At 72.9% G+C, this 56510-nt stretch carries 49 protein-coding genes, 1 tRNA gene and 1 other annotated feature (2 of these 51 cut by a window edge); of the genes, 24 read left to right on the top strand and 26 right to left on the bottom strand.

The features are described 5' to 3' along the window. The 6 genes in view from ASG32_RS16675 to ASG32_RS16650 are tightly spaced (at most 53 nt apart) and all read left to right on the top strand, a layout consistent with a single transcriptional unit that may run on beyond the window. Positions 1-781, top strand: partial view of an OmpA family protein gene (locus ASG32_RS16675; RefSeq protein WP_056528261.1) — the 3' portion only. 35 nt of this gene lie to the left of the window's left edge; 781 of the gene's 816 nt are visible here — the last part of the coding sequence; the start codon falls outside the window, past its left edge; its stop codon occupies positions 779-781. A 44-nt stretch (positions 782-825) separates the two neighbouring features. Continuing rightward, positions 826-1797 (top strand): hypothetical protein, encoded by a 972-nt coding sequence (locus tag ASG32_RS16670; RefSeq protein WP_244492003.1) that lies wholly within the window; start codon positions 826-828, stop codon positions 1795-1797. A gap of 53 nt (positions 1798-1850) precedes the next feature. Beyond that, positions 1851-2852 (top strand): hypothetical protein, encoded by a 1002-nt coding sequence (locus ASG32_RS16665; RefSeq protein WP_056528255.1) that lies wholly within the window; start codon positions 1851-1853, stop codon positions 2850-2852. A 33-nt stretch (positions 2853-2885) separates the two neighbouring features. After that, a complete protein-coding gene (locus ASG32_RS16660; RefSeq protein ID WP_056528252.1) occupies positions 2886-3611 on the top strand; it encodes a hypothetical protein in 726 nt (241 codons plus the stop codon). A 50-nt stretch (positions 3612-3661) separates the two neighbouring features. Further along, complete coding sequence (locus ASG32_RS16655; RefSeq protein ID WP_056528249.1) at positions 3662-3979, top strand: hypothetical protein; 318 nt, start codon at positions 3662-3664, stop codon at positions 3977-3979. Next, a complete protein-coding gene (locus ASG32_RS16650) occupies positions 3976-5391 on the top strand; it encodes a hypothetical protein (RefSeq protein ID WP_056528247.1) in 1416 nt (471 codons plus the stop codon). Before ASG32_RS16655 ends, ASG32_RS16650 begins: the two co-directional genes overlap by 4 nt. On the opposite strand, the gene ASG32_RS16645 is transcribed toward ASG32_RS16650, so the two are convergent. Further along, complete coding sequence (locus tag ASG32_RS16645) at positions 5375-5623, bottom strand: hypothetical protein (RefSeq protein WP_157861989.1); 249 nt, start codon at positions 5621-5623, stop codon at positions 5375-5377. The two genes, ASG32_RS16650 and ASG32_RS16645, sit on opposite strands and share 17 nt — an antisense overlap. 304 nt (positions 5624-5927) lie before the next feature. Between ASG32_RS16645 and ASG32_RS16640 the strand changes: the two genes are divergently transcribed. The 5 genes from ASG32_RS16640 to ASG32_RS16620 all read left to right on the top strand — a co-directional run bounded on the left by ASG32_RS16640 (position 5928) and on the right by ASG32_RS16620 (position 10946). Further along, positions 5928-6344 carry a hypothetical protein gene (locus tag ASG32_RS16640; RefSeq protein ID WP_056528241.1) on the top strand — a complete coding sequence of 139 codons (417 nt, stop codon included), beginning with the start codon at positions 5928-5930 and terminating at the stop codon, positions 6342-6344. Between the two features lie 340 nt (positions 6345-6684). Next, on the top strand, positions 6685-6909 hold the full coding sequence (locus ASG32_RS16635; protein ID WP_020094563.1) for an Rmf/CrpP family protein: 225 nt from the start codon (positions 6685-6687) through the stop codon (positions 6907-6909). A gap of 164 nt (positions 6910-7073) precedes the next feature. Continuing rightward, on the top strand, positions 7074-9149 hold the full coding sequence (locus ASG32_RS16630) for an ATP-binding protein (RefSeq protein ID WP_056529237.1): 2076 nt from the start codon (positions 7074-7076) through the stop codon (positions 9147-9149). A gap of 10 nt (positions 9150-9159) precedes the next feature. Beyond that, the gene (locus ASG32_RS16625) at positions 9160-9828 is read left to right on the top strand and encodes a response regulator transcription factor (RefSeq protein WP_020094565.1); all 669 of its coding nucleotides are present in this window, start codon (positions 9160-9162) and stop codon (positions 9826-9828) included. A gap of 125 nt (positions 9829-9953) precedes the next feature. After that, positions 9954-10946: a DUF808 domain-containing protein gene (locus ASG32_RS16620; protein WP_056528238.1), complete on the top strand. Its 993-nt coding sequence runs from the start codon at positions 9954-9956 to the stop codon at positions 10944-10946. Here ASG32_RS16620 and ASG32_RS16615 read toward each other — a convergent pair. Further along, positions 10920-14159 carry a multidrug efflux RND transporter permease subunit gene (locus tag ASG32_RS16615; RefSeq protein WP_056528235.1) on the bottom strand — a complete coding sequence of 1080 codons (3240 nt, stop codon included), beginning with the start codon at positions 14157-14159 and terminating at the stop codon, positions 10920-10922. The two genes, ASG32_RS16620 and ASG32_RS16615, sit on opposite strands and share 27 nt — an antisense overlap. Positions 14160-14267: 108 nt before the next feature. Further along, positions 14268-15512 carry an efflux RND transporter periplasmic adaptor subunit gene (locus ASG32_RS16610; protein WP_107351970.1) on the bottom strand — a complete coding sequence of 415 codons (1245 nt, stop codon included), beginning with the start codon at positions 15510-15512 and terminating at the stop codon, positions 14268-14270. Between the two features lie 103 nt (positions 15513-15615). On the opposite strand from ASG32_RS16610, the gene ASG32_RS16605 reads away from it, so the two are divergent. Continuing rightward, complete coding sequence (locus tag ASG32_RS16605; RefSeq protein WP_020094569.1) at positions 15616-16215, top strand: TetR/AcrR family transcriptional regulator; 600 nt, start codon at positions 15616-15618, stop codon at positions 16213-16215. Between the two features lie 142 nt (positions 16216-16357). On the opposite strand, the gene ASG32_RS16600 is transcribed toward ASG32_RS16605, so the two are convergent. The 3 genes from ASG32_RS16600 to ASG32_RS16590 form a co-directional block, all read right to left on the bottom strand. Beyond that, positions 16358-16432: transfer RNA gene (locus ASG32_RS16600), tRNA-Gly, on the bottom strand. 107 nt (positions 16433-16539) lie between these two features. Then, positions 16540-17004 carry an NUDIX domain-containing protein gene (locus tag ASG32_RS16595; RefSeq protein ID WP_056528229.1) on the bottom strand — a complete coding sequence of 155 codons (465 nt, stop codon included), beginning with the start codon at positions 17002-17004 and terminating at the stop codon, positions 16540-16542. Positions 17005-17017: 13 nt separating this feature from the next. Beyond that, positions 17018-17713, bottom strand: coding sequence for a fumarylacetoacetate hydrolase family protein (locus ASG32_RS16590; protein WP_042670673.1), 696 nt, complete (start codon positions 17711-17713; stop codon positions 17018-17020). A 137-nt stretch (positions 17714-17850) separates the two neighbouring features. On the opposite strand from ASG32_RS16590, the gene ASG32_RS16585 reads away from it, so the two are divergent. The 3 genes from ASG32_RS16585 to ASG32_RS16575 all read left to right on the top strand — a co-directional run bounded on the left by ASG32_RS16585 (position 17851) and on the right by ASG32_RS16575 (position 21590). Then, positions 17851-19296 (top strand): FAD-binding oxidoreductase, encoded by a 1446-nt coding sequence (locus ASG32_RS16585; protein ID WP_056528226.1) that lies wholly within the window; start codon positions 17851-17853, stop codon positions 19294-19296. 258 nt (positions 19297-19554) lie between these two features. Further along, positions 19555-19848, top strand: coding sequence for a DUF2218 domain-containing protein (locus ASG32_RS16580; protein ID WP_012320003.1), 294 nt, complete (start codon positions 19555-19557; stop codon positions 19846-19848). Between the two features lie 149 nt (positions 19849-19997). Next, entirely contained in the window at positions 19998-21590 is a 1593-nt protein-coding gene (locus ASG32_RS16575; protein WP_056528224.1) for an ABC transporter substrate-binding protein, read from the top strand. Between the two features lie 16 nt (positions 21591-21606). Here the strand turns inward: ASG32_RS16575 and putA are convergent, their stop codons facing one another. Both putA and ASG32_RS16565 read right to left on the bottom strand, forming a co-directional pair. Then, positions 21607-25293 (bottom strand): trifunctional transcriptional regulator/proline dehydrogenase/L-glutamate gamma-semialdehyde dehydrogenase, encoded by a 3687-nt coding sequence (gene putA, locus ASG32_RS16570; RefSeq protein WP_056528221.1) that lies wholly within the window; start codon positions 25291-25293, stop codon positions 21607-21609. Positions 25294-25395: 102 nt separating this feature from the next. Then, positions 25396-26208: a hypothetical protein gene (locus ASG32_RS16565; protein WP_056528218.1), complete on the bottom strand. Its 813-nt coding sequence runs from the start codon at positions 26206-26208 to the stop codon at positions 25396-25398. Between the two features lie 141 nt (positions 26209-26349). Here ASG32_RS16565 and ASG32_RS16560 point away from each other — a divergent pair, with 141 nt between their 5' ends. Next, positions 26350-27396, top strand: a complete 1047-nt coding sequence (locus ASG32_RS16560) for a saccharopine dehydrogenase NADP-binding domain-containing protein (protein WP_056528215.1) — start codon at positions 26350-26352, stop codon at positions 27394-27396. A 143-nt stretch (positions 27397-27539) separates the two neighbouring features. On the opposite strand, the gene ASG32_RS16555 is transcribed toward ASG32_RS16560, so the two are convergent. From ASG32_RS16555 to ASG32_RS16535, 5 genes are all read right to left on the bottom strand, one after another. Continuing rightward, positions 27540-29063, bottom strand: a complete 1524-nt coding sequence (locus tag ASG32_RS16555) for an altronate dehydratase family protein (protein WP_056528212.1) — start codon at positions 29061-29063, stop codon at positions 27540-27542. Positions 29064-29109: 46 nt separating this feature from the next. Then, positions 29110-30420 (bottom strand): MFS transporter, encoded by a 1311-nt coding sequence (locus ASG32_RS16550; RefSeq protein ID WP_056528209.1) that lies wholly within the window; start codon positions 30418-30420, stop codon positions 29110-29112. Between the two features lie 107 nt (positions 30421-30527). Further along, positions 30528-31598: a malate/lactate/ureidoglycolate dehydrogenase gene (locus tag ASG32_RS16545; RefSeq protein ID WP_056528207.1), complete on the bottom strand. Its 1071-nt coding sequence runs from the start codon at positions 31596-31598 to the stop codon at positions 30528-30530. 120 nt (positions 31599-31718) lie between these two features. Beyond that, positions 31719-33218 carry a M81 family metallopeptidase gene (locus ASG32_RS16540; RefSeq protein WP_056528204.1) on the bottom strand — a complete coding sequence of 500 codons (1500 nt, stop codon included), beginning with the start codon at positions 33216-33218 and terminating at the stop codon, positions 31719-31721. Between the two features lie 32 nt (positions 33219-33250). After that, positions 33251-33967, bottom strand: coding sequence for a DUF1194 domain-containing protein (locus ASG32_RS16535; protein WP_056528201.1), 717 nt, complete (start codon positions 33965-33967; stop codon positions 33251-33253). A gap of 222 nt (positions 33968-34189) precedes the next feature. Between ASG32_RS16535 and ASG32_RS16530 the strand changes: the two genes are divergently transcribed. Continuing rightward, the gene (locus tag ASG32_RS16530; protein ID WP_056528197.1) at positions 34190-34411 is read left to right on the top strand and encodes a hypothetical protein; all 222 of its coding nucleotides are present in this window, start codon (positions 34190-34192) and stop codon (positions 34409-34411) included. 18 nt (positions 34412-34429) lie between these two features. On the opposite strand, the gene ASG32_RS16525 is transcribed toward ASG32_RS16530, so the two are convergent. From ASG32_RS16525 to ASG32_RS16480, 10 genes are all read right to left on the bottom strand, one after another. Then, the gene (locus ASG32_RS16525; protein WP_056528194.1) at positions 34430-35197 is read right to left on the bottom strand and encodes a DUF1223 domain-containing protein; all 768 of its coding nucleotides are present in this window, start codon (positions 35195-35197) and stop codon (positions 34430-34432) included. A gap of 7 nt (positions 35198-35204) precedes the next feature. Then, the gene (locus ASG32_RS16520; protein WP_056528191.1) at positions 35205-36221 is read right to left on the bottom strand and encodes a lipid A biosynthesis lauroyl acyltransferase; all 1017 of its coding nucleotides are present in this window, start codon (positions 36219-36221) and stop codon (positions 35205-35207) included. A 139-nt stretch (positions 36222-36360) separates the two neighbouring features. Further along, entirely contained in the window at positions 36361-37383 is a 1023-nt protein-coding gene (locus ASG32_RS16515) for a zinc-binding dehydrogenase (RefSeq protein WP_056528189.1), read from the bottom strand. Between the two features lie 11 nt (positions 37384-37394). Further along, positions 37395-37682, bottom strand: coding sequence for an SH3 domain-containing protein (locus ASG32_RS16510; RefSeq protein ID WP_056529234.1), 288 nt, complete (start codon positions 37680-37682; stop codon positions 37395-37397). A gap of 32 nt (positions 37683-37714) precedes the next feature. Then, positions 37715-38482, bottom strand: coding sequence for an SDR family NAD(P)-dependent oxidoreductase (locus ASG32_RS16505; RefSeq protein WP_056528185.1), 768 nt, complete (start codon positions 38480-38482; stop codon positions 37715-37717). Next, a complete protein-coding gene (locus ASG32_RS16500) occupies positions 38479-39762 on the bottom strand; it encodes a beta-ketoacyl-ACP synthase (RefSeq protein ID WP_056528182.1) in 1284 nt (427 codons plus the stop codon). Before ASG32_RS16500 ends, ASG32_RS16505 begins: the two co-directional genes overlap by 4 nt. Before the next feature lie 99 nt (positions 39763-39861). Beyond that, a complete protein-coding gene (locus ASG32_RS16495; RefSeq protein WP_056529231.1) occupies positions 39862-41118 on the bottom strand; it encodes a Zn-dependent hydrolase in 1257 nt (418 codons plus the stop codon). A gap of 126 nt (positions 41119-41244) precedes the next feature. Beyond that, complete coding sequence (locus ASG32_RS16490) at positions 41245-41706, bottom strand: tellurite resistance TerB family protein (protein ID WP_056528179.1); 462 nt, start codon at positions 41704-41706, stop codon at positions 41245-41247. 229 nt (positions 41707-41935) lie between these two features. Next, a complete protein-coding gene (locus ASG32_RS16485) occupies positions 41936-43102 on the bottom strand; it encodes a carboxylate-amine ligase (protein ID WP_056528176.1) in 1167 nt (388 codons plus the stop codon). 90 nt (positions 43103-43192) lie between these two features. Then, entirely contained in the window at positions 43193-44710 is a 1518-nt protein-coding gene (locus ASG32_RS16480) for a CYTH and CHAD domain-containing protein (protein ID WP_056528172.1), read from the bottom strand. Positions 44711-45085: 375 nt separating this feature from the next. Between ASG32_RS16480 and selB the strand changes: the two genes are divergently transcribed. Continuing rightward, a complete protein-coding gene (selB, locus tag ASG32_RS16475) occupies positions 45086-47023 on the top strand; it encodes a selenocysteine-specific translation elongation factor (protein WP_244492001.1) in 1938 nt (645 codons plus the stop codon). Positions 47024-47109: 86 nt separating this feature from the next. On the opposite strand, the gene ASG32_RS16470 is transcribed toward selB, so the two are convergent. From ASG32_RS16470 to ASG32_RS16460, 3 genes are all read right to left on the bottom strand, one after another. After that, the gene (locus tag ASG32_RS16470; RefSeq protein ID WP_056528166.1) at positions 47110-47409 is read right to left on the bottom strand and encodes a hypothetical protein; all 300 of its coding nucleotides are present in this window, start codon (positions 47407-47409) and stop codon (positions 47110-47112) included. 98 nt (positions 47410-47507) lie between these two features. Continuing rightward, positions 47508-47786, bottom strand: coding sequence for an MSMEG_0570 family nitrogen starvation response protein (locus ASG32_RS16465; protein WP_026605168.1), 279 nt, complete (start codon positions 47784-47786; stop codon positions 47508-47510). Beyond that, the gene (locus ASG32_RS16460; protein WP_056528163.1) at positions 47779-49005 is read right to left on the bottom strand and encodes an MSMEG_0565 family glycosyltransferase; all 1227 of its coding nucleotides are present in this window, start codon (positions 49003-49005) and stop codon (positions 47779-47781) included. Before ASG32_RS16460 ends, ASG32_RS16465 begins: the two co-directional genes overlap by 8 nt. A 333-nt stretch (positions 49006-49338) precedes the next feature. On the opposite strand from ASG32_RS16460, the gene ASG32_RS16455 reads away from it, so the two are divergent. From ASG32_RS16455 to ASG32_RS16430, 6 genes are all read left to right on the top strand, one after another. Further along, positions 49339-50148, top strand: a complete 810-nt coding sequence (locus ASG32_RS16455) for a GDSL-type esterase/lipase family protein (RefSeq protein WP_042669649.1) — start codon at positions 49339-49341, stop codon at positions 50146-50148. Positions 50149-50272: 124 nt separating this feature from the next. Next, positions 50273-50800, top strand: coding sequence for an ATP-dependent protease subunit HslV (hslV, locus tag ASG32_RS16450; RefSeq protein ID WP_020094598.1), 528 nt, complete (start codon positions 50273-50275; stop codon positions 50798-50800). A gap of 298 nt (positions 50801-51098) precedes the next feature. Then, positions 51099-51904, top strand: a protein-coding gene (locus tag ASG32_RS32655; protein WP_107351969.1) for an IS5 family transposase whose coding sequence is annotated in 2 segments (ribosomal slippage) — positions 51099-51429 and positions 51429-51904 — 807 coding nt in all. Because the reading frame shifts where the segments join, the coding sequence is not laid out codon by codon here. Between the two features lie 230 nt (positions 51905-52134). Next, entirely contained in the window at positions 52135-53823 is a 1689-nt protein-coding gene (locus ASG32_RS16440; protein WP_056528157.1) for a CHASE3 domain-containing protein, read from the top strand. Positions 53824-53973: 150 nt separating this feature from the next. Beyond that, positions 53974-55644 (top strand): methyl-accepting chemotaxis protein, encoded by a 1671-nt coding sequence (locus ASG32_RS16435; protein WP_056528153.1) that lies wholly within the window; start codon positions 53974-53976, stop codon positions 55642-55644. Between the two features lie 129 nt (positions 55645-55773). Then, positions 55774-55829: a sequence feature (sul1 is cis-regulatory element that is thought to sense ions involved in sulfur or methionine metabolism; They are found in Alphaproteobacteria), on the top strand. 114 nt (positions 55830-55943) lie between these two features. Further along, positions 55944-56510 carry the 5' portion of a SulP family inorganic anion transporter gene (locus ASG32_RS16430; RefSeq protein ID WP_107351963.1) on the top strand. The gene runs 876 nt beyond the window's last position, so the window shows 567 of its 1443 coding nt (coding positions 1-567); its start codon is at positions 55944-55946; its stop codon lies off the right edge, out of view.

Genomic DNA, 56510 nt, shown 5'->3' with positions numbered 1-56510 from the left:
GCGCCTCGGCCGCTCAGGCCTGCTGCTCGCCGTCGGCCTCGCCCTGGCGCTGGTCGCGCCCGCCCGGGCGAACCCGCTCACCGAAGTGCCGGGGGCCCGGGCAGCGCGGCCGGACGAAGCGCCTCCGCCGCGGGACCCGGCCGCGGAGCGGGCGGAGGCCGAGGAGGCGCGGGCCGCGAATCCAGGTGCGACCGCGATCATCCGGTCGCTCGCGCCCTTCGCCGACGGCAATCCGGGAGCGCCCGCGCGGCCGCTGGCGGTCAGCCCCGACGACGGCGGCCCGGCGGTGCGCGTCGTTCCCGCCCGGTCGATCGATCTCACCGTGTTCTTCGCCTACGACAGCGCGCGCCTGACCCCCGAAGCGCGCATCCAGCTCGAACCGCTCGGCGAGGCCCTGCGCGCCGAGCCGCTCGCGGGCCACGGCTTCCTGATCGCCGGTCACACCGACGCCGCCGGCGGCCGCGCCTACAACCGCCGCCTCTCCCTGGCCCGGGCCCGCGCCGTGAAGGCGCACCTCGTCGAGACCTACGGGATCGCGCCGGAGCGCCTGCGCGTCCACGGCTGGGGACCCGCGCGGCCGAAGGATCCCGACGCACCCCTGTCACGGGTGAACCGCAGGGTAGAGGTCAGCCTGATCGCGCCGGCCCGCAGCGGTGCCCTGCGCTTCGTCCTGCCGGTCGCGGATCGCACCTGCACCGACTTGGCCGATCCGCGCCTGCGGACGGATCTCGACCTCGACGATTTCCGCGCGGCGCCGACCCAGCGTCCCTGCACCGAATAAAGCCCGCTCCCCTCACCGACGCTCCGATGACCGAGAGACCCGCGATGTCCTGGAGGATCCCGATGCCCCTCGTCCGCACCACGGCGTTCCGCGCCGCCTGCCTCGCCGTCCTGGCCCTCGGGTCCGCCTACGCGGCACCGGCCCGGGCGCAGACCAGGCCCAACGTCGTCGTGATGGGCGAGGACGCCGACGAGGACGCGGTGCCCCGCGGCAACCGCATCTTCCAGCGGGTGATCCACGAACTGTCCGAGACGATGAACCTGCGCGGCTACAACGTCTACGACGAGACCGCCGTCGCGATGGGGTTCACCCAGGCCAACCGGGTGCGCCGGCGGGATGCCGAGCTGATCGAGGTCGCCCGCGCGGTCCAGAATCCGCCCCTCGACGTCGTGGCGGTGTTCCAGATCTACGCGTCGGCGTCGAAATCCGCCTACTCGGACATCGTCCGGCCGGAGATCCGTATCCCCGGCCGCCTCCTCAACGTCCGCACCGGGCAGTCGCTCGGGTCGTTCGAGGTGGCCGGTCTCCAGCTGCCGCCCCTGCCGCAGGGCTGCGACCGCGAGTGCCTGCTCGAGCGGGTCGGCGCCGAGGCGAAGACGGTGGCCGCCGACCTCGCGGCCGCGCTCACCGCGAAGCTCGACGGCGTCATAGCGCCCCGCCGCGGTGCCGATGCCGGCGCTGCGCCCCCTGACGCCGCTCCGGTCGGCGGCGCCGTGGCGGCGGCGCCCGGCGGCGAGGGCTGCGGGGGTTTGCCCAGCGCCTACGTCGTCCGTCTGAGCGGCTTCTCGGCCCAGGAGGTCCAGGCGGCCGAGGAGTACATGGCGGCCTTCCGCTGCTACGAGCACCACCGTCCGGTGCGCGCGAGCGGGGCCAGCACCGAGTACTGGTATGAGACCCGCTCGGATTCCGCCCGGCTCGGCCGGAACCTCCGCCTGATGCTGGAGCACATGAGCGCGCCGGGTCAGGTCCAGTTCTCGGGCAACACCTTCGTCATCAGCCGCGTGGCGACGCGGTAGCCGAACCTTCGCCTTCCCCGCCTCGTCGTCCCACCGTTCCCTGAAGGTTGACCATGTCGGTTCGCGAGCGCCTGCGCGGCGCCCTCTCCCATCTTGTCCCGCAAAGCCCGGCGCGGCGCGTCATCCTGGCCGGACTGGTCTTCGCGCCCCTGGCGATCGCGGCCCGCGAGGCACGGGCCGACCCGGTCTTTCCGGGCGCCGGCGCCCTCGGCTTGACGCCGCCGACCGGGATGAACGTGAGCCGGCGCTTCGCCGGTTTCGAGCATCCGGCCGGCGCGTCGATCATCCTGGTGGAGATGCCGCCGGAGGCCTGGGACCAGATCAATGGCCGGTTCACCCCCGAGGCGCTGGCCGCCACGGGCTTCCGGGTGAAGGGCGGGGCCGAGCCCCTGCCGGTCGCGGGCGGTGAGGGCTTCGTTTTGCGCGGCACCCAGCCGGCCAACGGTCTCACCTACACGAAATGGGTCGCCGTCGTGCGCGGCGCCCCCGGGACCGGGCTCGTCACCGTGCAGGTCCCCGAGAAGGCGGCCCGGCAGGTGCCCGCTGCTTCCGTCGAGGCGGCCCTCCGCACGATCGCGTTCCGGGCGAAGGCGAGCCTGACCGATCAGGTCGCGGCGCTGCCCTACACGGTCGGCGACATGGCGGGCTACCGGCCGACCGCGGTCTTCGCGGGCAACAGCCTCCTCCTCACCGAGGGACCCAAGGACGTCGATCCCGAGCGCGAGCAGCCGGTGATCGTCGTCGCGCCCTCGCTCGGTCAGGCGCCGGTCCCGGCGGGCGCGGAGGTCGCGGTCGCCCGCCGGCTGTTCGCGGCGCAGAAGGACTTCGCCGACGTGAACGTCACGGACGAGGCGCGGTCCAGTCGCGGCGAGGCGGTCGTCGTGCGGCTGCGCGGCACCGGGACCGACACCAAGAGCGGCCGTGCCCTCGGCGTGACGCAGACGATGGTCTTCGACGGCCAGCGCTACCTGCGGGTGCTGGGCTTCGCCGATGCCGGTCGCCCCGACGCCCTGGACAGGGCCGACCGTGTCGCCGCCTCGGTGGCGATGCGCTGACCGACCTCTGCACCCACAACGAGAGCCTTCCCGATGCGCCCGCCGCTTCTCGCCCCGCTGCTCCTGGTCTCCGCCCTCGCCCTGCTCGCTGGCCCGGCGCGCGCGGAGGAGAACGAGTGCCGGCGGTCCCCCTCGCTCACGTCCGGCGCGCCCCCAACCTTCGGGCGCATCAGCGCGCCGGGGCGCACGGCCTTCGTCAAGGACGGGCTCGCCCGCGCCGGCTGCCCGGACCCGAGCGCCGCCTGCCGCGAGCGCGCCTACCTGGTGAGCGCCGATCCCGTCATCCTCGGCGAGCGTCGCGGCGCCTATGTCTGCGCCCATTATCGGGGCGCGGGCGACGATATGGGCCGGACCGGCTGGCTCCCGGGCGAGGCCGTCGCCGTCGAGCCACCCGGTGCCGTCGCGCCTGCGGACTGGCTCGGCACCTGGACCCGTGCGGAGGCGCGCATCCGCATCACCCAGGCCGACAAGCCGGGGCTGCTGACCTTCGGGGGCGACGCCACCTGGGGCGCCGGGGATCCGGAGCGGGCGCGCCGCGGCGGCGTCCATATCGGCGAATTCGCCGGCACGGTCGCCCCGCAGGGCGCCGCGGCGAGCTTCGCCGTCGGCGAGAACGGGGCGCTGCCGGTCGAGGCCGGTGACGCGTCCGATTGCAAGGTCTGGCTGCGGCGCGTCGGCCCCTGGCTGGTCGTCGACGACAACCTCGCCTGCGGAGGCGTCAACGTCACCTTCCGCGGCCTCTATCGCCGCCAGCCATGAGCGGCGCGGCGAGACGCGGCCGCCCCGGCTCCGCGCGGGGCTTGTGACCGATGGCTATTCCCACGATGGCGCGGCCGAACCCGTCCCGGCGACGCCTGCGCGTGATCCTCATCCTGCTGCTGATCACGTGGCTGCCGGTCGTACCCTTCGCGCTCGGCCTCGCGCTGACGAACCTGACCGGCTGCACCGTCAACGAGGCGGGGACGCACCCCTGCCCGGTGGCCGGACACGATATCGGCGGCCTGCTCTACACGCTGACGATGACGGGCTGGCTGCTGATCCCGTTCCTGCCCTTCATGGCTCTGACACTGCTGTGCACCGTCGTGCAGGGCCTGCTGATGATCCTTCGAGCGTGGTTGCGGCGATGATGCGGTTCACCTTCCGGCGCGCGGCCGCGCTGCTCGGCCTCGGCGTGACAGCCGTCCCGCTGTGGAGCCTGGCGATCCCGGTGACGGCGACCCCGGCACGGGCGCAGGCGACCGAGGTGGAGGGACCGGCCCTCCCCTACGCCTCGACGCCCGACCTGCGGGCCGCCACGGTCGCGCGGGCGGTGCGCGACCAGCGCGCCACGAACCCGATCGCCGCGGCCGAGACGGCGCGAGAGCTAGCCCGGCACGATTACGACAGCGTCTTCCGCGGCTTCCTCGACGGGACGCCGCTGCGGCCGGACGATGCGGGCGACGTGCTCACCGCCTTCATCGCCCTGCAATGGATGGTCGCCAACGACGCGACGGTCGAGCCGAGCGCGGCGGCCCTGCGGGCGATCCGGACCCGGTTCGTGGCGCCGATGGCGGAACGGCCGCCCCTGTCCCAGCCGGCCACGCGGGCGGCCTTCGCCGAGCAGGTCAAGCTGCGCGCCGTTCTCCACCATGCCGGCTGGCAGGCGGCCAAGCGGCTCGGCGTGCTGCCGCGTTTCCTGGCGGGCCTGTCCAACGAGTTCATGCCGGTCGCCACGCTGCGGAATCTGGCGCTGACCGAGGACGGGCTGGTGCCGAAGGACCGGGCCGGACGCGCGGCCCCGAAGCCGCCGCCGGTCGCGGAGAGCCCGCCCGTGCCGGACGCGCGACCGGCTCCCTCCCCGGCTCCCTCCGCCCCGGACGCGGCCGGTCCCCCGCGCCACGCCGCCAATTGGGATCAGGTCGAGGGCGTGTACTTCCGTTCGACCACCGGATTCGGCGTCGGCGGTCTCATGACGATCGATTTCGAGCCGCTGATCTTCCTGCGCGACGGCACCTACTACGAGATCGCCGACACCGCGCTCGAAGACGTGGACCTCGCCGCCGAGCGGGCCGCACGGCCCAAGCGATTCGGGCGGTGGAGTGCCAAGGGCGCCGGCTTCGTCCTGACGGACGCGCGCGGCCGCGCGAACGACTACGCCCTCGGCGACGGCAGCTTCTTCCGGGCCTTCCCGGCCGTCGCCAATGAGCGGGTGGCGCGGGCGTACCGGCGGCTGTCGGGCGGCGGCAACACCGCCCTGGGCGGCGACGTCGCGATCGCCGTCGAGAGCCGCTACGACTTCCACGCGGACGGGAGTTACGGTCGCGGCGGCTCGGTCGGCGCGACGAATTCGGGGGCGAGCACCGGCGTCGGCACGGCGATCGCCCGTCGGCGCGCGCCGGAGGGCGGGCGCTACGCCCTCGATCGCCACACGCTCACGCTGACCGCGGCGGATGGCCGGACCCGGCGCCTGTTCTTCGCCTACGGCTCGCAGAAGGATCCCCCCGAGATCGACCGCGAGATGATCTTCGTGGGCGACGACGTCTTCAGCCCGGCGGACTGATGGGGATGCCGAGGGCGGCCCCTCGATCGGCGCGGATCTCAGGACGCGGGGCATCTCCGGATTCCGGGCCGAGCAGACCGCCGCCGAACCGCGCCCAGTCCTCCAGCGAGCGTCCGGAGGCGGTCTGCGGGCTCTGCTTGACCGGTCGCGGCGTCCGCGGCGCGCCGAGGCGCCCGTAGCGCCGGTACCAGGATCGCGCCCTCTGCACCGGCCGTCCCAACGCCTTCCGCATGCCGTCCCCCTGTGCAGCGCGCGCGAATGTCCACGGCCAAGCTAATCCAGGCCGGTCGCCCGGGCATGTCGGGCCGACCCTGACACGATTGCCGATCTCTCCGACTGCTGATCGGCGCCGGGCAACACAGATGAGCCTGCGGGACAGCGACCGGCGGTCTCCCGCCGTCCGCGCGTACCGGGGAATGCGCGGTGGCCCGCGATGGCGGCCGGCATCGCCGTCCCGACAGACCGCGCCGCGCGGTCGGATCCGGCATCGGGTCCGATCCGTGCGGACGTCCTTCACCGTCTCTGGAGCTCAGCCCATGAAACGTCTCGTGATCGCCCTCACGGCGCTGTCGAGCCTCGTCCTGTTCGCCCCGTCGAGCGAGGCGCGACCCCACGGCCGCGGCTTCCATCATGGGCCCCACCATCTGGGCCACGGCGTCTGGAGGGGGCGGCGCCACGGCCTCCACCGGTACCGCCATCACCGTCTCCACCGGCACTACCGGCGGCACCGGGGCTACCGCGGATATCGCGGCGTCCACTTCCGCCCCGCCGGCTACGGCTTCCGGCCCCACGCGTATCGCTCGGGTGGCTGGGGCGGCTATCGCGGGGTCGGCTTCGCGACCGGCGCAGGCCTTGGCCTCGCGGCCGCTGCACGGCCCGGTCTCTACGGCGCGGCCTACGGGCGGTCCTACGGGTACAACTACGCACCGGTCGGCTACGGCTGCGCCTACTAGGCGGCGCATCCGGACCGGGAGGCCGGGCCGTCACGGCCTCCCGGTCGTCTTTCCACGCCACGCCCGCGCCGGCGTGGCGCTCGTGATCCTCGCGTCCGACGACGCGAGGATCTCGTGTCTCTCCGCGCATCATTCGGACGAATCGGGGCGATCTTCGAAAGATCCGGTGCCGCTTTCGTGCAATGGTCAATCGATCATCGCACGCACGGCCTGTCGGGATATTCCCGACAGGCGTCGGTGTGAGCGGTATCCCGGCTCGAAACAGCTTGCTTGGCCGTTCAAATTCGGCGCTTCTGACCCGGCGGGACAGGCTCCCGAGCGGCCGGAGAGATCAGCGCCCATGCTCATGGACATCGTCAAACAGGGCGCCCGCGCGCGCGCCGTCGGTCGGCCCCGCGATGCTTGCCCCTATCCCGGCGAGTCGCGCGAGCGCCGGGCCTGGTACGAGGGCTACGACGGCTCCTCGTGGGCGGTCGCGACGCGGATGCCGCACCCCGCCCGGATGCTGCCCGGATCGGCCCTTTCCGACGCCGGTGCCGCGTCTGACCCCGCCTCCCCGGCCTGACGACGGTCCGACTTTCCCGTAGGAGAGCTGTGAGCTTACGGGCCGATGCGGGGACACGGGAGGCGGGCGACGGTGCGCGCGGGACGGCGAGACAGGGGCGTCGGTCCGTCCGAGCGATGGGGGACGGGTCCGGGCCGGCGCGCAGCGTGTCCGCGCACGGCCGCATGAATGTTCGCGCCCGTGACACCGCGATCCGGAAGCCCGAGCTCCAGCTGAGCCGCGGCAGCCGCCGCACCTTCGTGGCCCTCGCCCTCGCGGCCGCGATCCCGGTCCTGCTGCTCAGCGGCTGGGTCGCGACGCTGATGGCACAGCAGCAGCGCGACCTCGCCCGGAGCGCCGCCGTCGCCAGCGCGACCCGGGTGGCCGAGCGTGTCGCCTCGGACATCGCCGCCCAGATCGCGGTCCTCGAGGCCGAGGCCGCCTCCGCGACCCTCGACAGGCCCGACCTCGCGGCCTTCTACGCCGAGGCCGTGCGTCTCAGGCAGGCGCACCCGCTCTGGGAGACGGTGGAGCTCGCGCGACCGGACGGCGCCCAGATCGTCAACCTGCTCCGGTCCCTCGAGGAGGAACTCGGACCGACCTCGGACCGGACGAGCTTCGACGCGGTGGTGCGCACGCGGCAGCCGGTGATCGGCGGCATCGGCCCGGCCGGCTCGATCTCGGGCAAGCGCCTCGTCGCGCTGCGCGTGCCGGTCATCCGGGACGGCACGCTGCGCTACGTCCTCTCGATCCGGCTCGCCACGAACGCGGTGAGCTCGATCCTGCGCGACGCCGGCGCCCCCGAGGGCTGGGTCGGCACCATCGTGGACGCGGAGGGCAACACGATCGCCCGGACCCGGGCCGAGGTGGAGGAGCTCGGCCACCCGGCGAACCCGGCGCTCCAGGCGGCGATCCGGAACGCCCCGAACGGCTTCTACACCGGACCGACGCTGGAAGGCGCCGATGTCGAGGTGGTATACCGGACCCTGCAGCATACCGGCGGCTGGTCGGTGCATTTCGGGATGCCGGTCGCGACGCTCAACGCGCCGGTCTCGCGGTCCTACGCCGTCCTGGGTGGCGGCAGCTTCGTCAGCATCGGGCTCGCCCTGGCGCTGGTCGGTCTCGTCGGCCGCGACATGGCGCAGCGCCGGGCGGGCGAGCAGGCCCGGTTCTCCCTCGCGCTCCGCTCCAGCGAGGAACAGGGCGCCGTCGCCGCCGAGGCCGCGGAACTCGGCACGCTGCGCTGGGACACCGTCGCGCACCGGGTCACCGGCTCGCCCCGCGCGGCCGATCTCCTCGGTTGGACGGCCGCCGAGGGGCGCGACAGCGCCGTGGACGCCGACACGGTCCTGCAGGCGGTCGATCCCGAGGATCGCGGGCGCCTGAGCGAGGCCCTGCGCCGGAGCCTCGCCGAGGGCACGCCGCTCGACGTCGAGTTCCGCGTGATCCAGGAGGGTCGGGAGCCGCGCTGGGTCCGGGTCGCCGGCCGCGTGCCGCAGCTCCACGAGCATACCCCGGCCGGACTGATCTACGGCGTGGTGTCGGACATCGAGCCGCGCAAGCGCGCGGAGGCCGAGCGCTTCGCGCTGCTGCGCCGCCTCGGCGAGGCCCAGGAGAACGAGCAGCGCCGGATCGCCCGCGAACTCCACGACCAGGTCGGCCAGACGGTGACCGGTCTGTCGCTGGGCCTCAAGAGCATGGAGCGGCTCCTGGCACGCGGGGCCACGGCGGAGGCCGGCCGGCAGGTGGAGTGGCTGCAATCGCTTGCCGGGGAGATCGGCCGCGACATCCACCGGGCCGCCGTCGACCTCCGGCCGACCGCCCTCGACGATCTCGGGCTGCGCGAGGCCCTGGCCACCCTGCTGCGCGACTGGAGCCAGCGGCACGGGATCCGCGCCGACCTGGAGTTTCTGAGCGAGGCGACCCGGCTGCCGGCCGCGATCGAGACGGCCGTCTACCGGATCGTGCAGGAGGCCCTGACCAACGTCCTCAAGCACGCCCGGGCCGCGAGCGTCAGCGTCTCGGTGGAGAAGCGCGCGGGCGAGATGCGGGTCGTGATCGAGGATGACGGCGCCGGCTTCAACGCCGACGAGCAGCGTGAGCGCGCCGGCGGCGAGGCGCCGGCCAAGCTGCGGCTCGGCCTGTCGGGCATCCGCGAGCGGCTGTCGCTCTTGAGCGGGACTCTCACGCTGGAATCGTCCCCGGGCATCGGTACGACGCTGTTCGTCACCATCCCGATTCCGGAACATCCCGAGACCTGAGGAGAAGCGCATGACGGATCGCATCCGCGTCGCCCTGGCCGACGACCATCCCATCGTCCTCGCGGGGATCCGGACGCTCCTGAACGCCGACCCGGAGATCGAGCTGGTCGGCGAGGCCACCAGCGGCAGCGAGGCGCTGCCGATGATCCACGCCGCCGACCCGGACGTCGCCGTCGTCGACGTCTCGATGCCGGGCCTCAACGGCCTGGAGCTGACCGAGCGCGTCGCCGGGTCTTGCCCGCGGACGCGGGTGCTGGTGCTGACGGTTCACGAGGACGCGGCCTACGTTCAGCCGCTGCTCAAGGCGGGCGCCCGGGGATACCTCCTCAAGCGCTCGGCCGCGGAGGATCTGCTCCGCGCGGTCCGCGCCGTCGCGGCGGGCGGGATCTACCTCGACCCCTCGGTGGCGAGCCACGCCTTGGCGCATCCCGGGGCCCCGGCGCAGGGCGGCGAGTCCGAGCCGTCGGCCGAAGCGCTGAGCCCGCGCGAGACCGACGTGCTCCGGCTGATCGCGCAGGGCTTCAGCAACAAGGAGATCGCGCGGCGCTTCGATCTCAGCGTGAAGTCCATCGAGACCTACAAGGCGCGGGCCGCCGAGAAGCTGGGCCTGCGCACGCGCGCGGAGATCATCCGCTACGCCGCCGCGCACGGATGGCTCGACGCCCTGGCGCTGCGCTAGGCGCGAGCGAGCGGGGGCAGCCAGTCCCGGGCGACGGCCGGGTCTGCCGATTTTTCGCCGGTCAGGGATCAAATCCTGCCGCGGATCGTCTGTCTGGCGGACCGGTCAGGGACGAGGGGGGACGGGTGAGCGTCGGATTGATCGCCCTGTTGGACGATGTCGCCTTCATGGTGAGGGCCGCGGCGGCCTCGCTCGACGACGTGGCCGGCCAGGCGGCGCGCGCCGGCACCAAGGCCGCCGGCGTCGTCATCGACGACGCGGCCGTGACGCCGCGCTACGTCGTCGGCTTCGCCGCGGAGCGCGAATTGCCGATCGTCGGCAGGATCGCCCTCGGATCGCTGCGCAACAAGATCCTTTTCCTGCTGCCGGGTGCCCTGGCGCTGAGCGCCTTCGCCCCCTGGGCGATCACGCCGCTCCTCATGCTGGGCGGCGCGTACCTGTGCTTCGAGGGCGCCGAGAAGGTCTACGAAGCCGTGTTCGCCCATCACGGCCACGGCGACGAGGCGGACCAGGAGGGTGGCGCCGGCGGCGATCAGGCCCAGGAAGACCGGCGCGTGGCGAGCGCCATCAAGACGGACTTCATCCTGTCGGCCGAGATCATGGCCATCACGCTGGCGGCGCTGCCGGAGGGCAGCTTCTGGATGCGGGCGGCGGTGCTGGCCATCGTCGCGGTCGGCATCACCGCGGGCGTCTACGGCGTGGTCGCGCTGATCGTGAAGGCCGACGATGCCGGTCTGGCCCTCGCCCGCAGCACCGCGGGCCCACCGCTCGGAAGCCTGATCCGCGGGCTCGGCCGCGGCGTCGTGAAGGGCATGCCGATCCTGCTCAAGATCCTGGCCGTCATCGGGACGGCGGCGATGATCTGGGTCGGCGGCGGGATCCTGATGCACGGTCTCGAGACCTACGGGTTCCCGGCACCGGCGCACGCCGCCCACGCGATGGCGGAGGCCGCGGCGGCGCGCGTGCCGTTCGCCGCGGGCCTCGTCGAGTGGCTCGTCACCGCGACCGTGTCGGGCCTCATCGGGCTGGTCGTCGGCGGGGCGCTGATCCCGCTGACGAACGTCGTGCTGGCGCCGGCGTGGCGCGCCCTGTCAGGCCTGTGGCAGCGGCGCGGCTGACGGGATCCCGTGATCGGCCGGGGCGGAGCCCGGCACAGCTACTGGCGCCGGGACCGGCGCGGCGGCGCCGTGATGCTTCAGGGGCCTATTGCCGCTCAGGCGACGCAGCAGCACGTAGAAGACCGGGGTCAGGAACAGGCCGAAGGCGGTCACGCCGATCATGCCCGAGAACACCGCGACGCCCATCGCGCGGCGCATCTCCGATCCGGCGCCGGTGGCTGTCACCAGCGGCAGCACGCCCATGATGAACGCCATCGACGTCATCAGGATCGGCCGCAGCCGGAGGCGGCTCGCCTCGATCGCCGCCTGGAGCGGGGTCCGACCGGCGAATTCGAGCTCACGGGCGAATTCGACGATCAGGATGGCGTTCTTGGCCGAGAGCCCGACGAGCACGATCAGGCCGATCTGCGTGAAGACGTTGTTGTCGCCGGCCGACAGCCAGACGCCGAACATCGCGGCGAGCAGCCCCATCGGCACGATCAGCAGGATCGCCAGCGGCAGGGCGAGGCTCTCGTACTGCGCGGCGAGCACGAGGAAGACCAGGAGCAGCGCGAGGGGAAAGACCCAGACCCCGGAATTGCCCGCGATGAACTCCTGGTACGTCAGGTCCGTCCACTCGAAGGCGAAGCCCCGCGGCAGCGTCTCGGCCGCGATCCGCGTCGCCGCCGCCTGGGCCTGACCCGACGAGTAGCCGGGCGCCGCACCGGCGTTGATGTCGGCCGACAGGAAGCCGTTGTAGCGCATGGCCCGCTCCGGTCCGGCGGTCTGGCGGACGCGCAGCAGGGCGGAGAGCGGGACCATCTCGCCTGAGCCGGCCCGGACCTTCAGCAGACCGACATCGTCCGACCGCGCCCGGAACGGGGCGTCGGCCTGGACGCGCACCGAGTAGGTGCGGCCGAACTTGTTGAAGTCGTTGACGTAGAGCGAGCCGAGATAGATCTGCAGCGTGTCGAAGACGTCCGTCACCGGGATGTTGAGCTGACGGGCCTTCGTCCGGTCGATGTCCGCGAAGAGCTGCGGCACGTTCATCTGGAAGCTCGAGAACAGCCCGACGAGTTCCGGCGCCTGGGCGGCCTTCGCCATGAACGCCTTCGTGGCGTCGTTCAGCGCCTCGTAGCCGAGGCCGGCGCGATCCTCGATCTGCAGCTTGAAGCCGCCGATCGTCCCCAGTCCGTTCACCGGCGGCGGCGGGAACATCGCGATGAATGCCTCCGGGATCGCGGCGTACTTCTTGTTCAGCGACTGCGCGATCGCCGCCCCGTTGAGGGACGGGTCCCTCCGCTCGTCGAACGGCTTGAGCGTCGAGAACACGATCCCCGAGTTGGAGCTGTTGGTGAAGCCGTTGATCGAGAGGCCCGGGAAGGCGACGGCGCTCTCGACGCCGGGCTCCTTGAGGGCGATCTCGCTCATGCGGCGGATGACCTCCTCCGTCCGGTCGAGGGTCGCGCCGTCGGGCAGCTGCGCGAAGCCCACGAGGTACTGCTTGTCCTGGCCCGGGACGAAGCCGCCCGGGATCTGGCGGAACAGGCCGACCGTCAGCCCGACGAGCAGGACGTAGAGCGTCATCATCGCGGCCTTGCGCGACACCGCGAAGCCGACACCGCGGCCGTAGCCGTTCGAGGCTCGCCCGAAGGCGCGGTTGAAGCGGCGGAAGAACCAGCCGAGCAGCCGGTCAAGGATGCGGGTGAGACGATCCTTCGGCGCTTGGTGATCCTTCAGCAGCAGCGCCGAGAGGGCCGGCGAGAGGGTCAGCGAGTTGATCGCCGAGATCACCGTCGAGATCGCGATGGTGAGGGCGAACTGCTTGTAGAACTGGCCCGTCAGGCCGCTGATGAAGGCCAGGGGCACGAAGACCGCGACCAGCACGAGGGCGATGGCGATGATCGGGCCCGAGACCTCGCGCATGGCCTGGTAGCTGGCGTCCCGCGGGGACAGGCCGCTCTCGATGTTGCGCTCGACGTTCTCGACGACCACGATCGCGTCGTCGACGACGATGCCGATGGCCAGCACGAGGCCGAACAGGCTCAGCGCGTTGATCGAGAATCCGAAGACGTGCATCACCGCGAAGGTGCCGACGATGGAGACCGGCACGGCGAGCAGCGGGATGATCGAGGCCCGCCACGTCTGCAGGAACAGGATCACCACGAGCACGACGAGGGCGATCGCCTCCAGCAGCGTGTGGATGACCGCCTCGATGGAGGCGCGCACGAACTGCGTCGGGTCGTAGACGATCTGGTAGTCGACGCCCTCCGGCATGGTCCGCTTGATCTCCGCCATGGTGCGGCGGACCTCGTCGGAGATCTGGATCGCGTTCGAGCCCGGCGACTGCGAGATCGGGATCGCCACCGCCGACTTGTTGTCGAGGAGCGAGCGCAGGGCGTAGTCGGAAGCGCCGAGCTCGATGCGCGCGACGTCGCGCAGGCGCGTGATCGCCCCGTCGGCGCCGGTCTTGACCACGATGTCGCCGAACTGCTCCTCGCTGCTCAGGCGCCCCTCGGCGTTGAGCGAGAGCTGCAGGTCGAGACCCGGGACGGCCGGCGACGCGCCGATCACGCCGGCCGCGGCCTCGACGTTCTGGGCCTGGATCTCGCGCACGACATCGCCCGCGGACAGGCCGTGCTCGGCCACCTTCTGCGGGTCGAGCCAGATCCGCATCGCGTAGTCGCCGGAGCCGAAGAGCTGGACCTGGCCGACGCCGTCGAGCCGCGCCAGGCGGTCCTTGATGTTCAGCACCGCGTAGTTGCGCAGGTAGGTCATGTCGTAGCGCCCGTTGGGCGAGACGAGATGCACGACCATCGTCAGGTCGGGGGAGCTCTTCACCGTGACGATGCCGAGCTGGCGCACCACCGCCGGCAGCCGCGGCTCGGCCTGCGAGACGCGGTTCTGGACGAGCTGCTGCGCCTTGTCGGGGTCAGTGCCCAGCCGGAAGGTGACGGTCAGCGTCATGATGCCGTCCGTCGTGGCCTGGCTCGACATGTAGAGCATGCCCTCGACGCCGTTGATCTGCTCCTCGATCGGCGTCGCCACGGTCTCGACGATGACCTTGGGGTTGGCGCCCGGGAAGGTCGCGCGGACGACGACGGAGGGGGGCACCACGTCCGGGTACTCGGAGATCGGCATCGCGAAGAGCGACAGCAGGCCGCCGATGAAGATGAGCATCGAGAGCACGCCCGCGAAGATCGGGCGGTCGATGAAGAACTTGGAGAGATTCATGCCGCCCTCCGAGGGCGTGAGGCAGGGGCGTCCGGGCGGCCGCGTGCGGCCGCCGTCTCGAAGGCGTCGGGGTTCTGGAGCGGGCGGACGGGCGCGTCGCGCCGGCCGTCAGCGTTGCGCCAGCTTGCGCGGCCCGGAGGCGGCGTCCTGCGGGCGCGCGCCCATCGCGACCGGTTCGGGGCGCAGGAGGGTCCCGGGACGGACGCGCTGCAGGCCGTTGACCACGATGCGCTCGCCGCCCGACAGGCCGGAGGTGACCACGCGGAGGCCGTCGACGGCCCGGCCGAGGGTGACGGCGCGGAACTCCGCCCGGTTGTCCGCCCCCACGACGAGCACGAACTTCTTGTCCTGATCGGTGCCGACGGCCCGCTCGTCCACCAGGACGAGACGGTCCGGCGCGGCCTGCCCCAGGCGCATCCGGGCGAACTGGCCCGGGATCAGGCGGCCGTCGCCGTTGGAGAAGGTCGCGCGCACCCGGACCGTGCCGCTGCGCGCGTCGACCTTGTTGTCGATGAACTGGAGATGCCCGGCCGCGCGGGCGCCGTCGGCGGTCGCCATCTCCACGGGGATGCGGTCGAGCTTGCCGCGCCGGCCGCCCGGCTCGGCGACCGAGGCCAGCGCCTTCAGGACCACGCCCTCGTCGGCATCGAAGCTGGCGTAGACCGGATCGACCGAGACGAGCGTGGTCAGTACGGCGGCCCCGGCGCCCGTGGCCACGAGGTTGCCCGGCGTGATCTCGCGGCGGCCGACGCGGCCGCCGACGGCCGCCCAGACCTGCGTGTAGCCGAGGTTCAGGCGCGCCGCCTCCAGGGCCGCCTTCGCCGCGTCGAGGCTCGCCTTGGCCTCCTTGAACGCGTTGGCGCGGACGTCGAGGTCGCGCGCCGTGACGATGCGCTGGTCCGACAGCTTCTGCCCGCGCTCGAGGTCGCTCGCCGTCATGCCGACCCGCGCCTCGGCGCCCGCGACCTGGGCTTCCAGCCGCTGGACCTCGGCCGCGTAGGGCGCGGGATCGATGGTCACCAGCAGGTCGCCGGCCTTGACCACCTCGCCTTCCGCGAAATGCGTGGCCAGGATCGCGCCGCCCACCCGGGCACGGACGTCGATGCGCTCGACGGCCTCCAGACGACCCGAGAACTCGTCCCAGAGGATGACGTCGCGCGGCTCGACGGTCGCGACCGAGGCCGGCATCGCCACCTCGGTCGGCGGCGTCGCGGCGACGGCCACGGTTCCCCGGACCAGGGCGCCGGGTATGAAGGTGTAGGAGACGCCTGCGAGAAGGGCGACCGCGAGGCTTCCGGCCGCGAGGCGCCGGGCACGGAGAGGATTGCGCGGGAGATGACGCTGAGGTTCCACGAGCGACTCCAACATCTGTATAGGTCGCTACACATGTCGGCATGGACGCGGGGCGTCAAGTGACTTATCTACCATTCGATATAAAAGTTGGAGGCCGCAGGCAATGGTGATGGGGCGCCCCCGGTCCTTCGACACGGACAAGGCCCTCGACGAGGCGATGGAGGTGTTCTGGCGCCACGGCTACGACGGCGCGAGCCTCGCGATGCTCACGAAGGCGATGGGCATCAAGCCGCCGAGTCTCTACGCGGCCTTCGGCAGCAAGGAGGGGCTGCTCAAGGCCGCCCTCGACCGGTACGCGCAGCGGCGCTCCGAGCACATGCGCTTCGTCCTGGCGGGCGAGACCGCGCGCGACGTGGCCGAGCGCTTCCTGAGCAGCATCGCCGAGAGTCACACGGATCCGGCGAACCCGCCCGGCTGCCTCCTCGTTCAGGGCGGTCTCGCCTGCGGCGCGGGCTCGGAGAACATCCCGTTCGAGCTGGCGTCCCGGCGGGCGCAGGGCGAGATGGAACTCCGCGAGCGCTTCATTCAGGCCCGACAGGACGGTGACCTGCCGGCGGATTCCGACCCGGTCGCGCTGGCGCGGTTCCTGTCCACCGTCGCCTCCGGCATGGGCGTGCTGGCCTCCTCGGGCGCCGACCGGGAGGCGCTGCGGGAGGTCGCCCGGGTCTCGCTGCGGGCCTTCGCGAGGGAGCACGACGCCTGAGCCGGGCTGACCGGGCGCGATCCCGCGCCTCGGTCCACCCGGACGCCGTTCGCCTCTCCGCGACCGGCGGTTCGCCGAGGTCCAGAAACGACAAAGGCCGCAGAGCTGCGGCCTTGTAAGTCGTTCGTATGGTTGGGAAAACTGGAGCGGGCGAAGGGATTCGAACCCTCGACCCCAACCTTGGCAAGGTTGTGCTCTACCCCTGAGCTACACCCGCTCACTGTGCCGCGCCGCCCGGACTTTCGTGCCGGCGGCCCCCGGCGCGGCTCTCTAAACACCATTCCGCCGGGCGACGCAAGCGCCCTTTTCGCGAACCGTCACGATTTACCAGTTCGGCTCCGGCGGGAGGCCGTCGCGGATCTCCCGGAGCCGGGCGCGGGTCCCGCGCGTGGTCCCCTCGGGGAGCGCGTCCATCGGGAAGAACGCGCACTCCGCGACCTCCCGGTCCGGCGCCTTCGGGCGCAGGACCGTGAAGGCCGGCAGGACGAACAGGGCGACGTGGTCGCGGGGGGCCGAGACGACATTCCGATAGAGGCCGTGCAGGCGCGGCTCTCCGTCCGGGACGATCTCCGCCTCCTCGCGGAACTCCCGCACGATCGCGTCGCGCGCGGTCTCGCCGCGCTCGACGCCGCCGCCGGGGAGGTGCCAGCCACTCACGTAGGTGTGGCGCACCAGGGCGACGCGCCCGGCCCCGTCGAGGGCGACGCCGCGCACGCCGAGGGTCATGCCCCGGGACGCGAGCGCCCCGAGGTGGAACAGGCGCCGCAGCAGCGGCCGATCGAGGAGCATGCGGCCGCGCGGCTCAGACGACGTCGAGGGTGATGGCGCCGAGACCGTCGATCGCCGCGACCATGCGCTGGCCGCGCTGGACCGGGCCGACGCCGGAGGGCGTGCCGGTGAAGATCAGGTCGCCGGGCTGCAGGGCGAAGTAGCCCGACAGGTAGGCGATCTGCTCGGCGACGGACCAGATCATGTCGCCGAGGTCGCCCTTCTGGCGGACCTCGCCGTCGACCGACAGGGTGATGGCGCCCTTCGCCGGGTGGCCGATGGCGGAGACCGGGTGGAGCGCGCCGATCGGCCCCGACCCGTCGGCCGCCTTGGCGGTGTCCCAGGGCCGCGACATCTTCTTGGCCTCGTCCTGGACGTCGCGCCGGGTCATGTCGAGGCCGATGGCGTAGCCGTAGACGTGCTCCAGGGCGGTCTCGGCCGGGATGTCGCTGCCGCCGCTCGCGAGGGCCGCGACCATCTCCACCTCGAAATGGTAGTTGGCGGTCTTCGGCGGGTAGGCGTGGGCCGTCGGCTCCGGCCCGACGATCTGCAGGGCGTCGGCGGGCTTCATGAAGAAGAACGGCGGCTCGCGGTCCGGGTCCGCGCCCATCTCGCGGGCGTGGGCGGCGTAGTTGCGCCCGACGCAGTAGACGCGGCGGACGGGATAGAAGTCGCTGCTGCCGACGATGGGGAGCGCGATGCGGGGCGGGTTCTGGATGACGGAGAGCATCTCTGCCTCTGCGGTGGATCGTCCGGGTGGCCCGGCGCGACGACGCCCGGGCCCTACATCAACGTTGTAAGGTCCGCATCGGCGCGCGCCATACCGGCGCTTGCCTCCGGCCTGCTCCGGCCTACAGAATCCGCGCGATGACGCCGACAGCCGCCCTCGACACCCTGCTGACCGCGCTCCGGGACGGGCTCGGCGCGCGGCACGTGCTGACGGATCCCGACGCCCTCGCGCCCTACCTGACGGAGAGCCGCCGCCTGTTCACCGGGTCGGCCCTGGCCGTGCTGCGGCCGGGGAGCACCGAGGAGGTCGCCTTCGCGGTCCGCGCCTGCACGCAGGCCGGGATCGCCGTCGTGCCGCTCGGCGGCAATACCGGCCTCACCGGCGCCGGCGTGCCGCAGGGCGGCGTCGTCCTGTCCCTGGAACGCATGAACCGCCTGCGCGCGGTCGACCCGGTGGACGCCACCATCACGGTCGAGGCCGGGATGATCCTGCAGGAGGTGCAGGAGGCGGCCGAGGCCGCCGGCATGCTGTTCCCGCTCTCCTACGCGTCGCGCGGCTCGGCCCGGATCGGCGGCGGCGTCAGCACCAATGCCGGCGGGATCGCGGTCCTCGCCTACGGCAACGCCCGCGATCTCGTCCTCGGGCTCGAGGTCGTGCTCGCCGACGGGCGCGTCTGGAACGGGCTCAGGGCCCTGCGCAAGGACAATGCCGGCTACGACCTGAAGCAGCTCTTCATCGGCTCGGAGGGCACGCTGGGCATCGTCACGGCGGCGGTGCTGAAGCTGTTCCCGCGGCCGCGCTCGACGAGCGTCGCCTTCGTCGGCCTCGACTCGGCGAAGGCGGCTCTGGACCTGTTCGTCTTCCTGCGGACGCGGATGGACCGCGACCTGACGGCGTTCGAGTACCTGCCGCCCTTCGCCCTGGAGATCGTGCTGCGCCACGTCCCGGGGACGGTGCGGCCGCTGGACGGCGCGCACGGCGCCTACGCGCTGATCGAGGTCGCGTCCGCGCGCCCGGACGCCGACACGGGGGCCGAACTGGAATCGGCCCTCGGGCAGGCCCTGGAGGACGGGCTGATCGCCGACGCCACCATCGCGACCAGCGGGGCCCAGAACGCCGCGCTCTGGCGCCTGCGCGAGGGCGTTCCCGAAGCGCAGACCCGCGAGGGCGCCTCGATCAAGCACGACGTCTCGGTGCCGCTCTCCCGCCTGCCCGAGTTCCTGGAGCGGGCGGGGGCGGCCTGCCTCGCCGAGATGCCGGGCCTGAGGCCCTGCGGCTTCGGCCATTTCGGCGACGGCAACATCCATTTCAACCTGTCACAGCCGCCCGGCATGGAGCCCGCGGCGTTCCTGTCCGCCTGGGGCCGGTTCAACCGGATCGTTCACGACCTCGTGCACGCCCTGGGCGGCTCCATCGCGGCCGAGCACGGCGTCGGCCTCATCAAGCGCGAGGAACTCGCGCGCTACGGCGACCCGGTCGGGCTCGACCTCATGCGGCGCCTGAAGGCCGCGCTCGATCCGGACGACCTGCTCAACCCCGGCAAGGTGCTCGCCCCGACCGATCGCGGTGCGCCGCCGGCCTGAGCGAATTTGTGCATCGCGCCATAATTCGGCGCGGAGACGGGTGCAGGACAGCCACGCCGCGCCGCGAACCGCCGGGGCGGCCCGTCGCGTTAAGCCGCTGCTAACGCTTCGGACACACGCTCAATACAGACGGCGGAGACGGATCCGTCGGCGCCAGGCATGGCAATTGCTCTGAGGCCTCCCTATCTCGCACGTGCGAGATCGAACGACGAACCGTCACCGACAGGCTGTTTTCACATCCATCTGGAGACCGACGGAATGCCCACCTCCCAGGCCCGCGTGCAGACCACCGAGGCGAGCCGCTACCTGCAGCAGCTCTGCCGGCACTGGAGCCACAAGTTCAAGGTCGAGGCGACCCCCGTTCACGGCACCGTGCCCTTCGGCGAGGACCGCGTCTGCACCTTCGATGCCGAGCCCGACGCGCTGGTGATGCGCATCGACAGCTCCGACCCGGTCAACCTGACCCGGCTGGAGAACGTCGTGGCCGACCATCTCGCCCGCTTCGCCTTCCGCGAGAGCCTCGGCGACATCCGCTGGTCGCGCGCCGCCTGAGGGCCCGCGCAGCGCGATCACGGGCGACCCGTCCGGCTACAGGCCCGGGCGGGTTCTGAGATCCCGATCGAAGCGCGGCAGTGGCGCACCACTTGCACGCGAACCTGGCTTGCGGCCAGATCGGACGCCGCCGTGACCGGGATCGATTCATGAAGCGACGCACCCTGCTGACCGGCGCCGGAGCCCTGATGGCCGGGGCTCTCGCCCGGCCGGCCCTGGTCCGAGCGGCCTCCGCGACGACCCTGCGGTTCGTCCCCTACGCGGACCTCGCGCTCCTCGACCCGATCATCACCACCAATTACGTCACGCGCACCCACGCGCTGATGGTGTTCGACACGCTCTATAGCCTCGACACCGCCTACCGCGCTCAGCCGCAGATGGTGGCGGGCCACGAGGTCGCGTCCGACGGCCTCACGTGGCGCCTGACCCTGCGGGACGGCCTGCGCTTCCACGACGGGACGCCCGTCCTCGGCCGCGACGTGGTGGCGAGCCTGAAGCGCTGGGCGCAGCGCGATGCCTACGGCGGGACCCTGTTCGCGACGGTGGACGAACTCTCGGCGCCCTCCGACACGGTGGTGCAGTTCCGCCTGAAGCGGCCCTTCCCGCTCCTGCCGGACGCGCTGGCCAAGCCGACCTCCTACGTCCCGGTGATCATGCCGGAGCGCCTGAGCGCGACGCCCGCGACGCAGCCGGTGCCGGAGATTGTCGGCAGCGGCCCGTTCCGCTTCGTCCCCGAGGAGCGGGTCCCGGGCTCGCTCAACGTCTACCGCCGGTTCGAGGCCTATCGACCGCGCCCCGACGGCACGCCGAGCTTCACGGCGGGGCCGCGGATCGCGCATTTCGACCGCGTCGAGTGGCGCACGATCCCCGACGGGGCCACCGCGGCCGGCGCCCTGCGCTCGGGCGAGATCGACTGGTGGGAGCAGCCCCTCGTCGATCTCGTGCCGGACCTGAACCGCCAGCCCGCCGTGCGGGTGGATCTGGTGGAGACCGCCGGGCTGATCGGCCAGATCCGCCTCAACCACACCCTGCCGCCCTTCGACAATCCCGCGATCAGCCGGGCGCTGCTCGCGGCCGTCGACCAGACCGAGATGATGGACGCCGTCGCCGGCAGCGATCCGGCGATCCGGCGCGGGCCCGTCGGCATCTTCACGGCCGGCGGGCCGATGGCGTCCTCGGCCGGCATGGAAGCGCTGACCGCCCCCCGCGACCTGGCCGCCGCGAAGCGGGCGCTGGCGGCGGCGGGCTACAAGGGCGAGCGCGTCGTGCTGCTCTCCGGGACCGACGTGCCGCGGATCAACGCGATCTGCGAGGTGATGGCCGATGCCTGCCGCAAGATCGGGATGAACCTCGACGTCGTCGCCACCGACTGGGGGACGGTCAACCAGCGGATCCTGAACGCCAAGCCCCTGGACCAGGGTGGCTGGTCGATGTTCGGCATCTTCTCCGGCGGGCTCGACCACCTCTCGCCGGCCTACCATCTGGCCGCCCGCGGGAACGGCCGGGCCGGCGTGCCGAGCTGGCTGACCGACGCGCCCCTGGAGGAACTGCGCGGCGCGTGGTTCGACGCGCCTGACCTCGACGCCCAGAGTGCCCTGGCGGCGCGGATCCAGGCGCGGGCGCTGGAGGTCGGCGCCTACCTGCCCTGCGGCCAGTATTTCCAGCCAACCGCCTACCGGCGCGACCTCGAAGGCATGCTGACCGGGCTGCCGCTGTTCTGGAACCTGCGCCGGTCGGCCTGACCGGGCAGATGCGAGCTCACCCGACGCTCATCAGGCTGGCATTGCCGCCGGCCGCCGCGGTGTTGATCGTGGTGGTGACCTCCTCCACCAGGCCGGCCGGATCGTAGAGATCGCCGGCCGCCAGCGCCTCCGGGCAGCGGGCCTGGATCGGCAGGATCGCGCCCTCGCGGGCCGCGACGGCCCTGTTCAGGGCCAGCAGGTCGTCGGCGTCGCCCGCGAACAGGACCCCGGCGATCGCGCCCGCGCGCCCGAGGTCCGGCGCCCGGGCAACCCGCGCCGCGCACGCTTCCGGCAGACCGTCCAGGACCGGATCGCGCCCGTCCGGCCCGATGACGACGGCCGCGTTGCCCGTGCCGAGGATCGCGCCGATCTGAAGCAGCAGCGCCGTCTCGGTGGCCGCGACGGCCGCGACGCGCCCACGGGGACGCAGCGCGTACAGGTTGTGCTCACCGACGGGACCGGCCGGCGCGATCGCGGCGCGGCCGGGATAGCGGACGGATTCGAGCCTGTCCGCGAGGTCGTGCCGGCGCCGCGAGCGCAGCCACGCCGTGTAGGGACGCAGCGCCCCGTCGTCGGTGGGCAGCCCGTCGCGGGCGGCGGCGGGCGCGCGCCGCAGCAGGCGGCCGAGGGCTAGCGGGCCGCCGGCCTTCGGGCCCGTCCCCGACAGCCCGGAGCCGCCGAAGGGCTGCACGCCGACCACCGCGCCGATGATGTTGCGATTGACGTAGCGGTTGCCGGCCCGCACGCGATCGAGGACCCGGTCGATGGTCTCGTCGATGCGGCTGTGCAGCCCGAAGGTGAGCCCGTAGCCGGTCGCGTCGATCGCCGCCAGGAGCGCGTCGAGGCCGTCGCGGCGGTAGCACAGCACGTGCAGCACCGGCCCGAACACCTCCTGCTCGACATCGGCGACGGCCCCGATCTCGATCAGGGTCGGCGGCACGAAGGTCCCGGCGCTGGCCTCGGGCGGCAGGGGAAACTGCTCCACCGGGAAGCCCCGCGCGCGCATCCGCGTCACGTGTCCGACGACCCGGTCGGCGGCCTCGGCGGTGATGACCGGCCCGACATCGACGGGCAGGGCCCGCGGGTCTCCCACCCGCAGCTCGCGCAGGGCGCCCTTCAGCATGTGCAGCGTCCGGTCGGCGATCTCCTCCTGCAGGCACAGGATTCGGAGCGCCGAGCAGCGCTGCCCGGCGGAATCGAAGGCTGAGGCGATGACATCGGCCACCACCTGCTCGGCGAGCGCGGAGGAATCGACCACGAGGGCGTTCTGGCCGCCGGTCTCGGCCACGAACGGCACCGGCTCGCCGAAACGGTTCAGCCGCTCTGCCAGAGCTCGCTGGATGCCCTTGGCCACCGCCGTCGATCCGGTGAACATCACGCCCTGCACGCGCGGATCCTCGACCAGGGCGGCGCCGACCCGGCCGTCGCCCGGCAGGAGGTGCAGCGCCTCGACGGGAATCCCGGCCGCGTGCAGCGCGCGGACGGCAGCGGCCGCGATCAGCGGGGTCTCCTCGGCGGGTTTCGCCAGGACCGTGTTGCCCGCCGCCAGGGCGGCCGCGACCTGACCGACGAAGATCGCCAGCGGGAAATTCCACGGCGCGATGCAGGCGACCGGACCGAGCGGCGCGTGTGCCTCCCCGAGGGTCCGCTCGGCCTCCGCGGCGGCGTAGCGGAGGAAGTCGACCGCCTCGCGGATCTCCGCGACGGCGCTCGCGCAGGTCTTGCCCGCCTCCCGCACGACGAGGCCGATCAGCGGCGGCATCTGCGCCTCGAAGGCGTCGGCGGCCCGCCGCAGGCAGGCGGCGCGCGCCGTCGCCGGCGTCGCCGCCCAGCCGGCCGCGCCCACTTGCGCGCGCGCCACGGCGACCGCCACGGTCTCGGCCGTCGCCGCCCGGTAGAAGCCGACGATGTCCCGGCGGTCGGCGGGATTGTGGACGGGTTCGTCGGCCGCCGCGTCGTCCGCGCCCGAGGGTGCCGCCCGCCACGCGGTGCGGCCGCTCGCCGCCAACCCGTCCGACAGCCGGGCGAGCTCCGCCTCGTCGGCGAGGTCGAGCCCGGCCGCGTTGGCGCGGGCCGGGCCGTAGAGCGCCCGGGGGGCCGCGATCCGCGGATGCGGCGCGCCGGGATCCGGCGCGGCCTCGACGGTTGCGACGGGGTCGGCGATCAGGTCCGCGACCGGCACGGCCTCGTCGGCGACCCGGTTGACGAAGGACGTGTTGGCCCCGTTCTCCAGGAGGCGCCGCACCAGGTAGGCGAGCAGGGTCTCGTGCGTGCCCACGGGCGCGTAGATGCGGCAGGGCCGCTGCAGGACGGCGTCGGCCATCACGGCCTCGTAGAGCGGCTCGCCCATGCCGTGCAGGCACTGGAACTCGTACTGACCGAGCCGGAAATCCGGGCCCGCCATCGCGACGATGCTCGCCAGTGTCTGCGCGTTGTGGGTGGCGAATTGCGGTAAGACCGCGTCGGGCGCCGCGAGCAGCCGGCGCGCGCAGGCGAGGTACGAGACGTCGGTGTGGACCTTCCGGGTGAAGACCGGGAAATCCGCCAGACCGTCGACCTGCGCCCGCTTGATCTCGCTGTCCCAGTAGGCGCCCTTCACGAGGCGCACCATCAGCCGCCGGCGGCACCGCCGCGCGAGGTCGATCAGCACGTCGATGACGAACGGGCAGCGCTTGCCGTAGGCCTGGACCACGAAGCCGAGCCCGTCCCAGCCGGCGAGGTCGGGTTCGGCGGCGAGCCGCTCCAGGATGTCGAGCGACAGGTCGAGGCGGTCGGCCTCCTCGGCGTCGATGTTGAGACCGATGCCGTGGCCCTCGGCGAGGCGGGCGAGGTCCCGCACGCGGGGATAGAGTTCGGACAGGACCCGGTCGCGCTGCGCGCGGGCGTAGCGGGGATGGAGCGCCGAGAGCTTGATCGAGATTCCGGGGCCGCGGAGCACGCCGCGCCCGGCCGAGGCCGCGCCGATCGCCGCGATCGCGTCCGCGTAGGCGCGCCGGTAGCGCTCGGCGTCCTCGGCGGTCACGGCGGCCTCGCCGAGCATGTCGTACGAGTAGGTGAAGCCCTTCGCCTCGAGCCGCGCCGCGTGCCGCAGGGCCTCGGCGATGGTCCGCCCCGCCACGAACTGTTCGCCCATCATCCGCATGGCGAGATCGACGCCGGTGCGGATCACGGGCTCGCCGCCGCGGGCGATCAGCCGGGTGAGCGCGGCGGACAGGCCGGCCTCGTCCCGGGTCGCCGCGAGCCTGCCGGTCACGAGCAGGCCCCAGGTCGCCGCGTTGACGAAGGGCGACGGGCTGTGCCCCAGATGGGCGGCCCAGTCGCCGCCGGCGATCTTGTCGCGGATCAGCGCGTCCCGCGTCGCCGCGTCGGGGATGCGCAGAAGCGCCTCGGCGAGGCACATCAGCGCCACGCCCTCCTGGCTCGACAGCGCGTACTCGTGGATCAGCCCCTCGACGCCGCCGCGGGTGCCCTGGCGCCGCAGGGTCTCGACGAGGCGCCGCGCGTCCTCGGCGACGTGCCGAGCCGCCTCGGGCGGCAGGCGCGCTTCTTCGAGGAGCGGGAGCACGCAGTCCTGCTCGGGCCGCCGGCAGGCCGCGACCACCGTCCGCCGCAGGGGCGACAGGTCCGTCAGGCCGGCCGCGAACGCGCCGAAAGGCTCGCTCGCCGCCGCGGCCGCCTCGTCGACTACGCCGGATCCGGACATGGGCCGCCCCTCGGACACGGCGCGCTGGCATCGCGCCGTCGCGGACTCACGCTACACCGTCGGGGGCCCGCGTCGAGCCCGAACACGCTGTGGCCGATCGCGTCACTTCGAGGCCTGCGCGTGGGCGGATTCCAGCGCGACGGCCAGGAGCGGCTGCGCACCCTCCCGACGCAACGTCGCCACGGGAATCACCACCGGGTCGGCACAGGCCTGGACGACGTGGGCGAGGTCGAACTGCACCGCGAGGCCGCCGGTCTTGGCGTCGAGCCACGCCATCATGGCCGGCGGCTGCCCGTCATAAGTTTCGGCGACGGCCTCGCGGCACTCCTTGTCGGCGTCGTCCGCCTTCGGATCGCCCGTCTTCGGACGATAGCCCGCGAGGTAGAGGGCGTGCAGCCTCTTCGACGCGAGCGTCACCATCTTGGTCCCGCCCGGGCCCTCCGCCAGGGCGAGCTTGCCGGTCAGGGAGTTGGGCAGCAGGGTCGTCCAGTCGACCGGGGCGCCGGTGGTGAGATCGTAGACGATCGACATCGTGCCGCTATTTGGGTGCGCGCCGCCGCAGAACCCGCTGTCGAAGATGACGAAGCTCAGGAAGCGCGGGCCGCGCATCGGGGCCTGGACCGAGCGCTCCCAGGAACTGTTCTTCCCGCCCTGATCCTTGCACGCCTGCTCGGCCTTCAGGGCCCGCGCGTCGAGGCGCTTCAGCGCCGCGTTGATCCGACGCTCGGCCTCGTCGGCCGGCGCGGCGATCTGCGGCATGGCGGCGATGCCGGGGCTCGCGTCGGACGGCGCCTTCAGGACCACCGGCCCGTCACCGGCCTGGGCGGGCGCGGCCAGGCCCAGGAGGACGGCGCCAAGGCAGCCGATCTTGCGGCTGGCGCGGCGCGCGCGCGGCGGGAGGTTACGCTCGTACATCGTGCCTCGGCTCCTGTTCGGGCGGGGACGGAGGGTGTCAGATCCCCGCCGCGGGACGATCGGATCGGCGCAGCCCTAGCATCCGGGACGGCGACGCGGCGCGCGCTTTGACACCGGCGGAAGCGGTGTCAGAACGCCGGGATGACCGCGATCCTGATCTACGGCGCCACCGGCTATACCGGGCAGCTCCTGGCCGCGCACGCCGTCGGGCAGGGATTGCGCCCGATCCTGGCAGGGCGCGATCCCGAGAAGCTGCGGCCGCTGGCGGCCCGGCTGAACCTCGAGATGCGGGCCGCGCGGCTCGACGATGCCGCGGGCCTGCGGTCCGCCCTCGCGGGCGTGGCGGCGGTGATCCACGCGGCCGGCCCGTTCTCGCGGACGGCGCGGCCGATGGCCGAGGCCTGCCTCGCGGCCGGCGCGCACTACGTCGACATCACCGGCGAGATCGCCGTGCTGGAGGCCCTCGCGGCCAAGGATGCCGAGGCGAAGGCGGCCGGCATCGTCCTCCTGCCGGCGGTGGGCTTCGACGTGGTGCCGAGCGACTGCCTCGCCGCCCACGTGGCCGGCCGCGTTCCCGGCGCGACGCATCTGCGCATCTCCATCGGCGGGTTCGGCGGCTTCAGCCGCGGCACGGCCCGCACCATGGTGGAGGGCATCGCCTGGGGCACGCGGGTGCGCCGGAACGGGCGCATCGTCGAATTGCCTAGCCCGCCGCGCGCCACCGCGGATTTCGGAATGGGACCGCGCCGGACCGTCGGGCTCGGCTGGGGCGACGTGTCGAGCGCGTGGTACTCGACCGGTGTCCCGAACATCGACGTCTACTTCGAGGCCTTCCCCGCCATGGCTGCGGCGGCCGGCCTGCCCGCCGGCATTCGGCGGATCATCGCGGGCGGCACCGCCCAGCGCCTGATCAACCGCGGCATCGACCGGCTGCCGGAGGGCCCTTCGGCCGCCGCGCGCGAGAAGGCCCGCAGCACCTTCCTGGCGGAGGCCTGGGACGGCGCCGGCCGCCGCGCGGCGAGCCGGATGGAGACGCCTGAGGGCTACACGCTCACCGTCTGGACCGCTTTGGAGGCGGCCCGCCGCGTCGCCGCCGGCACCGTCGCGCCCGGCTTCCACACGCCGGTCACGGCCTTCGGCGCCGACTTCATCCTGAGCTTCCCGCACGTGGTCCGGACCGACCTCTGAGACGAGGCCTGCACGGCGGTCGGAATGGCCGTCTCTGCGAGCGCAGCGAAGCAATCCAGGGCTGCGCCACGCTCACCGAAGTTTCGCCTCCCCGGATCGCCGCGCTGCGCTCGCGATGACGGCGGAGCGCGCGCGCCGCTCCCTCACACGGTCGCGCCGATCTGCCAGGGGGCGAATTCCGACGCGCCGAAATCGAACTGCTCGCTCTTCGTCCGCTCGCCGCCGGCGACCCGCAGGATGAGGTCGAAGATCCGGTGGCCGGCCTGCTCCACGCTCTCCGCGCCGTCGAGGATCGTGCCGCAATTGACGTCCATGTCCTCCTCGAGTCGACGGTACATGGCCGAGTTGGTGGCGATCTTGATCGAGGGCGACGGCTTGCAGCCGAACACGCTACCGCGGCCGGTGGTGAAGCAGACGAGGTTCGCGCCGCCCGCGACCTGACCGGTCGCCGAGACCGGGTCGTAGCCGGGCGTGTCCATGAAGACGAAGCCCTTGGCGGTGACGGGGTCGGCATAGCGCAGCACGTCGACCAAGTTGGTGCTGCCGGCCTTCGCCATGGCGCCGAGGGACTTCTCCAAGATCGTGGTCAGGCCGCCGGCCTTGTTGCCCGGCGACGGGTTGGCGTCGATCTCCGAGCCCTCCTTGCGGGTGTACTCCTCCCACCAGTGCATCAGGTCGACGAGCTTCTGGCCGACCTCCGGGCTGATAGCGCGGCGGGTGAACAGGTGCTCGGCGCCGTAGGTCTCGGTGGTCTCCGACAGGATCACCGTGCCGCCGTTCCGCACCACGAGGTCGCTGGCGATCCCCAGCGCTGGGTTGGCCGACACGCCCGAATACCCGTCCGAGCCGCCGCACTGCAGGGCGACGATCAGCTCGCTCGCCGGCACCGGCTCGCGGTGGACCACGTTCGCCTCGGCCAGGATGCCGGTCACGAACTCGATTCCGGCCTCGACGGTCTTCCGGGTGCCGCCGAGGCTCTGGATGTTCATGCTGCGGATCCGGTCGCCGAGCCCCTGCTCCTCCAGGAAGGCGCCGATCTGGTTCACCTCGCAGCCGAGCCCGATCATGACGATATGAGAGAAGTTGACGTGCCGCGCGTAGCCCGCGAGCGTCCGCCGCAGGAGCCGGAGCGGCTCGCCCATCGCCATGCCGCAGCCGGTCTTGTGGGTCAGCGCCACGACACCGTCGACGTTGGGATAGGAGGCGAGCGGGTCGAGGCCGAGGATCGGGTGCCGCCGGAACGCGTCGGCGATCAGGTCGGCGACGTGCGCGCTGCAATTCACCGAGGTGAGGATGCCGACGTAGTTGCGCGTTGCCACGCGCCCGTCGGGGCGGCGGATGCCCTCGAAGGTCGCGGGCGGCGTCACCAGCTGGGTCGGCCTCGCATCGACCCCGAACGCGTAGTCCCGGGCGAACTCGCCCATCCCGAGATTGTGGACGTGGACGTGGCGGCCGGCCGCGATGTCCGCCTTGGCAAAGCCGATGATCTGCCCGTACTTGGTCACCGGCTCGCCGCTCCGGTGGGCCCGGACCGCGACCTTGTGGCCGGCCGGGATCCGCTCCGCCGCCGCGACGTTGTCGGCGACCGGCGTTCCCGGCTCGATGGCGCCGCGGGCCACGGCCACGCCGTCGGCGGGGCGGAGGGTGATCACGGGATACGTGGACATCGGTCTCTCCTCGGATTCCGTCGCGCCAGTCGCCGTCACCGCGCCGTCACCGCGCCGCTTCGGGGCGCAGGGCCGGGGCGCGAGCGTCGCGGACCGGCAGCGGCGCGATCTCGCCGACCACGAACAGGTAGATGAAGGCGCCCAACAGGCAGAACCCGCCGGCCACGATCAGGGGGATCACGAACGAGCCCTGGGTGACCGTCAGCATGACGCCGGTGAAGGTCGTCGTCACGATCCCGGCGACGTTCGACGCGAAGTTCTGGATGCCGCCGATCGAGGCCACGTGGGCCGGGGTCGGCGCCACGTCGCCTGGCAGCGCCCAGATCGAGGCCGCCGTGAAGGCGAGGCTGCCGTAGGCGACCGCGAAGCACAGCAGCGCCACGTAGATGTTGGGCGCGATGATCGACAGGGTGATCACCGACGACATCAGCATGCCGCCGACGAGGCAGGTCTTGCGGGCCGCGGTGAGGCTCCAGCCGCGGCGGTAGAGCGCGTCCGACGCGAAGCCGCCGAGCCAGCCCGCGGGGATCGACGCCAGGGCCGGCAGGCTGCCGAGCGTGCCGAGCTCCGCAAGGGAGAAGCCCCGCGCCTTGACCAGGTAGGTCGGGAACCACGTGATGAAGAAGTAGATCACGAAATTGAGGCAGAAGAACCCGGCCATCATGCCCCAGACCGTGCGGTAGCGGAACAGCGACAGCCACGGCACCTGGTTCTGGGCGTCCGCCGCGTCGACGGTCTTCGGCCGCTCCTGCGCGGCCCGCAGTCGGGCGAGCTCCTCCGGCGACACCTTCGGGTGGTTCTCGGGCTCGCGGTAGAGCCACATCCAGAACACCGCCCAGACGAAGCCCAGCACGCCGGTGACGACGAAGGATTCCCGCCAGCCCAGCGTCGCGATGACCCAGGAGACCAGCGGGATCGCCAGGGCCGAGCCCACCCGGGAGCCGCTGTCGAAGATGCTGCTGGCGAAGCTGCGCTCGCTGCGCGGGAACCACGAGGCCGCGACCTTGGCGAAGGACGGGTAGGCCCCGGCCTCACCGATACCGAGCAGCATGCGCAGGCCGAGCAGGGACAGGAACCCCCGTCCGACCGCGGTCAGCGCCGTGCAGGCCGACCACCAGACCACCGCGACCACGAGGGAGAGCCGCGCGCCGACCCGGTCGGCCACGTAGCCGAAGGGCAGCTGCATGATCGCGTAGGTCCAGAAGAAGCCCGACAGGATCAGGCCCATGTCGGTGGCGTCGAGCCCGAGTTCCTTGGACATGGACGGCGCGGCGACCGCCAAGTTGGCGCGGTCGATGTAGTTGATGGCGTTGGCGGCCATGCAGAGGCCGATCATGAGCCAGCGCAAGCGAGGCATCGTGGGCTCCTCCCGTCTTCCGGGTATGGCGTCCCCGGTCCGTGCGGCGCCCCCGTTGAGGCCGGGGGTCGCCGCCGAGCGTGGTGTCGTGCCGGATCGTTCCCGGTTCAGGTGCGGTAGGCGTTGCCGTCGAGGCCGTGCGGCCGGCCGGCGGCGAGCAGGGTCTCCCAGACGGGCTCGGGCAGCGGCACGCCCTCGGCGAGGCGCTCGGCGCGCATCCGCCGCTCCGGCTCGCCGGGCAGCAGGACCTCGGCGCCCGGCATCGGCTTGGCGCTCTTGAAGAACTCGAGATAGGCCCGCGTCTCGGCCGCGAGGGCGTCCTCGGTGCCGAGGGCCGACGGCGTGACGTAGATCGACAGCATGCCGTTGCAGATCCGCCGCTGCCCGGGCCCGGCCGTGCCGGAGCCAGTGAGCGCGCCGGCCAATAGCTCGCACATCAGCGCGAGGCCGGAGCCCTTGTGCTCGCCGAAGGCCCGGATCGCACCCGCCCCGCGCTGGTTGTCGCGCTCGACGCCCTCCAGCGGGCCGAACAGGGTCGCCGGGTCGGCGCTGAGGCGGCCGTCCGGCTCGATCAGCGCGCCCTCGGGCAGCGGCTTGCCGCCACGGGAAGCGACCAGCACCTTGCCCTCGGCGACCAGCGACGTGGCGAAGTCGAGGATGATCGGGTCGCCTCCTGGAACCGGGAAGCCGGCCGCGAAGGGCGCCGTCGAGAAGCGGCGCTCCACAGAGCCGAACGGCGCCACGAGGAGGCTGCCCGCCACGTTGACGAAATGGACCGAGACGAGCCCCGCCGCCGCCGCCCGCTCGGCCCACTCGCCGATCCGGCCGATATGCCCGGCATGCCGCAGGGCGATGATCGCGACGCCGTTCGCCCGCGCCTTGGCGATCCCGAGATCGACGGCGACGGGGCCGGCCGTCTGCCCGAACCCGTAATGGGCGTCGACGAGGGCGAAGTTCGGCGCGTCGGTCACGATCTCGGGCGTGCGGCCGGCCTCGACCTCGCCGGCGCGCAGCCACTCGACGTAGCGGGTGACGCGGACGACGCCGTGGCTGTCGTGGCCGGTGAGGTTCGCCGCCACCAGGAAGCGGCCGATGCGCTCGGCCTCCGGCTCGGCGCAGCCCTCGCGCACGAAGATGTCCCGCACGTAGGCGGTCAGCCTGTCGGCCGGAATCCGCATCCCGTCTCTCCCTCGCCGCGCCTCACCGAGCGCGTGCGGGATGAACCTAGCGCCCTCGCACGTGCGGGGCGAGCACCGGCGGGTGACGGCGGCCGCCACCTGTCGTCTCCGCCGGACCGGTCACGGGTCGGACGGGACGGGCCCGGGCGGGTCGCCGTAGGGGAAGAAGTCGGCGGCCCGCATCTGCGCGTAGGCGAGGTGATCGAGGCGCACCGTGCCGAGGAACGGCTCCGGCGGCTCCACCAGCAGGATCGTGCGGGCGTAGCCGCTGTCATCGAAGCCGCGCCGGAAATGCACCCGCGACTTGATCGCCACGACGTCGAAATCCGCCGGGTCCAGGCCGAGCCGCCACAGCTCGTCGGGCTCGACGATCTGCGCGAGCTGCGGGCTCAGCACGAGGACGTTGCCGACCCCGAACGCGACGCAGATCCAGGTGCCTCCGCCGCCGCTGCCGGCGACGCCGGGCTCCGGCGCGGCGACGACGCGCAGCACGGTCCCGGTGATGCGCACTGGGTCGCCCGCGGACGGGTCGCCGCCACCGCCGACCGGCGCGTCGAACGGGTCGCCGGCCGCGAGGGACCCCGCCGCGATGTCGGGCGACGCCACCGTGGCGACGAGAGTGCGGGCGAGGCCCTGCCGAAGGATCTCGCGCAGCAGCCAGGTCGCCCGGCCCGACCGGTCGCTGTGGTCGGCGAGGACGACCGGGGCGGCCCCCTCCGCCACCGCCGCCCGGGCGAGGCGCACGCCGTCGGCGATCGTGTGGATCCGCGTCGTCTCGAGCAGCGCGCGCCGCTGCCGCCACGCGAAATCCGCGACGTCCCGCGCCACCCGCTCGGCGAGGGCCGGGTCGTCGTCGGTGATCGCCTGCACGGTCATCCCGCCGTCCGGGGCGTCGCCCCACGGGAAGCCGAAGAAGACGTTGACGTACAGGTCCGGCTCGCGCGCCTCCCAGACGAGGGCCCGCTGCACGAGGTCGGACCACGGTGCGGCGCCGGTCCACTGCACGACGGTCGGCGAGAGGATCGGCACCTTGAGGGTCCGGTGCGCCGGCCGGAAGTCGCCGCGCACGGCGCGCACCAGCATCCGAGCGGCCCGCTGCCCCTGCAGGTGGCCGTCGTAATGCGGGAAGTACTTCACCGCGAAAGCCATGTCGGCGTGGTCGAGGAAGGCGGCGTCCTCGTTGCCGTGCAGGTCGAAGGTCCCGACTAGGATCGCCCCCTCGCCCACCGTGGCGCGCACCTGCCGGGCGATGTCGGCCTCCGGCCTGGGGACGCCGCGCACCGCCATCGCGCCGTGCAGGGCGAGATAGACCCCGTCAAACGGGCCCTGCATCCGCAGCTCCACCACCATCTGCCCGAGGAAATGCGCGTAGGCGTCGGCGGTGATCCAGCCCGAGGCGGTGCCGGTGCGCGGCCAGAGCGGCGAGGTGATCCCCACGAGCTCGACGCCGTCGTACTCCCGCGCCACCTGCACGAAGCCGCCCATGTAGCCCTTGGGATCGGTGGCGAGCAGCGCGGCCCCGGCAGCCGGTGAGCCGGGATAGATGAAGTCGTCCCGGGTCGTGTCGTTCGGCAGGAACGTGACGGTCTCGTGCGTGAACTGGAGGACGGCAAGGCGCATCGATGGTCGGTCCTCTGGGATCCGGGTGACGGTCAGGAGATCTCGCGCACGAGCTTCGCGATGAGCGAGCGGCCGAAGGCCGCGAAGCTCTCGGCGGTCATCACGAAGGCGCCCTCCCCGCCGATCACGACGCTCCGGTAATACGCGGCCAGGCCGCCCGCCGGATTGGTATGCTCTTTCAGGAAGGCCGGCATCCCCTCGGGTTCGGTGAGGATCACGATGCCGTTGACCGTGATGCCGGCCGCGACGGCGGCGTCCCGGGCCTCGGCGATGGGACGCCCGGCATTGCCGGTGCCGTCACCGGAGATGTCGATCACCCGGCGCTCGGCGCGGAACGGCGCTCGGGCCAGCAGGTCGGCGGCGAAACCGATCGCCGAGCCGATGGCGGTGCGGCCGTAGAACGGCCGCGGCACGGCGCCCAGACGCGCCGCGAAGGCGGCCGCGTCCTGCGCGGAGGCGATCACCATCCAGTCGACCGCCACCTGCTGCTCGCCGGGTCCGGCCCAGTCGAACAGGGCGACGCCGATGCGCCCGGTCGGGCCGTCGCCGATGGCGCGCAGCACGCGCGGGTCGCCGAAGGCCTCGGCGTAGCCGCGGCGCTCGAGGTCGAACCGGGCCTCGCTGATGCTGAGCGACACGTCCACCGCGAGGACGAGGAGCAGGTCGACGCCCGTATCCGCCGCGCGGGCGGGGCGGCCGGCCAGCGACAGGGCGGCGAACATCCCGGACAGGAACGGGCGTCGCCGCATGGCCGACCCTCGATCTGGGGCGCCCGCGCGGGACGGCGGGCGGCTCACCCATGCAACGAGCCTGCCGACCCGCCGGTTCGAGCGCTCCGGCCGCGCCGCGCGAAGGTTCCGCTCCCGCGGCGCGGACCCGCGCCGCTTTCGGCCGCATCACGGGCCGGGGCGGCCGCCCTACCTGCCGCGGTTCGGGGCGCCGCCGGCGCCGCCCACCCAGAGACAGTCGTCATGCAGCGTGTTCGCCGAATCGGTCGTGTCATCGAGAACGGGATCGTCGGAGCCGTGACCGGGACGGTCGCAGGCGTCAGCCGGATGATCGACGGGATGATCGGGCTGGTGGGCCGCCAGTCCGAGCGCCTCGACGCTCGCCTGTCGTCGCTCGCCGACGCGTCCCGGGCGCGCCACCGGCGCGAGGGCCGCCGGCAGATCGACCCGATCTCGCTGGAGTAGCAGCGCGCGACCCCGCGCCTAGAGCCCCGGTCCCTTGGCGGCCCCGAAGATGCGGCCCGGCTTGCCGTCGGCCGCGCCCTGGAGCAGGACGACCCAGGTGTCCGCGTCGGCGACGCGGGCCTGGGTGTCGGGCACCTCGAAGCGAGTCGGCTGGCCCGTCCAGGGACCGAGCCGCTGCATGCCGCGGACGACGTTGACGTAGGTCGCCGTCCGGCCGCCGTTCTCCCCGGACTGGATCGCGATGGCGCGGCTGCGGAGCACGGGCACCAGCCAGACGTCGCCGCGGATCTCGGTCTTGGCCTCCGGGGCCGCCCCGACCTCCACCAGGATCCGGTCGCCGTTGCTCTCCCCGCGCACCGGCACCGGCAGCCCGCCGTGCTGGCAGGCATCGCGGATCAGGCGCTCCAGGGCCGGCCGGTCGGACCCGACGGCGAAGCCGTTGCCGTCGACCACGACCTGGGGCGTGAACACCTGTCGGGCCCCGCGGCCCCGCGCGTAGGCGCGCTGGCGCTCGGTCAGCGGCCGCAGCGCGAGCGTGTCCTTCCAGCCGAGATAGTCCCAGTAGGTCACCGGCAGGGTCAGGGCGATGACGCCAGGCTTGTGGGCGAGGTCGCGCAGGACCGGGTCGGCGGAGCGGCAGGCGCCGCAGCCCTGGCTGGTGAAGAGCTCGACCACGGCGCGGACGGGCTCGGCCCGCGCCGGCATCGCGGCCAGCGTCGCGCAGGCAAGCAGCGCGGCGCGCAGCGCGCGGCGGTCGCGGGTCGGGGCGCGGTGCCGGGGCGTCATCGATCCATCAGACCGTCTGCGAGGCCGAAGGTGAAATCACGTTGGCTTGAGAGATCTCTACTGTCGGTTGAAGTGGCGCCGGCGCCACTCTCGGCTTGGGCAGCATGTCGGGCCGCCAGCGGCGATGCATCCACAGCCACTGGCCGGGATTCTCCCGCACCCAGCTCTCGACCACGGCCGTCATCGCCTGCATGGCGCCGGCGACGTCGATGGTCCCGTCGGCCGCCCTGGGCAGGTCCAAGGGCGGCGTCAGCTCGAGGCGGAAGCGGCCCTCCGGCAGGCGCACGACGCGCACGCCGTGCACCGGGCAGTCGTAGTGGCGGGCGAGCTTGGCCAAGAGGGGGTTGGCGAGGCACGGCCGGCCGAGGAACTCCACCACGACGCCGCGGGTGAAGTGCTGGTCGATCAGCTGACCCAGGTGGCCGCCGGTCTCGACCACGTCGCGCATGGCGAAGACGGCGCCCGGCGTGGAGGCGGCGAGCCCGCCCATCGTCCGGCGGCGGACCTCCTGGACGAGGCGCGCGGCGGCGGGGTTGTTCGGCGGCCGGAACACCGCGGTGGCGTCCAGGCCGAACCGGGCCGCGCAGATCGCCGGCAATTCCCAGTTCGCCAGATGCGCCGAGAAGATCAGACCGGGCCGGCCGTCGTCGCGCAGGGCGTAGAAGTGCTCGATCCCAGCGACCTCCGTCCGCAAGTCGCAGGTGGCGGCGGGATCGTAATCGAACAGGCTGTCGAGATGGGCGTATTCGGCCCCTGTCCGGCCGAGATTGTCCCAGGCCTCCAGGGCGATCCGCTTCCGCTCCGCCTCCGACATGTCGGGGAAGGCCGCCCGGAGGTTCGCCATCGCCGTGCGGTGCGCCGGCAGGAGCGGTCCGAGGGTTCGCAGGAGTGCGGCGCCGAGTGCCGTGGACCGGACCGGCCCGAGGATCCGGGCCAGCAGCACCAGGGCGCGGATCACCGGGATCATCGCGAAGCCCGCGAGGCGCGGGTACGACCGTTTGAGCAGGAGGGCGAGACGCAGCACAGTCGATTCCAGAGAACGGTACGGGCGGCCCCCCAGCGCACCCGTACAGCGACGTTTACGACAAGTCTCCCGCAGCGCGAAATGCGGATCGCCGCACCCGGTGACGGTGCGGCGCCGGGCGGGTGCGCCGCTGCCGGCGCTACAGGCTGACGAGGATCTTGCCGAACACGCGGCGCGATTCGAGGCGCTCCAGACCCTGCGCGAAATCCGCCAGCGGGTACACGGTATCCACCACTGGTCGAATGCCCGCTTCCATCTTGGCGAGGGCCTGCCCGATATTCGCGAGCGAGCAGCCGAACGAGCCGGTGATGCGGTACTGCTGCTGGAACAGCTGCATCAGGTTCATGGTCGCCGAGACGCCAGAGGTCGATCCGCAGGTCACGAGCCGGCCGCCGCGCTTCAGGCAGAGCAGGGAGCCGTTCCAGGTATCGGCGCCGACATGCTCGAACACCACGTCGACGCCCTTGCGCTTCGTGAGCCGGCGGACCTCGCCCTCGAAGCGCTCGGTGCGGTAGTTGATGACGTGGTCGGCGCCGAGCTCGGCGGCCTTGCGACCCTTCTCGTCGTCGCCGACCGTCGTGTAGACGGTGCAGCCGATCGCCTTGGCCATGCGGATCGCCGCGGTCCCGATCCCGGAGCCGCCGGCATGGACCAACACGCTCTCGCCGGGCTCAAGGCGCGCGTTGTCGAACAGCATGTGCTGGACCGTGCCGAAGGCGATGCCCGCGCAGGCGGCGTCGGTGTCGGTGACGCCGTCCGGCACCTTCACGGCGAGGCGGGCCGGCATGGTCACCAGCTCCCGGGCGAAGCCGTCGAGATGGAAGCCCATCACGCCGGACACGTCCTCGCAGAGGTTGTCGCGCCCCTCGCGGCAGGCCTTGCACTTGCCGCAGGTCATGGCGCCGTACGGCACGACCCGGTCGCCCGCGACGAGGCCGGTGACGCCCGCGCCGACCGACTCGACGGTCCCGGCCGCCTCCGCGCCGACGATCAGCGGCATCTTCCGCTTGGCGAAGGCCATGCCGCGGAAGCCCCAGACGTCGATGAAGTTGAGGCCGACCGCGCGGATGCGGATCCGGACCTCGCCGGCACCGGGCGCGGGCGGCGGCTCGATCTCGGTGAGGCGGAGGTCGCGGTCACCGAACAGCTGGAGGGCTCGCATCGTGTCTCTCGTCACTCCGGCGCCAGGTAGCGCCGCCGCGCCCAGCCGAGGGTGCGTCCGGCCTTCACCCGGCACCACGTGGTGCGGCTCGGCGTGTCGTTGGTGCAGCCGAAGACCAGGGCGCGGCTGCGGATCTCGCCGATCTGCTCGGCGGACGGGTCCGGCTCGGCGCGGATGCTGAGCGGCTCGCCCGGCGGCAGGCCGGAGATCCGGTAGACCTGCGGCTCCGCCCGGGCATGGCCCGGGGCCAGGAGAGCCGCGCCGCAGAGGGCGGCGGTGAGGGCGAGGCTGGCGCGCATCGGCAGAATCGTCCGGTTCGGCGGCGCCACCGTCAGGTCCGGTGGACACCCATCATGGCGGTCAGGCCGCCATCGACGGGCAGCACGGTCCCGGTGATGTAGGATGCCCCCTCGCCCATCAGGAAGGCCGCCAGCGCCGCGACATCCTCGGGCCGCCCGAAGCGGCCGGCGGGAAGCTGGCGCTCCATCCCGTCGCGGTAGGCGGCGTAGCGGTCCATCATGGCGGTGTCGACGAAGCCCGGGGCGATCACGTTGACGGTCACGCCGCGCTTGGCGGTCTCGATCGCCAGGGTGCGGCAATAGGCGATGAGGGCGCCCTTGGTCGCCGCGTAGGCGGCGTTGCCGGCATTGGCCCGCAGGGCGGCGACGGAGCCGATCGCCACGATGCGGCCCGCGCGCGCCCGGGTCATCTCCCGCACCAGCGCCTTGGCGACGCGCGTCAGCGAGAAGAAGTTGACCTGCATGGCGGCCTCGGCGCGCTCCTGATCGAGCATCGCCGCGAGGGCGTCGCAGGACTGGCCGGCATTGTGGACGAGACCGTAATAGCCCGCGGCCTCGGCGGTCTCGCAGAAGGTGTCCAGCGCGGCCCGGTCGGCGAGGTCGACGGGATGGGCCGCGAAGGGCCGGTCCGGGTAGGTCGTCCGCAGCTCGGCCAGCAGCCCCTGCGCGGCCTCGGCCGAGGCACGGTAGGTGAAGTCGACGCCGAGGCCGGATCCCGCCAGCGCGCGGACGATCGCGGCGCCGATGCCGGACGCGCCGCCGGTCACGAGGACCCGGCGCGGGGTGTCGGCGGCGCTCACGCGGGCTCCGCGCCGAGGACCAGGCAGGTGTTCTGGCCGCCGAAGCCGAACGAGTTCGACAGCACGGTCCGCACCGGCAGGTCGCGGGCGGTCTCCACGATGTCGAGGGCGATGGTCGGGTCCGGCACGCGGTGGTTGATGGTCGGCGGGATGCGGCCGTGGCGGATGGTCAGCAGCGAGACCGCCGCCTCGATGGCGCCGGCCGCCGTGAGGGTGTGGCCGATCATCGACTTGTTGGAGGTGACCGGCAGCGCGGCCGCGCGGTCGCCGAACACGGCCGCGAGGCCCAGGGCCTCCATCTTGTCGTTCTCCGGCGTCGAGGTGCCGTGCGCGTTCACCGTGTCGATCGCCTCGGCCGCCACACCGGCATCGTCCAGGCTCGCCCGGATCGCCGCGATGATCGGCGCGCCGTCGGGGCTGGACCGGGTGCGGTGGAAGCCGTCGCCCTTCTCGCCGCAGCCGAGGACGTAGCCGAGGATCGCGGCGCCGCGCGCGACCGCGGCCTCGGCGTCCTCCAGCACCAGGGCGGCCGCGCCCTCGCCCATGACGAACCCGTCCCGGTCCTTCGAGAACGGCTTCGAGGCGGTCACGGGGTCGTCGTTGCGGGTCGAGAGCGCCGAGAGCAGCGAGAAGCGGATCAGCGATTCCGGGTTCACCGAGCCGTCCGTGCCGATGCAGAGCGCCGCCGCGGTCTCGCCGCGCCGGATCGCCTCGACGCCGAGCTGGATCGCCGTGGCCCCCGACGAGCAGGCGGTCGAGAGCGAGATCGGCGAGCCCTTCGTGCCGAAGCGGTCGGCGATGCGGTCGGCGACCGTGCCGAAGATGAACAGGTCGTGCCAGGGATCGAAGCGGCGCGTCGCCGCCGCCCGCAGGAGGCCGGCGTAGTCGACCGGGCCGTCGCCGCCCGCGGCCTCGGCCAGGGCCTGCCGCTGCGGCCACTCCATCTCGACCGGCGGGACCGCGATGAACAGGGCGCCCGGGAAATCGCCCCTGGCGCCGATCCCGGCCTGCGCCACCGCCTCCTCGGCGGCGACGGCGGCGAACCGCTCGGACAGGAGCGGCGCGACGAGCGGATCGGTGTCGAGGAAGTCCACCGTCCCGGCGATGCGGGTGCGCAGCGTGTCGGTCGGGAACCGCGCGATCGCGTGGATGCCCGACCGGCCCTCGGTCATGGCCGCCCACGTGTCGGCCTGTCCCTGACCGAGGGAGGAGACGACGCCGATGCCGGTGACCGCGACGAGCGGCCGGCCCCTGGCGTCGCGGTAGGATCGCGCGCTCATGGAGCGGTCCTTACGGGATTTTCCGCCGCGGTACACCTCCGCGCGGGCGGTGCGGCGCGCCCGGCGCCGGGACGACGGGCGCCGTCCCGGCGGGAAGCCTCAGGCGCGCGGCGCGTTGGCGAGGCGGAGCACCGTCTGCAGCAGGACGTCGGCGCCGGCGGCACAGTCGGCCTGCGTGGCCGATTCCGACTCGTTGTGGCTGACGCCGTCCTTGCACGGCACGAAGATCATCGCCGCCGGGACCTTCGCGGCGAGGTTGCAGGCGTCGTGGCCGGCGCCCGAGATGATCCGGCGGCGCGGATGCCCCAGGCTCTCGGCGGACGCGTCGATCGCCGCCACGATCGCGGGGTCGAACGGCACCGGCTCCTTCCGCCAGATCCGGGTCAGCGCGATCTCCAGATGGCGCCGCGCCGCGATCTCGGCGGCCGCCTCGCCGAGCGCCGCCTCCATCGCGTCGAGGGTCTCGGAGCGCGGATCGCGCACGTCCACCGTGAAGGCGACCCGGCCCGGCACGACGTTGCGGGAGGGCGCCAGGATCGCGGCCTCGCCGATCGTCGCCACCGCTGTGGGCGCGTGGCTCAGCGCGATCCGCTCGGCGGCCAGGGCCAATTCCGAGAGCGCGAGCAGCGCGTCGCGGCGGCGCGGCATCGGCGTCGTCCCGGCGTGGCTCTCGAAGCCGGTGATCACGCCGTCGAACCACATGATGCCCTGGCCGCCCTCGACCACGCCGATGGTCTTGCCCTCGGCCTCCAGGATCGGCCCCTGCTCGATGTGCAGTTCGACGAAGGCGCCGATCTCCCGCGTGCCGACGGCCTCCACCCCGCGGTAGCCGATGGCGTCGAGGGCCTCCGCCACCGTGGTGCCGGCGGCGTCGCGCTTGGCCAGGATCTCGTCCGTGGTGAAGTCGCCCGCGTAGGCCGCCGAGGCCATCATGGCGGGGGCGAAACGCGAGCCCTCCTCGTTGGTCCAGTTGACCACGAGGAGTGGCGCCTCGGTCTCGATGCCGGCATCGTTCAGGCTGCGCATCACCTCGAGCCCCGCCAGCACGCCGAGGACCCCGTCGAACTTGCCGCCGGTCGGCTGGGTGTCGAGGTGCGAGCCGAAGGCGATCGGCTTGCGGCCCATGTCGCGGCCCGGCCGCAGGGCGTACTGCGTGCCGAGCGCGTCGACCGATACGGTGAGCCCGGCCGCCTCACAGGCCTCCCGGAACCAGTCGCGGACCTGGCCGTCCTCGGCCGAGAGCGTCAGGCGGTTGATGCCGCCGGCCGGCGTGCCGCCGAATTCCGCGGTCTCCAGGATCGTCGCCCAGAGGCGCGCACCGTCGGCGCGCAGGTTGTGGGTCTTGCTGAGGCTCATCTCGGCCATGCCGGTTCCTTTCACGGCGGGTCGCCGTGCGACGCTGACGTTATAGGCGGATGCGGCCGACTTGGCAGCGCTCCCACCACGCGCACCCGAGAGCAACCGCGGTGCCAACCGGGCCGGTCAGGCCAGCGGGCGCCGCACCGGGTTGGCGCGCAGGAGCGCGATCGCGTCGACCCGGAGGGCGACGGCGATCTCGCCGAGGGCGCCCGCCTCGATGTTGCTGATCCCGTCCTGGTCGGCGACGTCCGCGGCGATCAGGAAGACGTTCTCGCGCTGGGCCGCGGGCCGCTCGGCGACCGCCGCGACGTGGCGCAGGTTCTCGGCCCGGCCGAGGCGGGTGCGGGCCCGGGCGATGCCCTCGTAGAGCTCCGTCTCCAGCATGAGCGCGTCGTAGCCCTTCATCAGAACCGGGTCGGCCTTCAGGCCGTACAGGGCGGCGTCGAATTCGGGGCCCGCGACCTCGCCGTCGGCCACGATGACGTTGGCGGCGGCCGAGACCGCCGCGAGCATCAACGCCTTGTCGCCGGCATAGGCCGTCACGGTACGGCCGACATGGCCGAAGAGGTCGCGCAGGAGGCTCATTCCGGAGGGTCGGCCGCGGAGTCGGGGGGCTGCTGGAACGCGAGGGATAGCAGAGGACGGCACGGAGGGAACCCGTCGCCGCGCGACCGGCCATAAAGGCGCGCGGTACCGGCGGCCAGACATCCTTCGGCAACATGGCCATGCGACTCATACGGCCGACCGCGTCCTCGAGCGCGGCCGACGGAACGCGGCCTCGACGATCCCCCCTCAGCCGGTTCCGCGCCCGTCGTCACGCCGCCGGAGCGATGTTCGGGTGCCCCCCAGGCCCGGACCTCGAGCCGGCGGCGGTCTCCGCCGCGAGATGATCGACCACCGCCGACAGAGCCGCGCGCTCCCGAGCGCCCGACCGGCGCGCGGCCGCGAACACGCCCATCTGCCGGTCGGCGCTGGTCCCCTCCGCCACGATCCGCGCCGCGTGCCCGCAGGCGGCGGCGCAGCCCAGCGCCTCGGCATCCTCGGCGATGTCGGCGAGGAGGGTCTCGACCAGCGCGGAGACCGGCACCGTCCGGACCTGCGCCTCGTCGATGAGCGTCGCGCGCACGCCGTCGCACTGGGCCCGCCAGAGATTCTCCATGACGAAGCCGCGGGAGGCGGCGGTCAGGCCGGCATTGAGCCGCTTGTCCCGGACCACCCGGCGCACGAGGCACCGGAACAGCGCGGCGATGCACAGCGCGTCGTCGAGGCGCGTGCAGCTGTCGGCGACACGCAGTTCGAGGGTCGGGTACTTCAGCGACGCACGCACGTGCCACCAGAGATAGCTGGCATCCGCGATGGCGCCCGAGCGGGTCATCACGTCGACGTAGCGGGCGTAGTCGTCGGCATCGGTGAACAGCTCGGGCACGCCCGTGCGCGGCAACTCGGCGTAGGCGCGCATCCGGTAGCCGGCGAGGCCGGTCAGCTGCCCCTGCCAGAACGGCGACCCGGTCGAGAGGGCGAGCAGCACCGGCAGGTAGGGCAGCAGCCGGTTGATCAGCCCGACCCGCGCCTCGGGGTCCGGGACCTCCACGTGGACGTGAAGGCCGCAGACGAGGTTGCGGCGGCCGAGCATCCGGAGGTCGGCCATGATCCCGTGGTATCGGGCCTTGTCGGTGGGGCGCTGGTCGCGCCACCGGGCGGTCGGATGCGTGCCCGCGGCGAAGGTCAGGATGCCGCGCTCGGCGCCGATCTCCGCGAGGCTGCCGCGCAGATCCGCGAGATGCCCCCGCGCCTCGGCGAGATCGGCGGTCGGCGGCGAGGCCACCTCAACCTGACACTGGAGCTGCTCGCGCTCGGCGTCGTCGAGGCGGGCCCGCACGGCCGCGTGGAAGGCCCGTAGTCCGGCCCGCGGCGTGCCGCGCGTGCGCGCATCGGCCAGGAAGAACTCCTCCTCGATGCCGAACCTGTAGGCGTGGGCCATCCGCGCTCCCTGCCCCGGACGGGCCGATCCGCGTCCGGCGAACGCCGCCGCACCGGCCGGGTTCCGACCGGGCCGGCAGCGCGAGAAGCCTCAGCGCCAGAAGGGCTTGACGTCGAGGAGCTCGGACCGTGCGTCCGCGGCCGCGTCGAGCAATTTCTGTGCCCCCGGATCGTCGGGACCCGGCATCGGCGGTCCCGACAGGCTCTCGGTCATCGTCCGGGCCGTCTCCAGGTCGTTGAGCGCGCCGAGGTGGTCCTGCAGGTCGGAGAGCGCGGCGCCGAACTTCTCCTGCCGGCGGACCGCTTTCTTCTTCCGGTAGAGACCGGCGAAGAACTCCGCGCCGTAGCGGAGCTTCTTGGCGGCGATCCGCGCCCGGTGCCGCGTGTGCGGATCGAGGTGCCGGAGGCCGCGCCCGCGCTTCTTGAGGCGCGCGCGCGCCTTGTCCAGCACCTGCGCGGCGAAGTGGCGCCCGTCGACGGCCGCGTCGGGGCCGGCGGCCCAGGAGCCCGCCTCGACCCAGCCGGCGAAGTCGATGACGAGCGCGCGCCATTGCGGGCTCTCGAGGGTCTCCGAGACCGCGTCGTACGCGGTGGCGCGCTCCGCCTCGGCGCGCGCGCGCAGGGCGTCCAGGCCGGGCTCGTCGAGGCGCTGTTCCGCGAGATCCGGCAGCGTGTCGCTCAGGAACACGTCGAGGTTGCGGGCGTGGCCGAAGGGCTCGGTGACGCGCTTGATCTCGTCGTTGAAGCCGGCCGCCCGGGGATCGCTCTCCAGCATGGGCCCGAACAGCGACAGCGCCGAGCGCAGGCGGCGCAAGGAGACGCGGATCTGGTGGAGCGCCTCGGGCGGGCGGCCGCCTTCCAGGAAGGCGGTCTCGTTGAGGCGCATGTGGCGCAGGCAGGCGCGCGCCACCCGGCGGAAGACCTCCCCGGCGCTCGCGCCCTCGGGCAGATCCACGGGCTCGGCCTTCACGACGCCGGGCTCGATCCCGTCGAGGAGCGCGTAGCCGACCGCGCTCTTGGCTTTCACGCCGAGGCGCAGCGGCACGGTCTCGGCCAGCTCCCGCGCCAGCGCGAACAGGTCGGCCGGATCGCCGGACTGGAGTTCCAGCTCGACCTCGCAGAGCGGCGCGACGCCCGAGTCGGTCTCGACACGGCCCTCGTCGAGGGTGACGAGCACGCGCGACTCGCCCTGCGCGACCGGGATCTCCCGGCGCTGCACCACGGTGGCGAACAGCCGCTCCAGCGGCGCGTCGGCCTCGCGCAGGACCGGCCCGGCGGCCGTGTCGGCCCAGGCCGCGGGCTCCGGCGCCTGCCCGGCGATCTCGCTCTCCCACTCGGCCCGGTCGAACAGGCCGACGCCGCCGCTCCCGGCCTTCACGGTCTGGATATGGCGGTCGCCCTTGGCGCGGACGCGCAGGGTCAGGCCGGTCTTCCGGAGCGCGCGATCGGGCGTGTCGTAGTAGGTCGTCACCAGGGATTCGGGCTCGGTTGCCGACGCGTCCTTCAACCGGGGATGGGACGCGAGCGCCGTCAGATCCGGCCCGGCGCAGTCGAGCTTCAACTCGACCTCGCGGGGCTCCGCCGCGGCGTGGCTATCGGTGTCGCTCATACGCTCCTCTTCGTCGCCTGCCCCGGCTAACGAGCCAGGGATGGGCTCCGGTTGCATCGCATCCTGCGTCGCATCTCGCGGAACCGGCATCGGGGCGTGACCGTCCGACGCACCCGCGGCAGCAAAGGCGGCGGCGCCGCCGTCGTCAAGCTGGGACGAGACCGGTCGCCCGCGGCGGATGGATGCTGCGCTGCGTTAAAATCGCGCTTTCCCAAAACGGCACGGCGTGGCAAGACAAATTGTCCACAATCCATCTGCCTCGCAGCCCCGGCCCCGACCGCCCGGAGGCGCACACGGCGCCGCGACGCGCCGGCGCGGCGGATTCCCCTTCGAGCGAGCGGTGCGCCCCTTGTGGACGGCGGCACCGCGGAGAAGATGCGGTCGGTGGCTGCTTTGAAGACACTCCTCGTCGGCGTGATCGGGCACGTCGATCACGGCAAGACGGCGCTCGTCCGCGCGCTCACCGGCGTCGAGACCGACAGGCTCAAGGAAGAGCGCGCCCGCGGCGTGTCCATCGTGCCGGGCTTCGCGCTGCTGACCGCCGCGCAGGGCGAGATTGACCTCGTGGACCTGCCGGGCCACGAGCGGTTCGTCCGCGCCATGATCTCCGGCGCCACCGGCATGCGGGCCGTTCTGCTGGCGGTCGACGCCCACGAGGGCATCAAGCCGCAGACGGTGGAGCATCTCGAGATCGCCGCCCTCATCGGCGTGCGCCGCGGTGTCCTGGCGCTGACCAAGGCGGACCTCGCGACGCCCGAGACCGTGGCCGCGCGCGCCGCCGAGATCGCCGCAGCGGCCGCCCGGGCCGGGATCGAGGCCGGCCCGGTCATCGCCACCTCGACCGTGACGGGCGACGGCCTGCCGGAGCTCGCCGCCGCCCTCTCGGCGCTGGTGGCGGAGACGGAACCGGTCCGCGACGACGGCTTCCCCTACCTTCCGGTCGACCGGGTCTTCTCCCGGCCGGGCTTCGGCACCGTCGTGACCGGGACGCTGCGACGCGGGCCGCTCGCGGTCGGCGACACCGTCGAGATCGCCCCCGGCGGCCGCACCGCCACGGTGCGCGGCCTGCAGATCCACGGGCGCGCGGTCGAGCGCGCCGAGCCGGGGCGCCGCACGGCGGTCGCCCTGCGCGGGATCGACCTCGACCAGATCGCCCGCGGGCAGGCGCTGTCGCTGCCGGGCCTGCTCGCGCAGAGCCCGTGGCTCGACGTGGCGATCACCGCGGCCGCGAGTCTGCCGGACGCCCTGGCGGGCGGCACGGCCTGCCGCCTGCTCTTCGGCACCACCGAGGTCGAGGCGCGGCTGCGGCTGCTCGACCGCGACGCCCTGGAGCCGGGCGCCAGTACCCAGGCGCAGCTCCATCTCGGCGAGCCGGTGGCGGTGCCGGCGCGGGAGCCCTTCGTGCTGCGGCTCGATTCGCCCTCCGTCACGGTGGCGGGCGGCCGGATCCTCGACCCGGCGAGCCGCCGCCGCCGGCGCCACGATCCCCGGGTCATGGCCGACCTCGCCGCCCTGGCGGCGGGCGGTCCCGCCGAGGCGATCACGGTCCGCCTCGGGCAGCTCGGCGCGGCCGGGGCACCGCTCAACGAACTCGCCCGGATCGCCGGTATCGCGCCGGACCGCGCCCGGCAGGCGCTCTCCGAAGACGGTGCCCGCGCGATCGGCGACCGCTTCGTCGGGGCCGCGGCCTTCGAGGCGCTGCGCACCGGCACGCTGGCCGCCCTGGCACACCATCACCGCGACTACCCGATGGAGCACGGCATCGCCCTGGAGCGCCTGTCCCGCGCCCTGGCGCTGCCCGAGGCGGTGACCGGCGCGGTCCTGCGCGACCTCGCGGCGGCCGGCGGCGTCGCCCAGGCGGGCGCCCTGTGGCGACGGGCCGAGTTCGACCCCGCGCGGAACGAGAGCGAGGCCGCCCGCCGGCTGGAGCAGGTCTTCCGCCGCGCCGGCCTCAGCCCGCCCGACGAGGCCGAGGCCATCGGCCGGGACGTGCGCCGCCGCGAGGCGCTGACCTACCTCGTGGGAGCCGGCACGGTGATCCGCGCCGTCGACCGGGTGCAGCGCCGCGCCGTGCTGTTCCACCGGGAAGCGGTGGCCACCGCCAAGAGCCGCCTGATCGACGCCTTCCCGACGGCGCGGACGGCGGAGACCGGATTCCTGGCCCGCGAGGCCGGCGCGACCCTGGGGATCTCGCGCAAGTTCTCGATCCCGCTGCTGGAGCACCTCGACGCCACGGGCTTCACCCGCCGGGCCGGGGATCGTCGGGTGATCGTCGCCCTCGAACCCGGTCGGGCGGTCCCGGACGCCGGCTGACGCGGCGCGCTCGCTGCGCCGGCGTCCCGCACTTCACCCCCCCTCTTCCACGCTCGAGAAACGCGGCAGCGCGATCGGGAACGGTGCTAGTCGTCCACACCCAACCAGTCGCCGCGTCCGGGCTCGTAGCAGGTGTACCCGATCAGGCAGCTCGGGTTGTCGCGGGTCGGCCGAAAGGCGCGCCGCGCGATCTCGGTGGGCTCGCAGAACGAGCGGTCGCGGACGAACCGATCGTAGGTCATGCCGCCGGTCCCGAGGACGAGCGCTCCGCGGGCCTGGATGAGGCGGATCGTCTGCTGGCAGGTCATCGCCGTAGTGGACGGCCGCGTCTGCGCCGCCGCGGGCGACGCGGCCAGCACCAGCACTGCCGCAATCCGGGTCATCATCGCCTGGGCCTCCGCGCGCCGTGGGTCCTGCGGACAACCCGGCGCGCCGCCGGTCCGCGCCGCGTCGCCTCGCCGCACGGCGATGCCGCGGGCCCTTATCAGTCCTCGAAGGCCTCGACGTGGACCGTCCCGGGCTCCTGGCGGCGGGCGCCCTCCTCGATCCGGGCGAGCTGCGCCTGCGCGCGGCCGCACGGGAACCCGTAGCGGGCGCGAACGCGCTCGCTGGCGATGCCCAGGGCCAGCCGGGTCAGCGCGACGAACTCGTCGAGCGGGTAGTCCTGCCCGACCGCGAGGTGGTCCTTGATCACCAGCGACGGCGAGTAGCAGGCCTCGCGGGTCCCGTCCGGCCACCGGATATGGAAGCGCATCTCAGGCATCGCGCGGGACCCGCAGCGTGTTCCAGGCCGCCGCCCCCGTGGCCGCGGCCATCAACGGCGCGTCCCCGGGCGCGAGCTCCGCGTAGGTCGGCAGGTGGCGCGCCGCGCAGGCGTCCCAGACATGCGCCCGGGCGACCTCCCGGCCGGCATTGCGCAGCCGCGCCCGCCGGCTCGGCTCAAGGCTCGCCCGCATGGCGGCCGCGATGGCGTCGGTGTCGTCCGGGTTCACCGACAGGGCTTCGCCGGGGGCGATATACTCGGTGAAGGGCGGCCGGCCCGACACGATCACCGGCGTTCCGCTGGCCATCGCCTCCAGAACGCACAGGCCGTAGCTCTCCGCGAGCGAGGGAGAGACCAGGGTGTCGGCCAGCCGGTAGAGGCCCGGCATGTCCGCCTGCGCCACGGCGCCGGTTCGGATCACCGGCCGACCGGGCCCGACCTCGAGCCCCTCGCGCTCGAGCGTGGCGCAGCACCGGGCCTCGTAGCCGGCCTGGTCGAGGGGCGGCGCGCCGCCGGCCACGACGAGCTGCGCGTCGGGGCAGGTCCGGCGCAGGGCCGCGAAGGCCTCGATGATCGCCAGCGTGTTCCTGCGCGCCTCGAAGCCGCCGACGCTGAGGAAGACCGGGCCGCCGCCGAGGCCGAGGCGGCGGCGGAGCGCGTCGTCCTCCGGCCCGGGGTCGGGCGTGAAGGCCGCCCCGTCGACGCCCGTGCCGACCACGTCGGCCCGGGCGCCGTACTCGGCCGCCAGCGTCGCCGCCCAGGTCCGGCTGACGCAGAGCAGGCGCCCGGCATCGAGGATTGCCCGCTCCTCCCACTGCGCGAGCCGCGGATCTGTGAACGTGTCGATCCGGTGGACCGTGCGCACGAAGCCCGGGATCAGGCGGCGCCGGGTCAGGGTGGCGAGCGCGTTGCCGCTGATCCGGCACTGGGCGTGGAAGACGTCGAAGTCGCAGGCGGCGGGCGTCGAGAAATGCGCCAGGTAGTCGGCGATCCGGGCGCCGACCAGCGCGGCGGCCGGTCCCGCGACCGGCTTGGCCGCGACCGAGATCACCGGACACTGCGCCGCGCGGAAGAAGCCGCCGCCGGTCGGGTCGGGCGCGTGGACCACCGCCTCGTGGCCGAGCCTGCCCAGGGCCTCCCCGAGAGCCAGAGCGTGGACCACGCCGCCGCGCGGGTCGGTCGAGTGCGTGAGGATCGCGATGCGCAAGCGGTCGACCATGGGACGGCTCACGGAGCCCCGCGGCCGGTCGGGGGACGCGCCGCGGCCCCGACCGCGCGCTCCGCCGCCCTCTCGGAGACGCGTCGGGGTTTGTTCTGCATGGTTCATGCCGACTCGGCGTCGGGCGTGCAGGTGCCGCGACGCCAACGTCGCTGGGGTAGACCCGCCGCGCCGATGTTGCCGGGAATCCTCGGGCAAGGGCGCGCCTCCCCACTCATGCCTAATTTTGCGTTACGAATTCAGTGCGTTTTCAAACTCTGCCCGGAACCGCTCTTTTCAGGGCCCTGTGTCAGATTGTATCCATAGCTCACGAGAGCCGGAGCCGTCGGTCCCGTGTCCAAGACGCTGAACACTGTCTTCCCCGCCCGCAGGATGCTGCGCCGCCTGGGCTTGTTGGGCGCCCTCTTGGTCCTTCCGACGGCGGTCCTCGCCTACGCGGACCTGCTGCCCGAATCCCTGGACATGCTGGGCTTCGACCTGGGCGACAGCCCGGACCTGCCCCACGTCGCCCGCCAGATCGCCATCGGCGCCCCGCTCAAGATCGTCGCCTTCGGGTCGTCCTCGACGGAGGGCGTGGGCGCGTCGACCCCGGCCAACGCCTACCCGGCCCGCCTGCAGATCGACCTGCGCAAGAAGCTGCACGGGATGGACGTGGCGGTCATCAACCGCGGCATCGGCGGCGAGCACGTCGACGACATGCTGGCGCGCCTCGACCGCGACGTGATCGCGGCCGAGCCCCAGCTCGTCATCTGGCAGACGGGCAGCAACGACCCGCTGCGCGGCGTGTCGCTCGACCATTTCCGCGAGGCCACCGTGTCGGCGATCCGCCGGATCCGGGACGCCGGCATCGACGTGGTGCTGATGGAGCCGCAATGGTGCCCGAAGCTCGAATCCACGCCGGGCGCCTCGCGCTTCCGCGACGCGGTGCGCAGCATCGGCGACGAGCTCGACGTGCCGGTGATCCGCCGGGCTGACCTGATGCACGGCTGGGTGCGCGAGGGTAAGCTGACGACCAAGCAGCTCTTCGCCGCCGACGGCCTTCACATGGCCGACCGCGGCTACGCGCTCCTGGCCGAGGCCGCCGCGCAGTCGATCCTGCAGGATGCCGGCCCGGTGCGCAGCCCCGAGGCGGTCGCCGAGTAGGCGCGCGATCCCGGCACCGACTGGACTCGGCCGGCGAAGCTCCCCATCTCGGCGCGATCGAGAGCGGAGCCGAATCTTGAGCCAGGACGCATTCAGGTACGACGACCGGGGCGCCGTCCCCCAGATGCACGCGACCACGATCCTGATGGTCCGCAAGGGCGGCCGCGTCGTCATCGGCGGCGACGGTCAGGTCAGCCTGGGCCAGACCATCGTGAAGGGGAACGCCCGCAAGGTCCGGCGCCTCGCCAAGGGCGCGGTGATCGGCGGCTTCGCCGGCGCCACCGCGGACGCGTTCACGCTGTTCGAGCGCCTCGAAGCCAAGCTGGAGCAGTATCCCGGTCAGCTGACCCGGGCCTGCGTGGAACTCACCAAGGATTGGCGGACGGACCGCTACCTGCGCCGGCTCGAGGCGATGATGCTCGTCGCCGACCGCGAGGTCAGCCTGCTCCTGTCGGGCTCGGGCGACGTGCTGGAGCCCGAGAGCGGCGTCATGGCCATCGGGTCTGGCGGCAACTACGCTCTGGCGGCCGCCCGCGCTCTGGAGGACGGCGACCTCGACGCCGAGGCGATCGTGCGGCGGGCCATGACGATCGCCGCCGAGATCTGCGTCTACACCAACGGAAACCTCGTCATCGAGGCGCTGGATACCTGAGACCCGGCCGGGCGGAGCCGGGTTCGCCGGCTCCGCCGCCGTCGCCGCGCGCTCGATCGCTCACGGTGTGCCCGCGTCGCCCGGATCCCGTCGCGGGCGCTCGCGCATCGGCGCGGGGTCTGCCCGGCTGTACGCGGGTCATCACAGCTTCCGCGCGAACCGCGCCGCGGGCGAATACGCTGCGGCGCCGGTCTTCGCATCCTGCAAACCTTCCTCGAAGCCGCGCACGGATCGTAGCGCCGCAAATAAGAGCGCCTAACAGAACGGGCACGGATTGCGTGGGCGGGCGTTGGTGGTGATGGCTCGTCCGCTTCTGCCCGATGATCTCTGGACCGAGATTGCGCCGCTTCTGCCGCCGCCCCGCCCACGTCCAAAAGGTGGCCGACGGCCGATCGAGAACCGAGCTGCGTTGACCGGCATTCTGTTCGTGCTGCGCTCAGGCGTCCCGTGGGAGATGCTGCCAGCGGAGATGGGCTGCGGCTGCGGGATGAGTTGCTGGCGCCGCTTACGGGACTGGCAGGCGGCCGGCGTATGGGCCCGCCTGCATCAGGTGCTCTTGGAGCGCCTGCATGGGGCGGGCGAGATCGACTGGAGCCGAGCGAGCTTGGACAGCGCCTCTGTCCCGGCCAAAAAAGGGGCTCTGCCACCGGTCCGAACCCGACGGACCGGGGCAAGGCGGGCACGAAGCGCCACCTCGTCACCGACGCGCGCGGTACGCCGCTCGGCTTCCGCCTGAGTGGGGCCAACCGGCACGACAGCGTGATGATGGCACCGACCCTCGATGCCATCCCACCCGTGCGCAACGGTCGGCGGGGCCGGCCGCGACACCGCCCGGACAAACTGCACGCTGACAAAGCCTACGACGCTCAACCGCGCCGACACGAGTGCCGGGCGCGTGGGATTGTACCGCGCATCGCACGCCGCGGCATCGAGAGCAGCGAGCGGCTGGGCCGGCACCGATGGGTGGTGGAGCGCACGCACGCTTGGTTCAACCGCTTCCGTCGGCTGCCCGTGCGCTACGAGCGACGTGCAGACATCTACGAAGCCTTCACCAGCCTCGCTGCCAGCCTCATCACACTCAACCAGATCAGGCGGTTCTGTTAGGCGCTCTAAATCCGGCCCGGCGCCTCTTATCTCAGGTTGTACTCGCCGACGACAGCAGTGCGCGGGACGATCACCGACGCTCGATTGCTGACAGCAGGTTTTCAACCGCCGTTCAACCGGGTTCATCCGGGCGATACAGCCCGCTGTAAGACAAAATTTACAGCGTATAATTTATCACAACCGCCAGGGAACCAAATCCGAATTCCCGAATGGGGCCCTGGGGACTGACTATGCGCTCGATCAACGATGTCCGGATTGTAACGAAGCTGACTGCCGCATTCGGCAGCCTGGCGGCGGTCACGGTGGGGATCAGCACCATCGGATACAGTCACCTGTCTTCGATCGAGCGCGTCAATCATCTCACGGAGCACTCCTATCAGGTCATCTCCGCCCTCGACGGCCTCACGCAGGCGATGGTCAATCAGGAGACCGGCCTGCGCGGCTACCTGATCGCGGGCGATCCGAAATTCCTGGAGCCGCTCCGCGCCGGCCAGAAGTCCTTCAAGGTGTCCCTGGAGAGCGCCAAGTCGCTCACCGCCGACAACGCCGCCCAGCAGGCGCGCCTGGAGGCCGTGCGCGGCTCGGCGGAGACATGGTCGAACGATATCGCCGCCAAGGAGATGGCCCTCGTCGAGGCGGGGAACCTCGACAAGGCCCGGCAGATCGAGGCGAGCGGCGCCGGCAAGGCGTCCATGGACGCCCTGCGCGCCAAGATCGGCGAGGCCGAGAAAGCGGAGCGCGACCTCCTCGCCGCCCGAAGCGACGAGCAGGCGCGCTCCTTCGGCGCCGCCTACCTCGCGAGCCTGCTCGGCAGCGTCGCCAGCGTCGTCATCGCGGGGCTGCTGGCCTTCCTCGTCTTCGCCATGCTGACCCGCCCCCTCGGCCGCCTCGTGGCCGTGCTGCAGCGCATGGCCCGCGGCGAGATCGAGGCCGAGATCAAGGAGGCCGCCCGCGGCGACGAGATCGGCGCGGTCGGGCGTGCCGTGGACGGGATCAAGGCGATGGTCGCCAAGAAGGCCGCCGAGGAGGCCGAGATGAAGCGGATCGCCGACGCGGCCGCCGCGGCCGAGCGGCGACGGACCATGATCGAGCTCGCCGACAGCTTCGATCGCGCGGTCGGCGGCATCGTCGGCATGGTCTCGTCCTCGGCCACCGAGCTGCAGGCGACCGCCCGGACCATGTCGGCGACGGCGTCCCAGACCTCGAGCCAGTCGAACACGGTCGCGGCGGCCGCCGAGGAGGCCGCCTCCAACGTCAACACCGTCGCGGCCGCGGCCGAGGAGCTCGGCTCCTCGGTGCAGGAGATCGGCCGGCAGGTGGACGGCTCGGCGCATCTGGCGCAGCGGGCCGTCTCCGACGCCGATCAGACCGGCGCGCTCGTCCAGGAACTGAGCAATTCCGTGTCGCGGATCGGCGACGTGGTCGGGTTGATCTCCAACATCGCCGGCCAGACCAACCTGCTGGCCCTCAACGCCACCATCGAGGCGGCCCGCGCCGGGGCCGCCGGAAAGGGCTTCGCGGTCGTCGCCTCCGAGGTGAAGGCCCTGGCCGAGCAGACTGCCAAAGCGACGCACGAGATCTCCGGCCAGATCGCGCAGATCCAGGCCTCGACCGGGCAGGCGGTCACGTCGATCGCCGGCATCACCGACCGAATCCGCGAGATCAGCGGCGTCGCCACCTCGATCGCCGCCGCGGTCGAGGAACAGGGTGCGGCGACCCAGGAGATCGTCCGCAACGTCGCGCAGGCGGCCGTCGGCGCCGGCGAGGTCACGAGCAACATCTCCGGCGTCGCCGGCGCGGCCGAGGAGACCGGCGTCGCCGCCGGCCAGGTCCTCGACGCGGCCTCGGAGCTGTCGCGGCAATCCGAGCACCTGACTGCGGAGGTCAGCCGCTTCCTCGACACCGTCCGGGCGGCCTGACCGGGTCGGGCGCGGCAGGCACCGCGCCCCCCTCCAGCATCAGGCCAGCGCTCAGAGGCGAGACAAATAATTCCGGATCAGCTCAGTTTACGACGTCTTGACGAATAACCGGCATTTTGACGCCAATCGCGCCTCGACGGTCGGATAGCAATGAAAATCGGCGGAAAACTCCTGAGCTTCGTCGGCGCCTGCAGCCTGACGACGCTGGTCGTGGCAGGGGTCAGCGTCGCGACGCTGAAGAGCTTCGAGCGCTCGCTGACGAGTGTCGAGAGCGCGTCGATCCGGGCGCTCGACGCCGCGAACTTCAACCGCCTCGCCGCCGAAGTCACCATGGACTCGCGCGGCGTCTACGCCTCCGCCGACCGCGCGGAAGCCGCGAAGTACACCGCCGGGATCCGCAAGGGTCTCGCCGAGATGGACGCGCTGCGGGCCGACTGGGCACCGCGGGTGACCGAGGCCGAGCGGCCGCTCTTCGAGACGATGGTGCGCAACGCCGACGCGTTCCGCGCCCTCCGCAGCGCCCTCGCGGACGCGGGCGACACGACCGGCCCCAAGGCGGCCGCGGAGCTCGGGTTCAACGACGCCAACCGGGCAAACCGCAAGGCCTTCCAGGCCAGCATCGACGCCCTGGTGAAGCAGGGCCGGGGCGAGATGGCGGCGATCAAGGCCGACACCCAGGCCCTGTTCGCGACGCGCACCCTCCTCCTGCTCGGCCTCGCCCTGATCGGCACCGTGATCTGCTGCGCCCTCGGCCTGCTCATCGGTCAGCGGCAGATCGCCCGGCCGCTGCGGGCGGTCTCGGACGCGATCCAGCGCCTCTCGCGCGGCGACCACACCCTGCCCGCCGTCAAGCCGGGACGCGACGAGATCGGCGCGATCTGGACGAGCATGCAGGTCTTCAGCGACACGATGCGGGAGGCCGAGGGCCTGCGGCACGAGCACCAGCGGCTGGAGGCCGACACGGCGACGCGCAAGCGCGCCGAGATGGCCGGGCTCGCCGAGCGGTTCCAGGGCAGCATCGGCGGACTCGTCGAGCACCTCGCCGGGGCCGCCGCCGGGCTGGAGCGTGCCGCCGCGACCATGGCGGGCAACGCCGAGCACGCCGGCACGCAGTCGCAGGCGGTCACGCGCGCCGCCGAGACGACGGCCCACAACGTCGAGGCCGTCGCCGCCGCCACCGAGGAGCTCGCCGCCACCGCCAGCGAGATCGGCGTCCAGGTGACCCAGACCTCGACGGCCGCCGAGAGCGCCGTCGAGGCGACGCGGCGGACCCGGGCGAGCGTCCAGGCCCTCGCCCGCAGCGCCGACGGGATCGGGCAGGTCGTCTCCCTCATCTCCACCATCGCCGGGCAGACCAACCTGCTGGCGCTCAACGCCACGATCGAGGCGGCGCGGGCCGGCGAGGCCGGGCGCGGCTTCGCGGTCGTCGCCACCGAGGTGAAGGATCTCGCGACGCAGACCGCCAAGGCCACCGAGGAGATCGCCGGGCAGATCGCCGCGATGCGGACCGCGACCCACGACGCCGTCGCGGCGATCGAGGAGATCGGCGGCACGATCGAGCAGGTCCACGGGATCGCCCTCGGCGTGGCCGCCGCCGTCGAGGAGCAGCAGCTGGCGACCCAGGAGATCGCCCGCAGCGTCTCCGAGGCCGCCAGCGGCACCCGCGCTGTCACGGACACGATGGCGCTGGTCCTGGGCGCGGCCCGCGAGACGGGCGCCAGCGCCGCGGAAGTCCTCGACGCCGCCGCCGACATCGCGCGCCGCTCGAACGGGCTCGGCGGCGAGGTCGCGGGCTTCGTGACCCAGGTTCGCGCGGCCTGAGGCGGCCGGATCGACGCGCCCGTCATTTCGGAACCGCGGAGCCGGACCCGCGATGACGGAGGCGTCGCCGAGCGTTTCCCGCCACGTTGTTGCATTGCAGCGCGCGCGCCCCTAGGGTCGGCGCATTCGCAAGGACCCGGTGAAAGCCCGGGTGGCTCTTCCGGCCGCCGATCCGCCGGACCACGCATTCGAGACGCGCTCTGACCCGCCAGCGACGCGGGCACGCCGCTCGTGCGGATTCATCGATGTCAACACACGCAGCCCGGAACGCCGGATATCTCCGGTCGTAGACCTCCAACCTGCGCGGCGACACCCTGTCGGGGATCGTCGTCGCCCTCGCGCTGATCCCAGAGGCCATCGGATTCTCGGTCATCGCCGGGGTCGACCCGAAGGTCGGCCTCTACGCCTCGGTCGTCATCGCCTGCACCATCGCCTTCGCCGGCGGTCGCCCGGCCATGATCTCGGCCGCCACCGCCGCCACCGCGGTGGTGATGGTCGACCTCGTGCGCGAGCACGGCGTCCAGTACCTCTTCGCCGCCACGATCCTGATGGGCGTCATCCAGATCCTGGCCGGGTTGCTCAGGCTGGGCCGGCTGATGCGGTTCGTCTCGCAATCGGTGATGACCGGTTTCGTCAACGCGCTGGCGATCCTGATCTTCCTGGCGCAGTTGCCCGAGCTTACCGGGGTCACGCCGGCGACCTACGGGCTGATCGCCCTCGGTCTGGCGATCATCTACGGATTCCCGCGGATCACCCGCGCGGTCCCGTCGCCGCTCGTGGCCATCGCCGTCCTGACGGCGATCACCGCAACCTTCCACCTCGACGTGCGCACGGTTGCCCATCTCGGCGCCCTGCCCTCGACGCTG

The organism is Methylobacterium sp. Leaf361 (genome assembly GCF_001424445.1).
GTDB lineage: Bacteria > Pseudomonadota > Alphaproteobacteria > Rhizobiales > Beijerinckiaceae > Methylobacterium.
Note: the sequence above shows the minus strand (reverse complement) of the source record. Positions and strands in the feature narration are given on the sequence as shown.

Bases quoted from the DNA above. Each gene is read 5' to 3' on its own strand.
- ASG32_RS16670 (WP_244492003.1), top strand. From the start codon at position 826: ATGTCCTGGAGGATCCCGATGCCCCTCGTCCGCACCACGGCGTTCCGC.
- ASG32_RS16665 (WP_056528255.1), top strand. From the start codon at position 1,851: ATGTCGGTTCGCGAGCGCCTGCGCGGCGCCCTCTCCCATCTTGTCCCG.
- ASG32_RS16660 (WP_056528252.1), top strand. From the start codon at position 2,886: ATGCGCCCGCCGCTTCTCGCCCCGCTGCTCCTGGTCTCCGCCCTCGCC.
- ASG32_RS16655 (WP_056528249.1), top strand. From the start codon at position 3,662: ATGGCTATTCCCACGATGGCGCGGCCGAACCCGTCCCGGCGACGCCTG.
- ASG32_RS16650 (WP_056528247.1), top strand. From the start codon at position 3,976: ATGATGCGGTTCACCTTCCGGCGCGCGGCCGCGCTGCTCGGCCTCGGC.
- ASG32_RS16645 (WP_157861989.1), bottom strand. From the start codon at position 5,623: ATGCGGAAGGCGTTGGGACGGCCGGTGCAGAGGGCGCGATCCTGGTAC.
- ASG32_RS16640 (WP_056528241.1), top strand. From the start codon at position 5,928: ATGAAACGTCTCGTGATCGCCCTCACGGCGCTGTCGAGCCTCGTCCTG.
- ASG32_RS16635 (WP_020094563.1), top strand. From the start codon at position 6,685: ATGCTCATGGACATCGTCAAACAGGGCGCCCGCGCGCGCGCCGTCGGT.
- ASG32_RS16630 (WP_056529237.1), top strand. From the start codon at position 7,074: ATGAATGTTCGCGCCCGTGACACCGCGATCCGGAAGCCCGAGCTCCAG.
- ASG32_RS16625 (WP_020094565.1), top strand. From the start codon at position 9,160: ATGACGGATCGCATCCGCGTCGCCCTGGCCGACGACCATCCCATCGTC.
- ASG32_RS16615 (WP_056528235.1), bottom strand. From the start codon at position 14,159: ATGAATCTCTCCAAGTTCTTCATCGACCGCCCGATCTTCGCGGGCGTG.
- ASG32_RS16605 (WP_020094569.1), top strand. From the start codon at position 15,616: ATGGTGATGGGGCGCCCCCGGTCCTTCGACACGGACAAGGCCCTCGAC.
- ASG32_RS16595 (WP_056528229.1), bottom strand. From the start codon at position 17,004: ATGCTCCTCGATCGGCCGCTGCTGCGGCGCCTGTTCCACCTCGGGGCG.
- ASG32_RS16590 (WP_042670673.1), bottom strand. From the start codon at position 17,713: ATGCTCTCCGTCATCCAGAACCCGCCCCGCATCGCGCTCCCCATCGTC.
- ASG32_RS16585 (WP_056528226.1), top strand. From the start codon at position 17,851: ATGACGCCGACAGCCGCCCTCGACACCCTGCTGACCGCGCTCCGGGAC.
- ASG32_RS16580 (WP_012320003.1), top strand. From the start codon at position 19,555: ATGCCCACCTCCCAGGCCCGCGTGCAGACCACCGAGGCGAGCCGCTAC.
- ASG32_RS16575 (WP_056528224.1), top strand. From the start codon at position 19,998: ATGAAGCGACGCACCCTGCTGACCGGCGCCGGAGCCCTGATGGCCGGG.
- putA (WP_056528221.1), bottom strand. From the start codon at position 25,293: ATGTCCGGATCCGGCGTAGTCGACGAGGCGGCCGCGGCGGCGAGCGAG.
- ASG32_RS16565 (WP_056528218.1), bottom strand. From the start codon at position 26,208: ATGTACGAGCGTAACCTCCCGCCGCGCGCGCGCCGCGCCAGCCGCAAG.
- ASG32_RS16560 (WP_056528215.1), top strand. From the start codon at position 26,350: ATGACCGCGATCCTGATCTACGGCGCCACCGGCTATACCGGGCAGCTC.
- ASG32_RS16555 (WP_056528212.1), bottom strand. From the start codon at position 29,063: ATGTCCACGTATCCCGTGATCACCCTCCGCCCCGCCGACGGCGTGGCC.
- ASG32_RS16550 (WP_056528209.1), bottom strand. From the start codon at position 30,420: ATGCCTCGCTTGCGCTGGCTCATGATCGGCCTCTGCATGGCCGCCAAC.
- ASG32_RS16545 (WP_056528207.1), bottom strand. From the start codon at position 31,598: ATGCGGATTCCGGCCGACAGGCTGACCGCCTACGTGCGGGACATCTTC.
- ASG32_RS16540 (WP_056528204.1), bottom strand. From the start codon at position 33,218: ATGCGCCTTGCCGTCCTCCAGTTCACGCACGAGACCGTCACGTTCCTG.
- ASG32_RS16535 (WP_056528201.1), bottom strand. From the start codon at position 33,967: ATGCGGCGACGCCCGTTCCTGTCCGGGATGTTCGCCGCCCTGTCGCTG.
- ASG32_RS16530 (WP_056528197.1), top strand. From the start codon at position 34,190: ATGCAGCGTGTTCGCCGAATCGGTCGTGTCATCGAGAACGGGATCGTC.
- ASG32_RS16525 (WP_056528194.1), bottom strand. From the start codon at position 35,197: ATGACGCCCCGGCACCGCGCCCCGACCCGCGACCGCCGCGCGCTGCGC.
- ASG32_RS16515 (WP_056528189.1), bottom strand. From the start codon at position 37,383: ATGCGAGCCCTCCAGCTGTTCGGTGACCGCGACCTCCGCCTCACCGAG.
- ASG32_RS16510 (WP_056529234.1), bottom strand. From the start codon at position 37,682: ATGCGCGCCAGCCTCGCCCTCACCGCCGCCCTCTGCGGCGCGGCTCTC.
- ASG32_RS16500 (WP_056528182.1), bottom strand. From the start codon at position 39,762: ATGAGCGCGCGATCCTACCGCGACGCCAGGGGCCGGCCGCTCGTCGCG.
- ASG32_RS16495 (WP_056529231.1), bottom strand. From the start codon at position 41,118: ATGAGCCTCAGCAAGACCCACAACCTGCGCGCCGACGGTGCGCGCCTC.
- ASG32_RS16490 (WP_056528179.1), bottom strand. From the start codon at position 41,706: ATGAGCCTCCTGCGCGACCTCTTCGGCCATGTCGGCCGTACCGTGACG.
- ASG32_RS16485 (WP_056528176.1), bottom strand. From the start codon at position 43,102: ATGGCCCACGCCTACAGGTTCGGCATCGAGGAGGAGTTCTTCCTGGCC.
- ASG32_RS16480 (WP_056528172.1), bottom strand. From the start codon at position 44,710: ATGAGCGACACCGATAGCCACGCCGCGGCGGAGCCCCGCGAGGTCGAG.
- selB (WP_244492001.1), top strand. From the start codon at position 45,086: ATGCGGTCGGTGGCTGCTTTGAAGACACTCCTCGTCGGCGTGATCGGG.
- ASG32_RS16470 (WP_056528166.1), bottom strand. From the start codon at position 47,409: ATGATGACCCGGATTGCGGCAGTGCTGGTGCTGGCCGCGTCGCCCGCG.
- ASG32_RS16465 (WP_026605168.1), bottom strand. From the start codon at position 47,786: ATGCCTGAGATGCGCTTCCATATCCGGTGGCCGGACGGGACCCGCGAG.
- ASG32_RS16460 (WP_056528163.1), bottom strand. From the start codon at position 49,005: ATGGTCGACCGCTTGCGCATCGCGATCCTCACGCACTCGACCGACCCG.
- hslV (WP_020094598.1), top strand. From the start codon at position 50,273: ATGCACGCGACCACGATCCTGATGGTCCGCAAGGGCGGCCGCGTCGTC.
- ASG32_RS16440 (WP_056528157.1), top strand. From the start codon at position 52,135: ATGCGCTCGATCAACGATGTCCGGATTGTAACGAAGCTGACTGCCGCA.
- ASG32_RS16435 (WP_056528153.1), top strand. From the start codon at position 53,974: ATGAAAATCGGCGGAAAACTCCTGAGCTTCGTCGGCGCCTGCAGCCTG.